The organism is Vibrio sp. Vb1729, assembly GCF_033338655.1.
GTDB classification, from domain to species: domain Bacteria; phylum Pseudomonadota; class Gammaproteobacteria; order Enterobacterales; family Vibrionaceae; genus Vibrio; species Vibrio alginolyticus.
In genome coordinates this window covers 57,672-115,342 of record NZ_JAWOTB010000050.1, presented here as the reverse complement: position 1 = coordinate 115,342, position 57,671 = coordinate 57,672, and the positions used below count along the sequence as shown (strand labels likewise).

Annotated in this window: 53 protein-coding genes (2 of these 53 cut by a window edge); 18 read left to right on the top strand and 35 right to left on the bottom strand. The window is 45.7% G+C overall.

The features are described 5' to 3' along the window. From R7E29_RS21950 to R7E29_RS21940, 3 genes are all read right to left on the bottom strand, one after another. Positions 1-122, bottom strand: partial view of a polysaccharide lyase family 7 protein gene (locus R7E29_RS21950; protein WP_054574338.1) — the start only. 922 nt of this gene lie to the left of the window's left edge; only the first 122 of its 1,044 coding nucleotides appear in the window; its start codon is at positions 120-122; the stop codon falls past the left edge of the window. A gap of 197 nt (positions 123-319) precedes the next feature. Next, entirely contained in the window at positions 320-1,609 is a 1,290-nt protein-coding gene (locus R7E29_RS21945) for an MATE family efflux transporter (RefSeq protein ID WP_053308081.1), read from the bottom strand. 189 nt (positions 1,610-1,798) lie between these two features. After that, on the bottom strand, positions 1,799-2,515 hold the full coding sequence (locus R7E29_RS21940) for a FadR/GntR family transcriptional regulator (protein WP_017634231.1): 717 nt from the start codon (positions 2,513-2,515) through the stop codon (positions 1,799-1,801). 560 nt (positions 2,516-3,075) lie between these two features. On the opposite strand from R7E29_RS21940, the gene R7E29_RS21935 reads away from it, so the two are divergent. The 4 genes from R7E29_RS21935 (at position 3,076) to R7E29_RS21920 (ending at position 8,984) form a co-directional block, all read left to right on the top strand. Beyond that, the gene (locus R7E29_RS21935; protein WP_005388529.1) at positions 3,076-3,795 is read left to right on the top strand and encodes a FadR/GntR family transcriptional regulator; all 720 of its coding nucleotides are present in this window, start codon (positions 3,076-3,078) and stop codon (positions 3,793-3,795) included. A 142-nt stretch (positions 3,796-3,937) separates the two neighbouring features. Then, the gene (locus R7E29_RS21930; RefSeq protein WP_054576770.1) at positions 3,938-5,800 is read left to right on the top strand and encodes a DUF294 nucleotidyltransferase-like domain-containing protein; all 1,863 of its coding nucleotides are present in this window, start codon (positions 3,938-3,940) and stop codon (positions 5,798-5,800) included. Then, the gene (locus R7E29_RS21925) at positions 5,800-6,516 is read left to right on the top strand and encodes a 3'-5' exonuclease (protein ID WP_053307763.1); all 717 of its coding nucleotides are present in this window, start codon (positions 5,800-5,802) and stop codon (positions 6,514-6,516) included. Before R7E29_RS21930 ends, R7E29_RS21925 begins: the two co-directional genes overlap by 1 nt. 686 nt (positions 6,517-7,202) lie before the next feature. Further along, positions 7,203-8,984 (top strand): sodium:solute symporter family transporter, encoded by a 1,782-nt coding sequence (locus tag R7E29_RS21920; RefSeq protein ID WP_031781211.1) that lies wholly within the window; start codon positions 7,203-7,205, stop codon positions 8,982-8,984. Positions 8,985-9,334: 350 nt separating this feature from the next. Here R7E29_RS21920 and R7E29_RS21915 read toward each other — a convergent pair whose 3' ends face one another. From R7E29_RS21915 to R7E29_RS21905, 3 genes are all read right to left on the bottom strand, one after another. Beyond that, positions 9,335-9,961: a hypothetical protein gene (locus R7E29_RS21915; protein WP_053307764.1), complete on the bottom strand. Its 627-nt coding sequence runs from the start codon at positions 9,959-9,961 to the stop codon at positions 9,335-9,337. Positions 9,962-10,287: 326 nt separating this feature from the next. Next, on the bottom strand, positions 10,288-10,608 hold the full coding sequence (locus tag R7E29_RS21910) for a DOPA 4,5-dioxygenase family protein (protein ID WP_053307765.1): 321 nt from the start codon (positions 10,606-10,608) through the stop codon (positions 10,288-10,290). A gap of 396 nt (positions 10,609-11,004) precedes the next feature. Next, on the bottom strand, positions 11,005-11,199 hold the full coding sequence (locus R7E29_RS21905; protein WP_127891143.1) for a hypothetical protein: 195 nt from the start codon (positions 11,197-11,199) through the stop codon (positions 11,005-11,007). 65 nt (positions 11,200-11,264) lie between these two features. On the opposite strand from R7E29_RS21905, the gene pdhA reads away from it, so the two are divergent. The 3 genes from pdhA to R7E29_RS21890 are packed head-to-tail and all read left to right on the top strand — an operon-like array spanning position 11,265 to position 14,480. Further along, positions 11,265-12,359 carry a pyruvate dehydrogenase (acetyl-transferring) E1 component subunit alpha gene (gene pdhA, locus R7E29_RS21900; RefSeq protein ID WP_025998586.1) on the top strand — a complete coding sequence of 365 codons (1,095 nt, stop codon included), beginning with the start codon at positions 11,265-11,267 and terminating at the stop codon, positions 12,357-12,359. Next, entirely contained in the window at positions 12,352-13,335 is a 984-nt protein-coding gene (locus tag R7E29_RS21895) for an alpha-ketoacid dehydrogenase subunit beta (protein ID WP_213906676.1), read from the top strand. The genes pdhA and R7E29_RS21895 overlap by 8 nt, the downstream gene beginning before the upstream one ends. Continuing rightward, positions 13,332-14,480: a dihydrolipoamide acetyltransferase family protein gene (locus R7E29_RS21890; protein WP_053307766.1), complete on the top strand. Its 1,149-nt coding sequence runs from the start codon at positions 13,332-13,334 to the stop codon at positions 14,478-14,480. The genes R7E29_RS21895 and R7E29_RS21890 overlap by 4 nt, the downstream gene beginning before the upstream one ends. A gap of 67 nt (positions 14,481-14,547) precedes the next feature. Here R7E29_RS21890 and R7E29_RS21885 read toward each other — a convergent pair whose 3' ends face one another. After that, positions 14,548-15,513: an electron transfer flavoprotein subunit alpha/FixB family protein gene (locus R7E29_RS21885; RefSeq protein WP_017821214.1), complete on the bottom strand. Its 966-nt coding sequence runs from the start codon at positions 15,511-15,513 to the stop codon at positions 14,548-14,550. Between the two features lie 137 nt (positions 15,514-15,650). Here R7E29_RS21885 and R7E29_RS21880 point away from each other — a divergent pair, with 137 nt between their 5' ends. After that, positions 15,651-17,312, top strand: coding sequence for an electron transfer flavoprotein-ubiquinone oxidoreductase (locus R7E29_RS21880; RefSeq protein ID WP_054576771.1), 1,662 nt, complete (start codon positions 15,651-15,653; stop codon positions 17,310-17,312). Between the two features lie 59 nt (positions 17,313-17,371). On the opposite strand, the gene R7E29_RS21875 is transcribed toward R7E29_RS21880, so the two are convergent. Continuing rightward, positions 17,372-18,256, bottom strand: a complete 885-nt coding sequence (locus R7E29_RS21875; protein ID WP_042521059.1) for a LysR family transcriptional regulator — start codon at positions 18,254-18,256, stop codon at positions 17,372-17,374. Between the two features lie 117 nt (positions 18,257-18,373). Between R7E29_RS21875 and R7E29_RS21870 the strand changes: the two genes are divergently transcribed. Then, positions 18,374-19,045 (top strand): type 1 glutamine amidotransferase domain-containing protein, encoded by a 672-nt coding sequence (locus tag R7E29_RS21870; protein WP_054576772.1) that lies wholly within the window; start codon positions 18,374-18,376, stop codon positions 19,043-19,045. Between the two features lie 84 nt (positions 19,046-19,129). Here the strand turns inward: R7E29_RS21870 and R7E29_RS21865 are convergent, their stop codons facing one another. Next, positions 19,130-19,777, bottom strand: a complete 648-nt coding sequence (locus R7E29_RS21865; protein ID WP_054576773.1) for a glutathione S-transferase family protein — start codon at positions 19,775-19,777, stop codon at positions 19,130-19,132. Positions 19,778-19,895: 118 nt separating this feature from the next. Here R7E29_RS21865 and R7E29_RS21860 point away from each other — a divergent pair, with 118 nt between their 5' ends. Continuing rightward, complete coding sequence (locus R7E29_RS21860) at positions 19,896-20,726, top strand: LysR family transcriptional regulator (protein ID WP_054576774.1); 831 nt, start codon at positions 19,896-19,898, stop codon at positions 20,724-20,726. A gap of 9 nt (positions 20,727-20,735) precedes the next feature. On the opposite strand, the gene R7E29_RS21855 is transcribed toward R7E29_RS21860, so the two are convergent. From R7E29_RS21855 to artP, 5 genes are all read right to left on the bottom strand, one after another. After that, a complete protein-coding gene (locus R7E29_RS21855) occupies positions 20,736-21,308 on the bottom strand; it encodes a protocatechuate 3,4-dioxygenase (protein ID WP_042521065.1) in 573 nt (190 codons plus the stop codon). A 138-nt stretch (positions 21,309-21,446) separates the two neighbouring features. Next, positions 21,447-22,115, bottom strand: a complete 669-nt coding sequence (gene artM / locus R7E29_RS21850; RefSeq protein WP_005388569.1) for an arginine ABC transporter permease ArtM — start codon at positions 22,113-22,115, stop codon at positions 21,447-21,449. Beyond that, a complete protein-coding gene (gene artQ, locus R7E29_RS21845; RefSeq protein ID WP_042521067.1) occupies positions 22,112-22,801 on the bottom strand; it encodes an arginine ABC transporter permease ArtQ in 690 nt (229 codons plus the stop codon). The genes artM and artQ overlap by 4 nt, the downstream gene beginning before the upstream one ends. A 1-nt stretch (position 22,802) precedes the next feature. Beyond that, a complete protein-coding gene (locus tag R7E29_RS21840; RefSeq protein WP_047100941.1) occupies positions 22,803-23,546 on the bottom strand; it encodes an arginine ABC transporter substrate-binding protein in 744 nt (247 codons plus the stop codon). An 88-nt stretch (positions 23,547-23,634) separates the two neighbouring features. Further along, the gene (gene artP, locus R7E29_RS21835; protein WP_017634245.1) at positions 23,635-24,363 is read right to left on the bottom strand and encodes an arginine ABC transporter ATP-binding protein ArtP; all 729 of its coding nucleotides are present in this window, start codon (positions 24,361-24,363) and stop codon (positions 23,635-23,637) included. A 425-nt stretch (positions 24,364-24,788) separates the two neighbouring features. Here artP and R7E29_RS21830 point away from each other — a divergent pair, with 425 nt between their 5' ends. Both R7E29_RS21830 and R7E29_RS21825 read left to right on the top strand, forming a co-directional pair. Further along, entirely contained in the window at positions 24,789-27,023 is a 2,235-nt protein-coding gene (locus tag R7E29_RS21830; RefSeq protein ID WP_318083062.1) for a hypothetical protein, read from the top strand. Between the two features lie 141 nt (positions 27,024-27,164). Continuing rightward, positions 27,165-28,160, top strand: a complete 996-nt coding sequence (locus R7E29_RS21825; RefSeq protein ID WP_318083060.1) for an ABC transporter substrate-binding protein — start codon at positions 27,165-27,167, stop codon at positions 28,158-28,160. Between the two features lie 82 nt (positions 28,161-28,242). On the opposite strand, the gene R7E29_RS21820 is transcribed toward R7E29_RS21825, so the two are convergent. The 7 genes from R7E29_RS21820 to R7E29_RS21790 all read right to left on the bottom strand — a co-directional run bounded on the left by R7E29_RS21820 (position 28,243) and on the right by R7E29_RS21790 (position 36,032). Continuing rightward, a complete protein-coding gene (locus tag R7E29_RS21820) occupies positions 28,243-28,620 on the bottom strand; it encodes a nuclear transport factor 2 family protein (RefSeq protein ID WP_005390944.1) in 378 nt (125 codons plus the stop codon). A 143-nt stretch (positions 28,621-28,763) separates the two neighbouring features. After that, a complete protein-coding gene (locus tag R7E29_RS21815; RefSeq protein WP_053307776.1) occupies positions 28,764-29,495 on the bottom strand; it encodes a DUF3726 domain-containing protein in 732 nt (243 codons plus the stop codon). After that, positions 29,492-31,228 carry a hypothetical protein gene (locus R7E29_RS21810; protein ID WP_085568962.1) on the bottom strand — a complete coding sequence of 579 codons (1,737 nt, stop codon included), beginning with the start codon at positions 31,226-31,228 and terminating at the stop codon, positions 29,492-29,494. The genes R7E29_RS21815 and R7E29_RS21810 overlap by 4 nt, the downstream gene beginning before the upstream one ends. 101 nt (positions 31,229-31,329) lie before the next feature. Beyond that, positions 31,330-32,931 carry a BCCT family transporter gene (locus tag R7E29_RS21805; protein ID WP_005390956.1) on the bottom strand — a complete coding sequence of 534 codons (1,602 nt, stop codon included), beginning with the start codon at positions 32,929-32,931 and terminating at the stop codon, positions 31,330-31,332. Positions 32,932-33,040: 109 nt separating this feature from the next. Further along, complete coding sequence (locus R7E29_RS21800; RefSeq protein ID WP_006742451.1) at positions 33,041-34,030, bottom strand: membrane dipeptidase; 990 nt, start codon at positions 34,028-34,030, stop codon at positions 33,041-33,043. 69 nt (positions 34,031-34,099) lie between these two features. Then, on the bottom strand, positions 34,100-35,560 hold the full coding sequence (locus R7E29_RS21795; protein ID WP_318083058.1) for an aldehyde dehydrogenase family protein: 1,461 nt from the start codon (positions 35,558-35,560) through the stop codon (positions 34,100-34,102). A gap of 73 nt (positions 35,561-35,633) precedes the next feature. Next, positions 35,634-36,032 carry a RidA family protein gene (locus R7E29_RS21790; protein ID WP_005375789.1) on the bottom strand — a complete coding sequence of 133 codons (399 nt, stop codon included), beginning with the start codon at positions 36,030-36,032 and terminating at the stop codon, positions 35,634-35,636. 155 nt (positions 36,033-36,187) lie between these two features. Here R7E29_RS21790 and R7E29_RS21785 point away from each other — a divergent pair, with 155 nt between their 5' ends. Continuing rightward, complete coding sequence (locus R7E29_RS21785) at positions 36,188-37,078, top strand: LysR family transcriptional regulator (RefSeq protein WP_017821200.1); 891 nt, start codon at positions 36,188-36,190, stop codon at positions 37,076-37,078. An 80-nt stretch (positions 37,079-37,158) separates the two neighbouring features. On the opposite strand, the gene R7E29_RS21780 is transcribed toward R7E29_RS21785, so the two are convergent. From R7E29_RS21780 to R7E29_RS21720, 13 genes are all read right to left on the bottom strand, one after another. Beyond that, entirely contained in the window at positions 37,159-38,265 is a 1,107-nt protein-coding gene (locus tag R7E29_RS21780; protein WP_054576783.1) for an NADH:flavin oxidoreductase, read from the bottom strand. Positions 38,266-38,937: 672 nt separating this feature from the next. Then, on the bottom strand, positions 38,938-39,852 hold the full coding sequence (gene cyoE / locus R7E29_RS21775) for a heme o synthase (RefSeq protein WP_033906955.1): 915 nt from the start codon (positions 39,850-39,852) through the stop codon (positions 38,938-38,940). Then, on the bottom strand, positions 39,813-40,124 hold the full coding sequence (gene cyoD, locus R7E29_RS21770; RefSeq protein ID WP_005375783.1) for a cytochrome o ubiquinol oxidase subunit IV: 312 nt from the start codon (positions 40,122-40,124) through the stop codon (positions 39,813-39,815). The genes cyoE and cyoD overlap by 40 nt, the downstream gene beginning before the upstream one ends. After that, positions 40,124-40,726, bottom strand: coding sequence for a cytochrome o ubiquinol oxidase subunit III (gene cyoC, locus R7E29_RS21765; protein ID WP_005375782.1), 603 nt, complete (start codon positions 40,724-40,726; stop codon positions 40,124-40,126). Before cyoC ends, cyoD begins: the two co-directional genes overlap by 1 nt. After that, a complete protein-coding gene (cyoB, locus tag R7E29_RS21760; protein WP_053303715.1) occupies positions 40,716-42,752 on the bottom strand; it encodes a cytochrome o ubiquinol oxidase subunit I in 2,037 nt (678 codons plus the stop codon). Before cyoB ends, cyoC begins: the two co-directional genes overlap by 11 nt. A 5-nt stretch (positions 42,753-42,757) precedes the next feature. Next, a complete protein-coding gene (gene cyoA, locus R7E29_RS21755; protein ID WP_005388604.1) occupies positions 42,758-43,639 on the bottom strand; it encodes a ubiquinol oxidase subunit II in 882 nt (293 codons plus the stop codon). 798 nt (positions 43,640-44,437) lie between these two features. Continuing rightward, entirely contained in the window at positions 44,438-45,196 is a 759-nt protein-coding gene (locus tag R7E29_RS21750) for an SDR family oxidoreductase (RefSeq protein WP_005375778.1), read from the bottom strand. Positions 45,197-45,306: 110 nt separating this feature from the next. After that, entirely contained in the window at positions 45,307-46,212 is a 906-nt protein-coding gene (gene mmsB / locus R7E29_RS21745; RefSeq protein ID WP_005375775.1) for a 3-hydroxyisobutyrate dehydrogenase, read from the bottom strand. Between the two features lie 11 nt (positions 46,213-46,223). Further along, on the bottom strand, positions 46,224-47,363 hold the full coding sequence (locus R7E29_RS21740) for an enoyl-CoA hydratase/isomerase family protein (protein ID WP_054576784.1): 1,140 nt from the start codon (positions 47,361-47,363) through the stop codon (positions 46,224-46,226). An 8-nt stretch (positions 47,364-47,371) separates the two neighbouring features. Next, the gene (locus R7E29_RS21735; protein WP_054576785.1) at positions 47,372-48,157 is read right to left on the bottom strand and encodes an enoyl-CoA hydratase; all 786 of its coding nucleotides are present in this window, start codon (positions 48,155-48,157) and stop codon (positions 47,372-47,374) included. Positions 48,158-48,195: 38 nt separating this feature from the next. After that, a complete protein-coding gene (locus tag R7E29_RS21730) occupies positions 48,196-49,350 on the bottom strand; it encodes an acyl-CoA dehydrogenase family protein (protein ID WP_054576786.1) in 1,155 nt (384 codons plus the stop codon). A gap of 19 nt (positions 49,351-49,369) precedes the next feature. Next, the gene (locus R7E29_RS21725) at positions 49,370-50,863 is read right to left on the bottom strand and encodes a CoA-acylating methylmalonate-semialdehyde dehydrogenase (RefSeq protein ID WP_031781134.1); all 1,494 of its coding nucleotides are present in this window, start codon (positions 50,861-50,863) and stop codon (positions 49,370-49,372) included. 23 nt (positions 50,864-50,886) lie between these two features. Then, the gene (locus R7E29_RS21720) at positions 50,887-52,098 is read right to left on the bottom strand and encodes a thiolase family protein (protein ID WP_005375769.1); all 1,212 of its coding nucleotides are present in this window, start codon (positions 52,096-52,098) and stop codon (positions 50,887-50,889) included. A gap of 275 nt (positions 52,099-52,373) precedes the next feature. Between R7E29_RS21720 and R7E29_RS21715 the strand changes: the two genes are divergently transcribed. The 5 genes from R7E29_RS21715 (at position 52,374) to R7E29_RS21695 (ending at position 57,391) form a co-directional block, all read left to right on the top strand. Next, positions 52,374-52,748 (top strand): MerR family transcriptional regulator, encoded by a 375-nt coding sequence (locus tag R7E29_RS21715; RefSeq protein ID WP_017821195.1) that lies wholly within the window; start codon positions 52,374-52,376, stop codon positions 52,746-52,748. Between the two features lie 66 nt (positions 52,749-52,814). Next, complete coding sequence (locus R7E29_RS21710) at positions 52,815-53,984, top strand: isovaleryl-CoA dehydrogenase (RefSeq protein ID WP_033906946.1); 1,170 nt, start codon at positions 52,815-52,817, stop codon at positions 53,982-53,984. 25 nt (positions 53,985-54,009) lie between these two features. Further along, the gene (locus tag R7E29_RS21705) at positions 54,010-55,614 is read left to right on the top strand and encodes a carboxyl transferase domain-containing protein (RefSeq protein WP_053349986.1); all 1,605 of its coding nucleotides are present in this window, start codon (positions 54,010-54,012) and stop codon (positions 55,612-55,614) included. A gap of 29 nt (positions 55,615-55,643) precedes the next feature. Beyond that, positions 55,644-56,483 (top strand): enoyl-CoA hydratase-related protein, encoded by an 840-nt coding sequence (locus R7E29_RS21700; protein ID WP_054576787.1) that lies wholly within the window; start codon positions 55,644-55,646, stop codon positions 56,481-56,483. After that, the gene (locus R7E29_RS21695; protein ID WP_053349987.1) at positions 56,483-57,391 is read left to right on the top strand and encodes a hydroxymethylglutaryl-CoA lyase; all 909 of its coding nucleotides are present in this window, start codon (positions 56,483-56,485) and stop codon (positions 57,389-57,391) included. Before R7E29_RS21700 ends, R7E29_RS21695 begins: the two co-directional genes overlap by 1 nt. A 46-nt stretch (positions 57,392-57,437) precedes the next feature. On the opposite strand, the gene R7E29_RS21690 is transcribed toward R7E29_RS21695, so the two are convergent. After that, positions 57,438-57,671 carry the 3' end of a DMT family transporter gene (locus R7E29_RS21690; RefSeq protein ID WP_054576788.1) on the bottom strand. Its footprint extends 645 nt past the window's final position, so 234 of the gene's 879 nt are visible here — the last part of the coding sequence; its start codon lies beyond the right edge, outside the window — the gene reads right to left on this strand; it ends in the stop codon at positions 57,438-57,440.

The window sequence follows — 57,671 nt, the reverse complement described above, 5'->3', positions numbered from 1 at the left end:
CAGTTTCGCATATCAAATTTATCGGCAGGGACTGGATAATCAACGCCATTATTTAAATCAGAAGCGATAACAAGAGTTGGTAAGGTAACAGCCATTGCGGCTACGAGTAGATTGAGTTTCATGTTCAAACCTTATTATATGTAATATTGTCATACATATAATAAGGTTTGCAAAGGAATGATTCGAGGAAAGAAGTTATGATGTGCTCTATTGATCACAATTTATAAACTCGATAAACCCCAAAATGATAAGCTATACATACTCCTCTTTAGTCCATAGCATCTACGAATCTTTTCGACCTAATCCGAAAGTCATAGGATCAATCGTACATTAGCTTGTCTGCCTTATTAATATCGAAATCTTTCAGAGACTTACGTGCTAAATGCCTAAATGGCCATGCCTTAACAATTTCTTCAAACGGCATGATTGCAAACACCCAAAACACTGAAAGGTCCAAGTATAAAATCATCAAAGCACATAACGGTATTGAGATTACCCACTGACCGGTAAAGTTAATCTTAAACACCTCCGTTGTTTTACCTAACGCTCTCAAAATATGACCATGAACGGTGTTATAGCCACGTACTATCGGTAGCAGTATGTAAAGTGGAGCAATCGCGGATAACGCTTTGTAAGTACTCGGGTCTAAGTCGGGATACAAATCAGGAAGAACGAAACTAAGTGCAAAAAAGAAAAATGCTGAAACGAACGAGATCATCACGGCCATATCAATACTAATATCGACATTGTTACGCAGCTCATCCATTTTTCTTGATCCAATTGCTTGGCTAATCGTGATTGCCGATGAATGCGCCCAAGCAGTAATGAACTGAGTACCAGCTTTGATCCAAGGCATCACGATAGTCATAGCGACATAAGCATTTAAGGTCAGTTGCGAGTACAGCAACATGTATATCGTTGCGCCAGTTTGTAACATTGTGACGTTCGCCGCGACGGGGAAAATCTCTTTAAAATGCTTATATATATTGCTTTTCAATGACGCATCAAGCTTCTTAATAGACAAGATGATAGAATCATCAAGCTTAATGCACATGGTTAAATATAACAGCCGAATACTAATAGCAACCAAACTACCCGCCGCGGCGCCTTGAACGCCAATACCTTCAAAATTAGTCAGGCCGTGAATCAGAACATAAGACATCGCCACGTTGACTGGCAATTCAATCAAATAGCCTTTAAATGGAACTTTGGTCCGTCCAAGCGCATTGAACACCGCAATCATAACCTGAGTAATGGCATTGAATATGACGATGAACTTAGCAATTGCAAGGTAGCATTTTGTCTCCGCATAGAGATCAACGTTATCCGTCAACTTACTGATTAACGCTTCATCAAAGACAGTAATCAACAGCCAGAATAAGGATGCGACTAGAACGTTGATAACTAAAGCTGCCCAGAAACCTTTATTTAACGATAGATAATGACCAGAGCCTACGGCACGGCTAAGTACCAATTGAGACCCATTTGCTAGAGCCATTTGGATGCCTAAAACGAAAGAAACTATTGTTGTAGCAATCCCCATAGCAGCAAGTGAAACTTCACCTAATGGAGTAACAAGCAGCGTATCAATCATAAGCATTGATTGCATCAACAAAGCATTAAGAGCAAGCGGCCAAGCAAGAGATAAATTTTTCTTTATATATGGTTGGGAAAACATTAGTAAACCTTTGTAATGAGGTTAAACGTTTAAACTAAAGAGCTCGGTCATTAGGCAAAGTTCATGACAAAAAGAAACGACAGAAAAATCTTTTTAGTCAATAAAGGTGTACGCAAGCTCTTAACTATTCACGGCGTCGGAAAGCCTCTGATTCTCATCATTTAACAGCGTTTGAGAGGCTAAACGAGCTTGAAATGAGTTTCCGACCATAATTGCATCATAAATTGCACGGTGCTCATTAAGGCAGAACCTCCCTCCTTCAACTGACTTGTCAATAAACACCTTAAATATGGTCGAAAGTATATTGCTGAAGGGAACGTAGAATTGATTATCGGTACAAAGGAATATCGTTTGATGAAACAAATGATCGTTAGCAATCCACTCATCATAATCGTGACATCGTGCTGCCATCGTCATTCTTTGAAATACAATTGACAACAGCTTTCTTTGCTCAGCATTGGCATTTTGGGCTGCCAGCGCACACGCCTCTGGTTCTATGGCTTTACGCAATCCTAAAAACTGAGATAGAAACGGCTTAGTATCTTCTAAATCTTGGATCCACTCTAAGAGTTGAGGATCAAGAAAATGCCAATAGTTTCTTGGTAGTACCGTAGTTCCAACTTTTGGTTTAGAGATAATTAAGCCTTTAGCAGACAGCAACTTCGTCGACTCTCGTAGTGCTGTCCGACTAACACCAAACAACTTACACAGTTCTATTTCACTCGGGAGCTTCTCATTTTGACTTAATTCTCCTGACAATATTTTGCGAGAAATCTGTCTTGCTACTTGTACATGTATCTTGTGATTTGAATTCCCGAGAAGTGAAAACTCTGCCATCTATATTCCTCATTGCCAGCAGCCTAAACGACTTGTTTAGCTAATAATTAGAAAAGGCCAAATGAAACACGCTTTGAAGGCGGAGACTTTCTGTGTAAATGTAAAGCACTGTTATTTAGCGTCTAAAATCTAACGATCTTATGAATATGATTTTTACTCGCGAGGTATATTGGCCAAACTCAATATTGAATGGTCGAGTAGTAACATCATGCACACCGATCGTTAGTATATAATAATACAATATCACTTTATTTAACAAGAAACCTGACCTTCTATTCAAATTGTGTGCTGTGTATTGAAAATCAGTGAGTACAATAAGTAGGCGCGACTAGAGTTAACTAACATATTGAGCTAACAGATAAATAAGGAATGATGTAAGAATCGGTGGCCTCATCTGTTATACGCTAAGTATCATAATCATGAAGGCTTCATAAAGCAGTCGGAGATTCAAAATGGATTTGTGAAGACAACTGTTATTACGTAAACATCTTCTTGGTGAGCTACACTTTGGATGATATAGTCCAAGCTTAAATAATACAATTTTAACGATAAGTGATTTTATGTCTGGTGAATTTCATTCTATCTCCGGTTCCAAGCGCAGCTTACATGTACAAGTAGCTCGCGAAATTGCTCGTAGCATTTTGTCAGGCAAGATCCCTCAAGGGTCCATTCTTCCAGGAGAAATGTCCCTGTGTGAACAGTTTGGTATCAGTCGCACAGCTTTGCGTGAAGCCGTAAAACTTTTAACATCAAAAGGTTTACTCGAGTCACGTCCAAAAGTTGGTACTCGAGTCATCAACCGAGCGTACTGGAACTTTTTAGACCCACAATTAATTGAATGGATGGACGGTCTAACAGAGATAGATCAGTTCTGTCATCAATTTTTGGGGTTACGACGCGCGATAGAGCCTGAAGCTTGTGCACTCGCAGCGAAAAATGCCACTGCGGAACAGCGAATTCAGCTATCAGAAGCATTCCAAGATATGTTGGAAGTCGCTAAAGCAGACGAACTGGACAAAGCGCGCTGGATGGATGTAGATATTCGTTTCCATAGCATTATTTTTAACTCAACCGGAAACGACTTTTTCTTACCGTTTGGGCATGTTCTGACTACAATGTTCATTAACTTTATTGCTCACTCATCTGAGGAAGGCAATACGTGCATCGAAGAACATCGTGAGATTTATGAAGCAATAATGGCAGGCAATGCTGAAAAAGCACGTCAAGCTTCGGCTAACCACTTGTTGGAGTCAAAACATCGCTTACCCGAAGCCAGTTAAGCTTAGAGCTTGGGCGATCTAATAACTAGGCAAAAGCACGCATCTCGCGTGCTTTTTTAATTTCGTTTCCTCCAATTCTTTATGGCACACCATCAATATTTTGATATATAGTAATACAAATGTATTTTGAGAATGTTGTGTTATGACCGACTCGCTACTGCCAAATATCATACAGTTTATCAGCCAGATTGATCCGTTTGACAAGGTACCTAAAGGTGCACTTCGCGAGCTTGCTTCATCTGTTAAGATCACTTATTTAAGCAAGGGGGATGTTGTTGATCAGTATTCTTCTAAGAACGAAAAGTCACTTTATATTGTTAGAACTGGCTCTATCGAACAGCGTAAATCTGATGGCATATTGAGAGCTAAACTTGGTCCGGAAGATTTGTTTGGCTTCACTTTTCTTGGTAACGAAGTCGAAAGCGGAAAAGAATACAAAGCAATTGCAATCGAAAATTCATTAGTTTATGTAATTCCAAATGCTGCGCTGAAAAAGTTGTGCACTTCTCATCCTGAATGTGCTGAACATTTTGCATCACAAGCTCAGGTACGGCTAAAGTCAGCATTAGATGTCGTGTGGTCTAACAAAGAAAAAGGGTTGTTTATTCGGCGTGTAGAGGAAGTTGCTAGTGGTCGAGTTGCAATTGTAACCGCTGAGCAATCCATTCAGTCAGTCGCCAACGAGATGATCGATAAGTGCTCTCCCTGCGCTGTCGTTTATCGTGATAATAAAATAGTTGGACTGATTACCGACCGAGATATGACAAAGCGAGTCATCGCCAAAGGATTAAGCATCTCAACACCAGTCGTCGAAGTCATGTCGCCTGATCCTAAAACAATTCATCCTGACGATTTAGTTCTGCACGCAGCCTCCATTATGATGCAGCACAACATAAGAAATTTACCCCTAGTCAAAGACAATAACGTCGTTGGCGTTTTGACAACAACGCACTTGGTTCAAAACCATCGAGTCCAAGCTATATTTTTAATTGAAAAGATCAAATATGCTGGCAGTGTCAAAGCTTTGTCTAGTTTTACGTCTGAGCGCCAAGCTATTTTTGAAGCATTAGTCGAAGGACGGGTTTCACCAGAAATCATTGGTAAAGTGATGACCATGATTATGGATGCGTACACTCGTAGGTTAATACAAATAGCCATTGATAAGTTGGGAACACCTCCCTGTGACTTCTCTTGGATTGTGGCAGGCTCTCATGCTCGCCAAGAAGTACATATGCTGTCAGATCAAGATAGCGCCATCGTATTAGATGATTCTGCAACAGATAACGACCGTATCTACTTCAAACATTTAGCAATGATAGTAAGTAATGGTCTGAATAAATGTAACTATCCATTGTGTCCAGGGAAATTTATGGCAGCGACCCCTAAATGGTGCCAGCCTCTCTCTGTTTGGAAAAAGTACTATAAGAAATGGGTGGCAAATCCTGAATACGAGCGCCTCCTCAATATCAGTGTCTTTTTAGAAATCCGAACCGTTTATGGAAACAAAGACTTTGAACAGATACTTCGCGATGAGCTTCACTCTAACATCAACGCTAATAGAGAATTCCTTACGATGTTAGTTAACGATGCGGTGAAAACAAACCCACCGCTAGGAATATTCAATAGCCTAGTGTTACAAAAATCGGGAGAGAACAAGAAAACGCTCGACGTAAAAAAATACGCGATTAATCTAATCATTGATCTTGCAAGGATTTATGGTTTTGCAGTTGAATGTGACCTCACTGCAACTGATGAGCGTTTTAAAGCAGCCAACGAAAAAGGGCTGCTTAGCCATGACGCGTACAAAAATATAATAAACGCATATCAATTCATCTTGTCGTTTCGATTTGCCCATCAATTAGAAGCACTAAAAAGTGGAGATGAGCCAAATAACCACATTGACCCCAATACGTTCGGTAGTTTTGAACGTCAACATTTAAAAGACGCGTTCCGCATCATTGCAGATCTACAAGAAGTCGCCAAACTCCGTTTTGGGAGCCGATAATGAAGCGCTTACTTGAGTACTTTCATCCATTGACACGAAAAAATCGTCAGAGACAAAAGCACTCTAAAAAGAAGCACATCCCTCTTTATCTTAAAAAGCTGCTTCGCTCGCCAAATCTGGACATAAATCAACGAGCTTTTGACACTGAGTTCATCGTTCTTGATCTTGAAACAACTGGCTTAGACAGTGAGGAAGAAGTCATTCTTTCCATGGGCTGGGTAGAGATTCGACAAAGCCATATTGACTTAGCAACAAGTCAACACCTTTATGTACATAGCGACTCAAAAATTAAGCCCGAAACCATAGTTGTTAACCATATTACCCAACAAATGCTGACTGATGGAATCTCTATTCATGAAGCAATGCGGACATTCTTTAAAGCAGCAGAAAACAAAGTTATTGTTGCGCACGGATGTATAGTCGAAACTAGCTTTATTAATCAATATTTACAGCGAGTTTTCAACATAAAAGAGTTGCCGCTCATTTGGATAGACACCTTGCGAATAGAAAAAAGGTTACAAAGAGCTATCAATGCTTCCGATGAATCAGATGTGACTCTAGCAGCGACAAGGGAACGTTACGGGTTACCCGCTTACAACGGCCATAATGCACTTGCAGATGCAATTGCAACTGCAGAGTTACTATTAGTTCAACAAACCCGTATCGCACCTCAGACAAAAGCGACAGTCGGGCCCCTTTACCGGCTTAGCCTGTAATCATCCAGATCACAGGCCTATTTGCTAAACATGTTCTCTGTCACAATTTGGTATCATCAGCATTTACCTTAATTAATAATACAATATCATTAATGGAGGCGACGTTAGCAAAATGCAGCGAATAGCCATTGTCACTTGCCAACATCAGAGCGAGTGTAAACTGATTAGTTGCTCCATATCATAACTACATTTTAGAGAGCTTAGCATTGCATGTGCGCAATGATTGTCGAAGATCTAGCAGCGTTACATAAACAACCGAATTCAGGTGATGTCCCCTCGAACGTCATCTGCAGTGGTTAGTAATCATGTAAAACCGCTGTTGCGAACTTCAGCCGACAGCTCGCGGTACTAGTACCGTTTGGCCCATGCAGTACAGGCTTGCATGGGCTTTTTTTTAACAATCCTACATCAATCGATGTTATATCCCTCTGCCAGATATGCATAAATCCGCGTCCATTCTTATTAGAGGACTTAAGATTCTTTATAAGTATATTCATAGAACCCATACCTAAACTCGACACTTTTAGCAGCTTCAGAGAAAAGCAATATCTGACACCGATCACTTGTATGATTAATTAAAGGGTTTATTACGCCTTACTGGTCACGGTTTTGAGTTATTGTACTACAAATAAGAGGAGCGAACGTTACTATTACTTAGGACAATAAACTACTTCAAAGGTCTAAAGATGGAACTCAATACTCTCATTGTGGGCATCTATTTTCTATTCTTAATCGCAATAGGTTGGATGTTCAGAACTTTTACTAGTACTACAAGCGACTACTTCCGAGGTGGCGGCAACATGCTTTGGTGGATGGTTGGAGCAACGGCGTTTATGACTCAATTCTCTGCTTGGACATTTACTGGCGCCGCTGGTAAAGCCTACAATGACGGTTTTGCTGTCGCTATTATTTTCCTTGCAAACGCGTTTGGTTACTTCATGAACTTCGCTTACTTTGCACCGAAATTTCGTCAGTTACGCGTCGTAACTGTCATAGAAGCCATTCGTATGCGTTTTGGTACAACAAACGAACAAGTATTTACTTGGTCTTCGATGCCAAACAGTGTTGTCTCTGCAGGTGTATGGCTTAACGCCCTCGCTATTATAGCTTCAGGTATTTTTGGTTTTGATATGACAGCAACCATCTGGATTACCGGTTTAGTTGTACTTGCGATGTCGGTAACTGGCGGCTCTTGGGCGGTTATCGCCTCCGATTTCATGCAAATGGTCATCATCATGGCGGTAACGATCACATGTGCAGCCGTTGCTATTGTTCAAGGTGGTGGAGTTACTGAAATTATCTCTAACTTCCCAGTCGCAGAAAGTGGCAGCTTTGTTGCAGGTAACAACCTGAACTACTTAAGCATCTTTAGTATTTGGGCGTTCTTTATCTTCGTTAAGCAGTTCTCTATTACAAACAATATGTTGAACTCTTACCGTTACCTAGCTGCAAAAGACTCTAAAAATGCAAAAAAAGCAGCTTTGCTAGCATGTGTATTGATGTTGGGTGGAGTTTTCATTTGGTTCATGCCTTCTTGGTATATTGCAGGCCAAGGTGTTGATTTAGCGGCAGCTTATCCAGATGCTGGTAACAAAGCAGGCGACTTCGCGTACCTATACTTCGTTCAAGAATACATGCCAGCAGGTATGGTTGGACTTCTGGTCGCTGCAATGTTTGCTGCTACGATGTCCTCTATGGACTCTGGTCTTAACCGCAATTCAGGTATTTTCGTAAAGAACTTTTATGAACCGATCGTTCGTAAAGGCCAAGCATCAGAGAAAGAGCTAGTCGCAGTTTCTAAAGCAACATCGGCGGTATTTGGCGTTGCAATTATTCTAATCGCGCAGTTTATAAACTCTCTAAAAGGTCTGAGTCTATTCGACACTATGATGTACGTTGGTGCGCTCATCGGGTTCCCAATGACAATTCCAGCGTTTTTAGGCTTCTTTATCAAGAAAACTCCAGACTGGGCCGGTTGGGGAACTCTAGTCGTGGGTGGCATCGTTTCCTACCTTGTTGGGTTTGTTATCACAGCTGATATGGTGTCATCGGCGTTTGGCCTTGAGGAGTTGACTAGCCGAGAATGGTCTGATGTGAAAGTAGCAATAGGTCTAATCGGACACATGACGCTAACTGGTGGCTTCTTCATGTTGTCGACTCTATTCTACAAGCCTCTAACTGACAAACGCCAAGCAGATGTCGATAAGTTCTTTGAAAACCTATCAACGCCTCTTGTAGCGGAATCAGTGGCACAGAGAAAACTCGATAACAAGCAACGTCAAATGCTGGGTAAACTTATCGCGGTCGCAGGTATAGGTGTCATGTTTATGGCTCTGCTACCTAACCCAGTATGGGGGCGCTTAGTGTTTATTCTATGTGGTGCCATCGTCGGAGGTGTTGGTCTACTACTTGTAAAAGCTGTGGATTCAAGCGCTGAACAAGCCTCTGAACCTGTGACAGAAAGTTAAATCTCTTATTCTAATAAACGCGGCTATTCTTTGGCCGCGTTTTTTAATTCTAAGTTCCCAGTACGAACACTTCACCCTTTTACGAAGACATATCATCTTGTCTAGGGTTATCGAATTGCAGCTTTATTTTGTCATTCGATAAGGCTAAACCAGAACGTGATAATCTGATCGAGTTAAAAGTGCAGCCTACCTTGCTTAAGTAAACGCCCCAAAGCCATCCAAATATCTGATGAAGTAAAGATCTCGGCTCGTATACTTTGTTACCGCTTCGTGATTTAGACTCGCTAGTCCTTTACATCACCACCTAGTCTACAAGCCAAACTATTCCCGCTGAACAAACCATCTCGGGATTACTTAGGTACACTATTTTCTCTTTTTGCAGATGGCACAACAACCGCTACCAATAAAGCTAACAACAGGAACACGGGGCTAAGCATTAATCCATGCCAGATTGAATACCCATCATGGAACAGCCAGAATATACCAAGCGTCAGTAGGTACGAAAAGTAGCTGCAAAACACCAAGCTAATCGCGACAAAGCGCTTTTGATTAATAATAAGAATCCGCACTAGATACTGGCTAAGAATACCAGAGCAGCGCATGGCAAGTTGCCAATTAATGATAAAGAAAGCAAGCGCAATAAACCCAGCTACGACCAGTGCATCATGCGTGCTTAAAATGAAGTAGCTACCAAATCGGCTTATGATGACCGGATAATCGCCTTCGTATATCGTTGACCAAGATATTGCGTTCGCTGCTGCTACGTAATTGGCAAAATAAGCAATGGCGTAGAAAGTCGTTTGAGAACTGAACGGCTGAAATACGTCTGTACAAAACCCTCGCCATTCTTCTTTGTTGGCGGTAGGCCCAACCCAGTCACGTTTTTTTTGAGCGGTACGCCCGGCAAACGCAGGCTCGTTGCGAAACAACAGCCAAAATATATAGAGTGCAAGTATAACCAAGAGTATCGAAAACATACCCTTCCCCCTCAGAAATTATCGGCGCCACTGCCAATGGCGTTGGGGTCGTAAACTGCACTTCCCTGCTATACCTATTTGATTTATCAAAGACTTAATATTTTATTACCACCAAAATTCATTTAATGGCATGCTAAACAGCGATATTTTCACGCTTTGTGCGTGAAGTTCGAAAGCCTACTTTTAGGTTTAGCACAAAAATAGCTACAGCAAAGCGTAAGATAGGGATTCCGCACCCATCAATGAAGATGAGGCGTTAAGCAGAAGCTGCGACCGCAATGAGAAGAGAAGGATTCAAAGCGGTCATGCATGGGCGAGAGGAGCAACTATTTCTCTAACTTTTCTTCAAATACACCAATCTCTCTGCCCAACCAAATCGCGCGTTCTGTGTGATCGAGCAACTCTTCTTCGCTTACTGGGTGAATAAGCACAGAAAAATCGCCTCGAATCGTATCAAGCCACGCCAAGAACTCTTCACTCAATGATTCTAGGTGAATTTCAAACATCGGCATCTTGTGTGGGCCAACTAACCTTCCAACTAATGGAAACACACGCAGCACATCTTGACGCTCTTGACGGATGATATCGTTCAAGGCTTGCGCTTTATCTTGTTCTCTTAGGGGAAAATAAACATGAGCGTGGTACATAACTTCTCCATAATCACTTCCGCTTGAGCACCACCTACTTTGGATAAGCTCAAGGACTGCCGAGGGTATACATTTGTAATGCCGTCACCCTACCTTGATTCCACTCAGTTGGGAAGAAGTTATGCATTCTCATAAGGTCGAGGCTTCGAGCACAACAAAAATTTGCAATTCATCATATAGCAACTGTTTGAGTTGATTCATTAATAATGACTCACTTTGTCAAATTTTACAGCCAAATTTTGTTGCAAATATGTTTCATTAACCAGTAATTAAATTCGAGTTTAAAAATACCACCAACAAAATAGCAGCATATTACTCTGCAAAATCAGGGTGTAAGCAAAACTTTACTACTGAGCGAAAGTCAAAATGAAGCATAATTTAACAATTTGTTTACACTTATTGTATCTGGCTATACCACGATTTAGTTAGAGGGTTAGATACAGAAAAGCCTTTCTCTGTATCTTGCGGTGAAATAGTCGCAGCGATGTTATCGACAAATAGTTTAAGGGACGAACAGATGCCTACCGCTATCGAAAGCACACGCAACCTTAGGTATGGCCTTTGCGCTGATATCAGAGTTTGAGTACCCATACAAACTCTGGTTTTGTATGAACAGCTGCAGTCCAAAAGACCCGCAGCGTCAAAAGGAGCTTGAGATGAACGTTCAGGCATTACCCATGCATCGGTTTATCGACCATCGTGGGGACCTAGTCGGCCAACTACCCAACTGGGCTGACACTGAAACATTGGTCGGGTTTTACCGAGATATGGTATTAACTCGCACTTACGACAACAAAGCAGTTGCCTTGCAACGCACCGGTAAGCTAGGGACCTATCCCTCACACTTAGGCGCGGAAGCCATAGGCATTGCGGTCGGCAGAGCACTTAAAGCCGATGATGTGTTTGTTCCTTACTACCGCGATATGCCTGCGATGTGGTGTCGTGGCATTGGCATGGAAAAGAACCTTCAATACTGGGGTGGCGATGAGCGCGGGAGTGATTTTGCTCCTGAAGGCAGTCCGGTTCCTAGCCGAGACCTTCCCTACTGTGTACCCATAGCGACGCAATGTACGCATGCTGTCGGGGTGGCTTCCGCGCTAAAAATTCAAGGTAACCATGAAGCTGCGCTAGTGATGTGCGGCGATGGTGGTACATCCAAAGGGGACTTTCTTGAGTCAATAAACTGCGCAGGTACTTGGAATATTCCACTTGTTTTCGTCGTAAACAATAACCAGTGGGCAATTTCAGTTCCGCGTAGTCTCCAATGTGCCGCCGATTTCTTATCAGAAAAAGCGCAAGGTGCAGGTATACCGGGTATTACTGTCGATGGTAACGATGTCGTCGCCGTTTATGATGCAACTAAAACCGCCCTTGAGAGAGCAAGAAAAGGGAAAGGTGCAACACTCATCGAAGCGGTGAGTTACCGACTGAGTGACCACACTACGGCCGATGATGCGACTCGTTATCGTAAAGAAGATGATGTTCAAACTGCATGGCAATACGAACCTATCGCACGTCTTAAAACGTACCTCCTTAATCAAGGCGCTTGGAGCGACGAACAAGAACAGCAATGGCTAGATTACTGTAAAGAGCAAGTAGAGTTAGCTGTTGAACGCTATCTGAGCTTACCGCCACAAGCACCAGAAACCGGTTTCGATTATTTGTATGAATCGCTACCTCAAGAGCTTCATGCACAAAGAGATGAACTCATCAACAAGGCAATGAGAATGCAGGGAGGCAGACATGGCTGAGCTAACGTTGGTTGAAGCAGTAAACCTTGCCCTGCACCACGAAATGCAACAAGACCCCAATGTTGTCGTATTAGGTGAAGACGTGGGCGATAATGGTGGTGTATTTCGTGCCACTGTTGGACTCAAGCAAGAGTTTGGTCTTAAACGAGTCATCGATACGCCACTCGCTGAAGCCTTAATCGGCGGAGTTGCGGTCGGTATGGCAACGCAAGGATTACGACCTGTCGCCGAATTTCAGTTTCAAGGTTTCGTTTTTCCTGCGATGGAGCACTTAATGTGCCACGCAGCTCGAATGCGTAACAGAACTCGCGGTCGGCTCACTTGTCCCGCGGTTTTTCGTGCGCCATTTGGCGGCGGTATCCACGCTCCGGAACACCACTCAGAAAGCGTGGAAGCGCTATTTGCTCACACTGCTGGATTTAAAGTGGTGATTCCTTCTTCTCCACAACGCGCATACGGCTTACTTCTCGCTGCAATTAGAAGCAATGATCCCGTCATGTTCTTCGAACCGAAGCGCATATATCGCACCGTTAAATCTGAAGTCGTTGATAACGGCGAAGCACTCCCACTCGACACCTGCTTCACCTTACGTAAGGGGCGAGATATCACGCTCGTTACTTGGGGCGCATGCATCGTAGAGTCACTTCAGGCCGCGCAAACCTTGTCTAGTCAGGGAATTGAAGTCGAGGTGATTGATTTGGCGAGTATTAAGCCAATTGATACCGCGACGATTTTCAGCTCACTAGAAAAAACTGGACGTTTACTCGTTGTTCATGAAGCGAGTAAAACTTGTGGTGTGGGCTCTGAGCTATTAGCTCGAACCGCTGAACACGCCATGTGCTTACTTAAAGCCCCACCTAAACGAGTAACTGGAATGGACACCATTATGCCTTATTACCGTAACGAAGATTATTTCATGGTTCAGGAAGAAGACATTGTGACCGCGGCGCGCGAACTCGTGGAGGATTGGAAATGAAGACGTTTAATTTACCCGATCTCGGTGAAGGTCTCGCTGAGTCAGAAATTGTCAAATGGCACGTTAATGTCGGAGACATGGTTAAATTAGATCAAGTGATCTTAACCGTAGAGACAGCAAAAGCGACGGTAGACGTCCCTGCCCCCTATTCGGGCCGTGTGGTCAGCCGTCATGGTGAGGAAGGTGAAATCGTCAATATTGGTGCATTACTGCTAGAGATTGATGAAACAGGTGCCGGGATAGAAGTAACGGAAGAGAAAAAAGCCACTGCTGACGCCGCAACCGTCGTCGGTAGCGTTTCTCACCAAGCGCATCATGTTAACGTTGATGATTTCTGGATTGGTGGCAACCACAACACGACAGAAAGTAACCTCGTTACCGCCCTGCCTTCGGCTCGCTTGTTGGCACAAAAACTTGGGGTAGATCTTAACCTCGTGTCAGGTAGTGGCCCGAACGGACTTATCGTAGATGCCGATATTTACGACGAAGCCGGAAAACAGCGTCCAGGCACCGAAGTTTTGAAAGGCGCTCGACGTACCATGGTATCGTCTATGACCGAGTCGCACGAACATGTTGCCGCCGTAACCATTACGGAAGAAGCATTGTTGGAAGATTGGCTGCCAAACGAAGATATCAGTATCCGCCTTGTTCAAGCGATTGTTCATGCGTGTCAAGAAGAGCCCGCTTTAAACGCTTGGTTTGATGCCGAAACCATGACACGCTGTGTACACACAACGGTCAATGTAGGAATTGCAGTAGATAGCCGTCATGGATTGTACGTGCCAGTCTTGCGCCACGCAGATGAATACGAGCCACAAGATGTTCGTCGTTGGCTCGATCAAACCGTTGAAGGGATCAGAGAGAGAAAAATCGGTCGTGAGCAATTGCAACACGCGACGATTACGCTTTCCAACTTCGGCGCGATTGCCGGTATTTACGCGACACCTGTCGTCACACCGCCACAAGTCGCTATTGTCGGCGCGGGCCGAATACTCGACCGAGTTGTGATAAGAAATGGTCAAGCAATTTCGGTGAAAGCAATGCCGCTATCCGTAACGTTTGATCATCGCGCTTGTACTGGTGGTGAAGCTGCAAGGTTTACAAAAGTACTTGCAGAGCACCTGCAACGTCCGAGCGAAAAGTAACTTATAAAAATCAAATGATAAAGGCTTCCAGTCCGGAAGCCTTTTGTTTTAGGAAGCAAGACTATATCTACAGCTTCTCTAACAGCTCAGGCATTACCACAAACAAATCGTCGACCAATCCATAATCTGCAATGTCAAAAATAGGCGCATCAGGGTCGCTATTAATTGCAACAATCACCTTGGAATCTTTCATTCCCGCCAAATGCTGGATCGCGCCAGAAATTCCGACGGCAATGTATAACTCCGGTGCAACAATTTTGCCGGTTTGCCCGACTTGATGGTCATTAGATACATAGCCCGCATCGACCGCCGCTCGTGACGCCCCTACCGCTCCACCTAGCTTGTCAGCCAATTGTTCTACTAAAACAAACTTCTCTTTACTCCCGAATGCACGACCACCCGACACCACTACTCTAGCCGCTGGCAATTCTGGTCGCTCACTTTCTGGCGTTTGTTGCGAAACAAACTCACTAAGTTTATTGATAATCACCGTGTCGACTTGAGTAAGCTTAGGGACAACTGGCGTGTCAGATAGCTCTGCGGCATCAAAAGCCGTACTTCTTATGGTCATCACTTTATAGGGATCATTCGACGTGACTCTCGCCAATGCATTTCCAGCATAAATTGGACGAATCACCGTATCGATAGACTCGATTGTCATCACGTCAGAAAGTTGACCAACATTAAGCAACGCCGCCACACGAGGCATCACATTCTTACCAAATGTACTGGCAGGAGAAAGAATGTGTGAGTAGTTTTTGGCTACTTGTGAGATCAAAGGTGCGATATTTTCCGCTAATCCATGTTCATATCCCTTCGCATCAACCCAGATAATTTCTGCAACACCCTGAACGCAATTCAACTCATCCAAAACTGATTGGCACTGATATCCAATAAGCAACACAGAAACAGGAAGCGATTTATCATCATCCTTAATCTCAAATGCCGCTTTAATTGCACACAGCGTCCCTACAGCCAACGATTGGTTGTCATGCTCTGCGAGCACAAGTGTTGCTAATGGTCGGTCTTCCATGGTCATGCCTCATATAACACGTCAGATCCATTACTTGAGCTTAGTCCACTTCACGTTAACGTCAACTGAGCTATAGTTTTCTGTATAGAAACCAAAACCTGTCACGCAGATGACGATAATAGAAAGGAAGCATAAAGATGGAACGAGAATGCATGGAGTTTGATGTCGTGATCGTGGGGGCCGGACCTGCAGGCTTAAGCGCCGCTTGTCGGCTAGCTCAACTCAACCAAGACAGTGAAGGTGACGCACTTTCAATTTGCGTTGTAGAAAAAGGCTCAGAAGTGGGCGCACATATTTTATCTGGCGCTGTTTTTGAAACTAGTGCCTTAGATGAGCTTTTCCCCAATTGGAAAGAAATGGAGGCCCCGCTAGCAGCCTCGGTTCAACGAGATAATTTCCTTTATCTTACTACTGAACAAAACCATATTCGCGTTCCCCACTTCCTTACACCGCGTCCAATGATAAATGGCGAGAATAATTACGTAATTAGCCTTGCCAACCTTTGCCGTTGGCTCGCTAACCAAGCAGAAAATCTTGGGGTGGAAGTTTTTCCGGGCTTTGCCGCTGCAAGCATCAATTATGATCAGACTGGCGCCGTGACAGGCATTAACACGAGCGATATGGGACTAGATAAGAACGGCCAGGCCAAACCTAACTTTGAACCAGGTATCGAGCTAAGGGCAAAATACACCCTTTTTGCTGAAGGTTGTCGCGGACATCTGGGTAAAGAACTTATTCAAAGGTTCGACCTAGACGCAGGAAAGCAACCACAGCACTACGCGCTTGGCCTAAAAGAGATATGGGAGTTACCCACTGACAGTAAGGATGTATCTGGCAGTGTTATCCACTCCGCTGGCTGGCCCTTGAGTGAAACAAATACTACAGGCGGCGGTTTTCTCTATCACATGGAGAACAACCAAATCGCCGTCGGGCTTATTGTCGACTTGAATTACAGCAATCCTTACTTGAGTCCGTTTGACGAATTTCAACGCTTTAAGCACCATCCTGCTATTGAACCACATTTGAAAGGTGCTCAGCGCATCGCTTACGGCGCAAGAGCCATTGCGAAAGGTGGGCTTTCCTCTCTGCCGAGACAGCAATTCCCTGGCGGTTTATTGATTGGTTGTGATGCGGGGACTTTGAACGTCGCAAAAATTAAAGGCAGCCACACAGCAATGAAGTCCGGAATCATTGCAGCAGAAGCGGTACATACGGCCCGACAAACTGGAGCTTCTGAGCCAGACTACCAGTCGTTGTTTGAATCATCATGGTTGTATGACGAACTCGCCGAAACGCGTAACTTTGGCGCGAACATTCATAAGTTTGGCAGCATACTTGGTGGTGCTCTTTCGACTTTTGAACACAACCTGTGGCAACCACTGGTTAAGAAGCCGTTACCTTGGTCTATCAAGGACTATTCGCACGATCATGAGCAGTTAAAACCTAAACAAGAGTGCCACCCAATTGCATACCCAAAACCAGATGGTGAAATCAGTTTTGATAAGCCTTCGTCGGTATTTTTGTCGGGAACACAGCACGAAGAGAATCAACCTTGTCACCTTGTTCTGACTTACCCTCACATTCCAATTGATGTGAATTTAGGTATGTATGACGAACCGAGTCAGCGCTATTGCCCCGCTGGGGTTTACGAAGTGGTGGAAGTGGACAATAAGTTGAAGTTTCAGATAAATGCCGCCAACTGCGTTCATTGCAAAACCTGTGACATCAAAGATCCTTCGCAAAACATCACGTGGAAAGCACCAGAAGGTGGCGGCGGACCAAGCTATCAAAACATGTAGATACGTTAGTATGTTGACGATCTAACAAATGGATAAACAAACCGATTGGCAGAGCCTCATTACTCCTGCCAATCGACAAAATGATCAAGCAAGAAGTCGATAGCCAATCGCGCTCGTAGTGGTAGAAAGTGACGATTCTGATAAACAATCCAGCTGCTGTTGCCGCTTCCCCAATACGGCTCTAGTATTGGCACCAAACGACCAGACGAAATAGCATCGTTGAAACTGCTCTTCGGTAAGTACGCCACACCTAATCCTTCTGCACAGGCTTGCAAGACCGTGTGTGCGTTATTGCTCTTCCATCTGCCCTGCACTTTTACGCCATCTAAAGGCTTGCCGTCTTTTTCAAACAACCAAACGTCCTTATTGGCAATAATGCAGCTATGACGCTTGAGTTGCTCTGGGTGCGTTGGCAAACCATGTTCATCGAGATAACGCTGACTGGCTGCCGCTGCCATGGGACGATCCACCAGCTTTCTCGCAACCAAGCCTGAATCACTCAACCTGCCGTAACGAATGGCAAAATCGAAACCATCTTCAATAAAGTTGACCATGCTGGTGTTGAAGTTAATTTCAACCGTGAGATTAGGATGTTGCTTGGCAAACGCCATCAAGGCAGGCGCTACATGGTTCTCAGAAAACGCACCAGCGGCACTCACACGTAACGTACCACTCAATTGAGTTTGCTGCGTGGTGAGTTGCTCATTGGCTTGCTGAAGCCCAATCACCAACTCTTTACACTGTTGATAATACGCTTGCCCCGCTTCCGTTAGACTCACCATTCTTGTCGAACGTGCTAACAAAGCGACACCTAATCGCTCTTCTAGTCTTGTGACTTGGCGACTGACGTGACTGGTACTGCAACCTAACTGTTTTGCCGCTGCAGAAAACCCTAAGCTCTCAGCAACCGTAACAAACTCATTGATGCCTTCAAAACTGTCCATACTTACCTTTGCTATATAGCAATAATGTTTTGCCAATTAATCATATTATCACTTATTTGTTTAGCAATTAGTATGAAGGTGTTCAACAAATATACGTAAGCCAAAAAGGAAACCATCATGAAAAAAGTACTCATCATTGTGACGAACCATGCGACCCTTGGTGAAACTGACCAAGCAAACGGAACTTACGCGCCAGAGCTCACTCATGCGCTTAGCGAGCTACTAGGTGCAGGCTTCGATTACGACATTGCCTCTATCAAAGGCGGGCAAGCACCACTGTACGGAACCGACATCGAAGGCGACGCAGTCAACGAGAAAATCTTAGCGGATGATGATTTCCAGAACCGCATCAACAACACGATTCCAGTATCACAAATCAACGGTGACAACTACGATGCGATCTTCTATCCGGGTGGCTTTGGTCTTCTTTCAGACCTAGCGAGCAACGAAGATTTTGCCAAGATTTCTGCAAAACACTATGAAGATGGCGGTATTGTGGCAGCAGTTTGTCATGGTCCAGGCGCTCTTCTCCCTATCACGCTTAGCAATGGCGAAAAGCTGCTTGCGTCTAAATCAGTAACAGGTTTCACTCGCGAAGAAGAGATCGACTTCGGCACCATCAACGACATCCCATTCCTATTGGAAGAGTCTCTTGCTCGTGGCGCAGCGCGCTACTCTAAAGTGCAACCATGGCAAGAGTTTGTAATTGTGGATGATCGTGTCATCACAGGTCAAAACCCAACGAGCGCACACGGCGTAGGCAGAGCGATTGTTGAACACCTAGCTTAAACGCGCCGGAAACTACAACCATCCTAGAAGAGGAAAGCGTGCTTTGTCATGCTTTCCCTTGCTACAGGCGATCGCAAGATGCGCTTATACTTCTACCCCTGCTTCATCTTCTTCTACGATATCCGTTTCTTGGTTCGCCTCTTCCAACCATTGCTGTAAAGATTCACTTGCTAGCACCTTTTGTTGGTAAGCTTTGGCACCTTCCGATAACTCGATGCCGTAAGTTTGGAAACGCAATGCCACAGGTGCATACATAGCATCCGCTATCGACCATTCTCCAAATAGCCAACCGTTTGGATGCAGTTCTGCTTGCTCTGCCCAAATGGCGTCAATACGAGCAATATCTTTACGTGCCCCCTCCGTTAGATCGACTTTTCTGCGTGCGCGGATGTTCATTGGGAGTTCGTTTCTTAAATCAAAGAAACCCGAATGCATTTCTGATGCAATGGCGCGTGCTTTAGCTCGTTCTGCGGAGTTGCTTGGCCAAGCTTTACCTTGTAAATATTGCTCGTTAACGTATTCCAAAATCGCTAATGAATCCCACACGGTTGCGTCACCATCCACCAAGGTAGGTACTTTCGCGGTTGGTGTAATACCTTCCAAGGTCTTATAAAAATCTTCTGTGAATAATTTGAGCTTGGTGACTTCGACATCTAGTTTGAATTGAGAAAAGATCAGCCATGCGCGAAGTGACCAGCTTGAGTAGTTTTGATTAGCAATAAACAGTTTCATGACGCCTCCATGCGGTTCGTGTTTTGAGTACCCATTCACAATATCTGATTGTATTTAAGGGGACTAACGGATAGTTTTGATGGAACACTTCAACAAAAACGATGGATGAGTTTTAGATATGGATATCGATGCGTTACGCAGCTTTCTGGCTTTTGTCGAAACGGGAAGTTTCACTCGTGCAGCCAAGCAGATCAATCGCACCCAATCCGCGTTCAGTGCGCAAATGCGTAAGCTAGAAGACGAACTCAGCGTCAGTTTGTTTGAAAAAGAAGGTCGCAATCTTGTCTTAAGTGAAGCGGGATTAGCACTACGCTCTCACGCAGAGCAATTGGTTAGCTTGCACAATCAAGCACTGAAACAAGTGAAACGTTATGAAGATAAGCGTCCTCTTCGATTAGGTTGCCCCGAGGATTACAACGACAATATCTTGCCTAAAGTCATCCGCGTATTACAGCAATCTGAGCCCACATGTTCGATTCAGGTCTTTAGTGAGCCGAGCATCACCTTGAGAGAAAAACTTGATGAAGGAAAGCTAGACGCCGCTATTGTGACAAGAGCACCGGACAGTGAGGAAGGTTACTGGCTAGCGAGCGACAAAGGCGTGTGGATTGCTCATCCTGATTTTGACATTGAGAACGCCCAACCTCTCCCTCTCGCCCTATTCCAAACCGACTGTAAATACCATGCGGCAGCAGTAGACGGATTAACCAAACGTGGCACTCCTTATCAACTACTGGCATGTTGCAATACGGCTTCTGCACAACGAGCAATTGTACGTTCAGGCATGGCTATCGGTGCGATGGGCAGTATTAGCGTTAGCGAGGATCTTAAGATCTTAGACGATATGCCATCGCTACCTTCCGTGGATATCGTTTTGGTCACGGGCGTCGAGCCTCATCCGATACTGGATAAAGAATGCTTGGCGCAATTGGTTGAGTTAATGGCTTAACCGGATTAGCTAGCCAATCACAAAGTTAAATTGGCCAGTTAATCGCCCGTCGGTTCGTATGGTTTCAAACTGTAGATAATCTCGGGCTTTGCCACCCCACCATTCATCACCAGTATTGCCTTTTAAGTACAACTGAGTGGTCAGAAGCTCTTGGTTATCCCGCCACAACTTAACGTGAATGTGCGGTGGACGAGAGGCATAAGGCACGGGGTACAAAGTCTGGAATAAGTAGCGACCATCCGATTGAGTTTCTACCGCGCCAAAACCTGCAAAGTGAGCATCAAACTTATCATTATTTGGCTGCTTAGGATGATCGTAAATCCCCTGCCCATCGCATTGCCAGATTTCTACTTTGATACCCGAGACAGGGTTTCCCGATGTATCTACGACTTTACCTTGCAACACGATAGCTTCACCGACCAAACCTTCTGTTTGCAGAATCAAGTTTTGACGAAGAGGAATGTTCACTACTGGATAAAATGGCCCTTCAGTTTGTGCTGGCGTTGGCCGCATTGGTGTTTTCGCTTTTAAAGAGGGTACGAACAACAATGTCCACAGCGCTAAAAAGTGTCTTCTTTCCATGGTGCCACCAATGCAATTACGTTGAATTAAGTTTGGTGGAACTTGAGGGATTTGCCATAACGAATATAAAAAATGCCCCTGCAAGAGAGTCATTTGCAGAGGCACTGTGAAACTAAGTGATGAGTGTTGATTGAAGGTTTATGCGGCTTCGAACGCCAATGCTTTCTTCTCTACCTGACGGAAAATGAGAGTCAGCACACCATTTACCGTTAAATAAAATGCGCCTGCAATACCAAATACCGTCAACGTGTCGTAGGTTTGTGCGTTAATGCGTTGCGCGTAGCCCATCAGATCCATGATCGTAATCGTGCTTGCTAGTGACGTACCTTTGAAGACCAAAATCACTTCGTTCGAGTAAGCCGGAACCGCACGACGAATAGCGTATGGCAGCAGCACTTTTAGTGTTGCGGTTTTGTTCATACCTAATGCACGACACGCTTGCCATTGACCAGAAGGAATCGCGTTAAACGCTCCTTTGAACAACTGAGTGCTGTATGCAGCGGTATTGAGTGCTAGCGCTAACATCGCACAGAACCAAGGTTGGCTTAACCATGTCCAGAATACACTTTCTCTTACGGCATCAAACTGACCCGGACCGTAGTACACCAAGAAGATCTGTACCAGCAAAGGCGTACCTGTGAACAAGGTGATGATGCCACGACTTACCCAATGCAAACCCGGAGTACGTAGGATCAGAGTCAGCGTCATCATCAGAGCTAAAAGACAGCCCACAACCAAGGAAGCGGCGGTCAATTGGAGGCTAGTGCCTAAGCCATCCAGCATTTGCCAAACGTGTTGTTCGTTCATGCGGTCGCCTCCTGTCCCATGCTCATGCCTTGAATTGAGAACTTCTTATCAATCAGTTTGACGGCACGTTGTGTAATCAAAGTAATGCCTAGGTAAATCACCGCAGCGGTTGCGTACCATGTAAACGCTTCATGCGTCGCTGCAGATGTTAGCTGCGCTTGTTTCAACAAATCCGTCACGCCGATCAGTGATACAAGCGCGGTGTCTTTCAGCAGAACTAACCATTGGTTAGTTAAACCTGGTAGTGCGTGTCTTACTGCTTGTGGTAAAACAATGCGAACGAAAGCGTGTGCTTGACTGATGCCGAGTGCACTTGCTGCTTCTCTCTGCCCTCTTCCAACGGCTTTTAATGCGCCACGTAGAGTTTGAGAAGCGTAGGAAGCGAAGATCAATGACAACGCCACCACGCCAGACAAGAACGGGCTAACTTCAATAAAGTCGCCGGTGATTAAAAACAGAACCTGCGTCGAACCAAAATAGATGAACAACACGACAAGGATTTCTGGCAAGCCACGTACAATCGTCACAAACGCCGTCATTGGCCATTTAACGAAAACGCGGCGAGACATTTCACCACTGGCGAATACCACTGCCAGAATCAAACCGACTAAGAGGCTTGTGAAGGCTAGCTGGACAGTCATCCAACTAGCTTGAACAAGCGATAAAGAGTAACCCGTTAGTGCCATATTACTTACCGAAGTATTTGTTGTAGATTACGTCGTATTCGCCGTTTGCTTTCACTGTTTTCAGTGCTGTGTTCAGCTTGTTCACTAGCTCGTCGTTACCTTTATTTACTGCGATACCGAAACCGTTACCGAAGTATTTAGGGTTAGTGATGTGCTCACCCACGTAAGCTAGGTTGTCTTCTTTCTTGAACCATTCTGCTACGACTGCTGTGTCACCGAATACAGAATCAATACGGCCATTCTTCATATCGATGAATGCGTCTTGGTAGCTTGAGTAAGGAACCGCTGTTACGCCAGGCATTTGCTCAATCAGGTAGCTTTGGTGTGTTGAACCGTTTTGAACACCAACACGCTTACCTTCTAGTGCTTTTTGATCGGCCACTTTTTCTTTGATAGAAACAAACGCTGCTGAGTTGTCATAGTATGCATTCGTGAAATTCACTTGCTCCAAACGCGCCTCAGTAATGTCCATTGCAGAGATTGCCGCATCGTAGCGCTTGAATTTTAATGCTGGGATCAGGCTGTCAAAAGATTGGTTGTGGAAGGTGCATTTTGCTTCGATTTCTTTACATAGTGCATTCGCCAGATCCACATCAAAACCTTGGATTTGGTTGTTTTCATCCATGTATTCGAACGGTGCGTACGTCGCTTCCATCGCGAATTTGATCTCTTCTTGTGCTGCTGCGTTTGCTGCCATAGTTGCAGAAGAAAGGCCGATTAGTGAAGCTAGTAGAATCTTTTTCATTGCAATACTCCGTGTGTACTTAGTGGGCTGACACTCGCAATGACAGCCGAGCTTATCTGTTAAATAGACTGAACTTTAAAAACGTGATTTAGTGATTTAAGTAGTCAGCAAACTGGGCGGTTTGCGGGTTAGAAAACGAATCATTTGTGCCGTGCTCAACGATGTGTCCTTTTTCTAAATACAGTACGTGGCTAGCGATTTTCTTGGCGAAATCCACTTCGTGCGTCACAACTACTTGTGTAATTCCGGTTTCGCTTAAATCTTTAATAATCTTAACGACTTGGTTAGTAATTTCCGGATCAAGCGCAGCGGTCGGTTCATCAAAAAGCAAGACTTCCGGTTTCATCATCAATGCACGAGCAATCGCCACACGTTGTTGCTGACCACCAGAAAGTTGCATCGGCCATGCATCCGCTTTGTCTGCCAAATGCAGCGTCGCAAGAATTTGCATTGCCTGCTTCTTCGCTTCTTCTTTATCCATGCCAGCGACTTTTACCGGAGCCTCAATCAGGTTCTCCATCACTGTCATATGCGGCCATAGGTTGTACTGTTGGAACACCATGCCCACTTTACGACGAAGCGCTAAACCTTGCTTCTCTTTGATTTCAGTTGAAAAGTCGAATGCGTCATTAGCGATGTTTAACTGGCCGTTATCCGCTCCTTCAAGAAGGTTAAGAACACGTAGTAGAGAGCTCTTCCCTGCACCACTCGGACCGAGTAACACCAGTGTTTCGCCGCTTTCACACTTAAAGCTGACATCGTGAAGCACTTGTGTCTCACCGTAGGATTTATTGATTCCGCTTACCTGAATAGTCATGCTGACATACCGCATTAATTGTCACTTGGCATTTATATTACTCAAAAGGATTTTTTATGCAATAAAAATGTATAAAAATTAATTTCGTTAAATTTTTGTATGATAAGCAATCAATACAACAGAGAATATGACTGGTTTAATCAGTTGGTTTTAACTGAAATTGTTGATGAAAATCCAACAATATGATGGCAATCGAAACAAGGTTAAAATTCTGGTTACTTTTGTGCTTGTGTAGATGGAATTTTGAGTCTTTGAACGTACTACACCCGACGCAGACCTTCTCATTTTTGCCGGGCTTCCCCCCTCGATTTCCGGTAAAGCCTTCTATCGGCGGGTTCCTGATTAGGACTTTGTGAATGGACTATAATTTCTCTTTGTATTCTGGCCCTTAATTCGAGTCATCTAAGTATGAGTGAGATAACCCCATGTTGAAGTCGCATTGTTTTTCTCTCATTGCACTTGCTTCTCTGAGCTTACTTTCTATACCCAGCGTTTGGAGTAGAACATCAATCGTGTTACCTGGATTGCATGAACAGGGTATTGATCTTCAAGATAAGCCTATATCTGCTGCCGCTGCACTTGAATGGGAGTTGGATAATGCCGATATCGTGTTTGGAGCTTACAAAGATAAGAGTGATAACGAGCGTGTAAAAGCGCTTGGTTACATGTACAACCAAAAGCTGGAACTTAACTCAGGTTGGCTGGAAAACGATATACGTAACCAAGCAGAACTGAATGGAATTGACTACGAAGATTTCTTTCTCCACTTTTCTGAAGACACTATCCTAGCTGAAGTCGACTCAAGCCATGGTGAAAATACCTTACTCAATCGAAAACCGATGATCGTTGGCTATACCGCCAGCGCTGACCACGCCGGCTTTTGGCTATATCAACCACCGCCATGGGATGCTGATGTATTTGGCCAGGCGAATAATGGTGGAGCCCTCTATGTCTATCACTCAGAGAAGTTCGACCGCTTAGCCTTTACGTTCTCTCAGTTTGCTCAAGGCGGCAGCTTCACGATTGAATACCCTTCTGCTATCGACTCGTTTGGTCGGGTAACAGAATGGAAACGCTTCGCGATTAAAAAAGACAAAACTGAGAACATGACTAAAAACCAAACAGTAAACTGGTCTGTTCCTTCGGATTGGGTTCGCGCTACAACGCATGATGGTAGCGGAAAAACTTATGGTGGCGGTCAGTACTTTGGCTCCACCTTTTTACGCGACGGCGGCCGCCTTTACTTTGCGAAAATTACTTGGCATGACGGCAACATAGAAAACCGCCCACGTCTCGAAAACATTCAACTCAAAAATAGCTTCCCTGCCGTCAATATCTCAGGAGCACCAACGGAGACACCGGAAGGTCAAACCATTCAACGCCGGCGTAAAATTCGTGGCTTCGACAAATCTGCAGATCGAAACCAAGACAATTATCTTTCTTGGAATGAATACAAAAACCGTTCGAATAAGAATGCAACGGCCCGATTTCGTTGGGAGTCACGGGTTATTCCATTTGGTCGTATGTGGAATCAAACCTCTTCTTGGGCATTGACCAATCTCGGCAATCCCTTTTTTGCCAATACAATGCGCCACTCTTACCAAGCTGAATGGGCGAAACAAGGTTTAAATGGTGCGTACAACGACGATACGAATAAGTTACTCGGTGCAAATCAGTTCTACATATATTCCGGAGGCACAGTGGATGAACTTGGTTTGGTGGCGGGTAGCCAAGCTGCTGACGATGCTTACAAAGCGCAATTCTCGGCGTTCTTGAATAAACTGGCAACGCTGGATGAAGATGCGTTAATTGGCCTCAACATAGGTACGGCAAACTTATTCGGTCGTAATGGGCAAAACCACTTGGTTAACGCTGGCTCCTTGTACTTGCGCGAGCACTACCTTTTCCCTGCTACCGGCTTTAGTGGCTATGCTGGCTTGGCTAAGTTTTGGGATAACTCTGCACTCGCCAAAGCGGGTCAGAAAGTGATTTATCAAGCGACCACGCGTTATGGTCGAGTTCAATACTTTGGTAACACAGAAAACAATTGGAAACAGGACCAATACTCTGCACTAGCGGTGTTCTACTTAAACTATCACCCTGAGCGCATTTACTTTAATCAGTGGAACAATGGCTACTTATATGGAAGTAATAACACAACAAGTGACAACTTCTGGAAGGCAGGCGTACCAAAGAATATTGCTTATCAACCTAGCGCCTTGCTTGCCGTTGATTTGGGAGAGCCTGCCAATCAAATACCAGAGGGATATCAGGCGACTCCGCTAATGATGTCCACCAGCACGCCCTATTCCGCCGATTACACGGTGATTGGAGATGCTTCTATGAGCAAAGTGGCTCATCCTGACTTGCCTAATGGCGCTATCGATTTGTTACCAACCCATACGTACTTTGCGTATCACTCAGACGATACGGTAGTGATGCATGGCCCTACAGAGATGGTGTTAGCCCGCGAATTCACCAAAGGCCAAGTTCTGTATCGAACTGATTTCTTTGGCAAGAATATCGATTATTTCTCCTCACCGAAGATAACTATCGCACTTCCAGAACCTATGCGACCTGTAGATCAAGACGGTAACATCGGCGACTATGTTTCTCACATTGAGATCGGCGGCTACGAAGGGGTGTTCTTGCTGTATTAACTCCCTTTCAACCACTCTGACTAAACGCTTCATAAATCGCCGTTTTTATGCTTAACGTCACTGAAAAAACCTTGTTCACTGAATCTTTATAAACCGATGTATATACTGAAGTAAATGACAACGACAAGGAAATTCAGTCACATGAAGACGACACCTTCAATGCTCTCTGTTCTGCTGCTATCAGCATTATCTACTCATGCAAATGCGGACGAATGCGGAAAAATAACCATCGCAGACATGAATTGGAATTCGGCCAGCTTAATGGCGCATATCGACCAATTTGTCTTAAATGAAGGCTACCAGTGCGATGCGGAATTGATTCCTGGTGATAGCGTTCCTACAGGCACCTCTATGATTGAAAAGGGACAGCCTGACGTTGCGCCAGAGTTATGGACAAACGGTATTAAAGAAGCACTTGATAAAGGGATTGCGGATAAACGCTTGCGCATCGCTAGTGAATCGCTTGTCAATGGTGGTGAAGAAGGGTTTTGGGTTCCCGCCTATCTGGTAAAACAGTATCCAGAACTCGCGACGATAGAAGGCGTCATCAAGCACGCCAAACTATTTGAACACCCAGAAGATGATGACAAGTTCGCGTTCTATAGCTGCCCTGCTGGTTGGACATGCCAAATCACCTCCGGTCACTTGTTTAATGCATTAGGGTTAAGTGAGCACGGCTTTGAGATGGTTGACCCAGGATCTGGCGCAGCATTAGCTGGCACCATCGCCAAAGCCTATGATCGCAAAATGCCTTGGTTTGGTTACTACTGGTCACCGACCCCCGCATTGGGCAAGTATGATATGGTCAAAGTGGATTTTGGTAGCGGAACAGATTTAGAAGAGTATCGCAACTGTACCACTCAGCCTGATTGCGCTTCACCAAAAGTAACAATGTACCCACCTTCTCCAGTTCGCACAGTAACAACTGAGGCGTTTGCGAGCAAAGAACCCCAAGCATTCGCGTACTTGCAGAAACGCGGATTTACCAACGAGCAAATGAGTGAAATGCTGGCCTGGATGGAAGATAACTACGCGGACGGTGAAGAAGCGATGTTTTACTTCTTTAATACCTACCCTGACTTGTGGAAAGGCTGGGTATCTGAAGACGTCGCGGTGAGAATCGAAAAAGCGCTTTGATGATTAATACTTAAAGTGCCACAAATCATTTAACCTCCCATACCGTTTGAATAAACGGCATGGGAGACTCGTCAACGACTCGTTAATACATGGTGTGACCATTCAATGTTTCTTTAGGAATCTCTTGCAGAGCGTCCCAATGTTCAACAATCTTCCCATTATGATCAAAACGAAAGAAATCCATCGTCACGTATTCAATATCATTAGGCCATGTTTGGTGAGTGTGTAGTGCCACCAAGTTCCCTTCAGCAATGGCTCGCACAAACGTAATGTCTTTATTGGGATACTCATTTTGCATCCGCTCAAAATACTCGATAAAAGCCTCGGGGCCATTTCCAACTAATGGATTGTGCTGGATGTACTCATCGCCAACATAGTCTTCAACCGCTTTTCTTGGATTACCTCGATAGGCGGTTTCGTAAAACGCAATGGCATTTCTTTTATTCTCTTGCAGATCCATTTTTCTTCCCTATGTCGCTCTACTTGGTATTCAACGATAATCATAGCCTTAGAACCTAAGAAGTGACCGAACATCGCGCACAAAAAAGGCCGCTAAACCGCAGCCTTCATCACTTGAAACTTGGAATCATCGCCTTTCATCGCTTAAACCACACCGCCAGCACCGAGCATAGAACGCTCACTGTTCTCCACCAGCAACGCGGTTGCGGTTTGTTTCAGTGTTTCCCATTCTTGGTCTTCGACAAAGATACCATTTTGCCAAGAAGCTTGTTGCGTGCGGCTTAACTCATCACCTTCAATGTGGGTGGTATACCCTTGTGCACTTTTCTCGATATCGAAATCGTTCACGGAGAGCTCGATAACCATACTATGCAAATCCGTATCATGCCCATCAAACTGATCCGAGAAAAAGACTTCTGGCGCGATTCGTCCACGGTTTAACACATAAAGCGTTCGCTTGGGACTAGAGCCATTGACCCATTGTGCACGGCACGCAATGCCTTTTGCAGAGAGCTTCAACAACTCACTAAAACCTAGCCAACGGTTATGGCACTGCGTCAACGTGATAGTAATCGACTTACGGTTAATCATTTTCTCAAGTGCGAAATCCAACACAGCGGGTAAATGACACGCTACACTCCCGTTGTGCAGTTCTACCTCTATGTTTGACGGCGTACTGTTGGTCACCGATACGGCGCAGTCTGAATCTAACCCAAGAAACAGACTGGCGTTATTAAAATGACGAACTCCATGTAAGCCAACCATTTGCAAGTCCGCCACCATGTTCGCAATGACATCCGCCTCACCACAGTGACGGCGCATGCCAAGAAATGCCTTATTAACCGCGGCCACCAATTCGTTGTGAGAGACGATCATAATGCAAACCCTCCACTGATTTTTTGATTATCACTTTGCGCAATTTCGTCACGTGGCGGCATGCTAGGGAAAATCCATGTGTCTGCCAGTTTAGGGTCGTGAATTTCATCTAACAACGGCGCGCCTTGGAAAAAAGTTACTCGAACCCAACGATCCGAGCGCGGATCAAACTTAGTCGCGCCAAAGATCGCCAATTTACAGCGCAGTAAGTGCATTGGTAACGCATCTTTACGCAGCACATTCATTTGAATATCCCCCATCGCACGGTTGCCTAGCGTCCATACGCGACGTGTGATCGAACGATAAGCCGGTTTTTGCAATAGAAACTCTGCTACGGACATTTCTACATCACAGTCAAGCAAGGCCTGGTACAAGCGATTCACTTGTCTGCCGATATCAAGCGGCAGTTCTTTTTCTTCTCCTGCCTCTTCCCCACGAACACCAAGCCTTGGCTCTTCTTTGTCTTGTGAGCGATACCAGAACCAGTAGTTGTTCTCGGCTAGTGAGTAATCCGCATCAATCGCCCAGCGGTACTTGCTTTGCAACACTTCCAGTAAATCTTGGATCTTTTTCCCGCCCGGAATAGATAACGTTTCATCCGTATTCATTTGGCTAGCAAATTCATCCACTAAAGATGGGTAGAGTTCGATCAAGCAAGAGGTGAGGATTTCTTGGGCTTCCACACTCATTGTTTTCTTATGCTCGACCAAACTCGCCCAATTCGGATGTGATGCCATTAACGTTGTTAGCTCTGATAGCAGTTGTTTGATGTCTGATATCGCTTGATGATTGAGCCTGTCTTGATGTTCATTGATGGTGATGACTTGCTCTAAATGACGCTGTGCTTTTTGTAGTAATCCTTGCAAAGGAGCATGGAATGAAGCTTCACATGGCATCGCAAAGACTCGCGCTACCGCACGTTCGCGAGAGGTCATCCATTGGTCAACGATGCACGGGTGATTAATCAAGTATGGAGCCATGCCTAAGCCAGTCGCATTGCCGACACCAAGGTAGCGCTGCAAGCCACGATGCAAAGCCACCGCGTTGTCGCCACCTTGTTGAAGTGCCAGATAGTGCACCCAATCTAGGCTGAATTCGCGCAACATATATACGGCACACATTTGCGCACTAAAAGATTGGCTGAAATCTGAGTTGTTCTCTAACAGTTTGAAATCGGCGATACCAAACTTTCCGTTACCATAAACAGCTGTGGTACGCAGGATATAACCCACTTCCGCTAACTCTTTCGGCTCAGGCTGCTCGCCTTGAGAAAGCGCGCTAACAATGTGCTCAAACACGCGCACACTTTTGTTTGCGCGAGCAAGAACAAGTACGTTGTTTGGATTACGTCCCGCTTCTTGCAGCGGTACATTTTCTCGCAATCTTTCCAACAAAGTAACATCAACATCGCCTTGAACCAGTGCAAATGTGACGTCCCACTTTTCAGCAATTACGCGATCATTACGCTCGTCGTCGGCAATTTCATCACAGAATACCACCAAATGATAAACGTGCTCTGGCGTGGTCAATTTGTAAATCACATGACCATAACCACGAGGACAAAGCTGCCACTCATGCTTGGTTACTTGCCAGTTTTGGCTTGCCATATTACGAATCAGACTGCGAACAAAGCTGATTCGGTTTTGGTGCATTGCGCCAAGCCTTTCGGCTGCCATGACAATCGCTGCATCGCGCATAGTTGCTTCCGTATAAGTAGAACGATGTGCATCCATTTTGCTCACCACTTATTTGTTATTGTAAGAATACTAGGGTTTGTGCGGATGCAGGAGGAAAACACCCGCACAAGCTCCACGTTGTTTGAATTGGATAATTGTTATAGCCCTTGCTCTTTCGCCATTTTGATTGCAATTTGTGGCGCATTCCAAAGTGACGGTAACAGAATCAACGAAACCGGAACCGCGGTAATAACAATGAAAGATTGCAGAGCAGAGATGCCGCCAGAGCCAAGGGAAATTAGGATCAATGCCGTCACACCCATCATTACTCCCCAGAAGGTACGGATGATCGCATTCGGCTCCGTTTCACCACTGATCACGACACTGATTGTGTAGGTCATTGAGTCGCCCGTCGTGACGATGAAGATCGTGGTTAAAATCAGAAATAGAATTGAAGTCAGCATTGGCATTGGTAGTTGCTGAGTCACTGCAAGCAAAGCACCTGGCAAGTTAAAGCCCTCAAACGCCGCACTCACGCTACCCGGTTCAGCAATTTCAAACGCAAGGCCTGAGCCGCCCACAATCGTGAACCAAAAACAGGTGGTTAACGGAGCCACAATACTGATGGTGGAAATAACTTGGCGAATAGTTCGACCACGGGAAATACGCGCAATAAAGATTGCCATCATCGGACCATAACCCAGGAACCAGCCCCAGAAAAATACTGTCCACCAACTTAGCCAACCTTCGTCACCGCGATAAGTCGCCATTGGGATAAAGTTATCCAACATGCTTCCTACACCTTGAATGTATCCGTTAAAGATAAAATTCGTCGGACCAAAAAACAGGATGTAAACCATCAATGCCATTGCCAGAATCACGTTGTAACGACTAAGCAGTTGCATGCCTCGGCTTAATCCACTGAGTGCTGACAAGGTGTAAAGCGCAATCGCAAACAAGATGATGATAAGCTGAGTGGTAAAGCCATCAGGGATATCAAACAGCGCATTTAACGCGTAGCTAACCTGCAAGCCCAGAAACCCAATTGGACCAATGGTGCCCGCGGCTACCGCGATAATGCAGCATGCGTCAATCAATGCACCGAGTTGGCCTTTAAGTGCTCGTTCGCCCAAGACTGGGTAAAGCAAAATACGGGGTTTTAGTGGTAAACCTTTGTCGTAATGTAGGTGCATCACCACGATGGAAGTTAAGCTACCTACAATCGCCCAAGCTAGAAAGCCCCAGTGCATAAAGGATTGCGACAACGCATTCACCGCACCTTGCTGCGGGTTATCTTGCGCGCCGTACAAAGGAGGTGGGCTAACGTAATGCGCGATAGGCTCAGCCGCGGCCCAGAAAACACCACCACCAGCCAATAAGGTACAGAAAATAATCGCCATCCAGCGGAAAGAATCCATTTCTGGTTTTGCAATCCCGCCCAACATCACCTTGCCTGTTCGCCCTGCAGCCAAGCCAAGACCAATAAGAAAAGTGAGAAGCAGCAGTAACTGCCAGTAAGGACCAAACACCTGAACTGCCCAGCCAAAGCCGGCGTTAACGATCGTAGATAACAACTCGCCGTCATAAAGTGCAATAGCAACGAACAACGCGATAAAACCACCGCTATACCAAAAGGCCGGGTTATTCAGTCCTAATTTGTCCGTCGTGTTTTCTGTTGTTGATGTGTTGTGTGTTGCTTTTGACTTGCCCGATGACACGCTCATCGTGGAAGCTTTCATGCTATTGGTTAAATCAGACATACTCTGGCTCCAGAGGTTCTTTGCAGCTGCCAAAGACTGGCTACAAATGTGAGTTTTACGCCTGCCGTATTGTTGTTATGTAGGCAGGCGGTTCCTAATTTTGGGTGTACTATGAAATAGGCTCTAATCCTTCTTTAAGGAAGTTAAACCAGTTTTCACCCAATATTTTTCCTGCCTCAGATTCACTGAATCCGTGACGCATTAATCCGTTGTAGATGTTCTCCATCCCTGCACTGCCGCAGAACCATGGCAGCGCATCTGGCCATCCCGAGTTACTTGCCGAACCTTCGCCGTAATCCATCGCTTTTGACCAACGACCGTTGCGCATCCACTCCAACACTTGTTGCGGCTGGTTTAAGCACAGATCACTACCGATGCCTAAATGGTCGACGCCAAACATGTCTGCGGTTTTCGCTACCATCTGGCAGAAATCATCCAGAGTGCACTGGCTGCCATTTGGCAAATGGAATGGATATAAACTGAATCCAATCAAACCACCGCGCTCCGTCAGTGCTTTGATCACGGTGTTGGACTTGTTGCGCAGTGCGTCATGCGCAAACGTCGGGTTAGCATGGCTGATACAAATTGGACGCGAAGAGAGCTCGATAGCTTCCAACGTCGAACGCTCCGCGCTGTGGGACATATCAATGATCATCCCGACTCGGTTCATCTCTTCAATCGCTTGCTTACCAAAGCGAGTTACGCCGGAATCGTTTTGTTCGTAACAACCTGTCGCCAGTAAGCTTTGGTTGTTGTAGGTCAGTTGCATGATCAGCAGACCTTGGCGGCGCATCACTTCAATCAGACCAATTTCATCATCGATTGGTGAGCAATTTTGCGCGCCGAAGAAGATGCCGACTTTGCCTTCTGCTTTGGCTTTTTCTACATCTGCCATTGAATAAATAGGCATGATGAGGTCCGCATTTTGCTCGAAGCGCAAGTTCCACTCAGCAAAACGCGTTAAGGTTTCGCGCGCAGTTTCGTGGTAGACGATGGTGGCATGAACGGCAGTAATGCCACTCGCCTTAAGCGTTTGGAAATACTCTCGATCCCAATTGCAGTACTGCAATCCGTCAATCACAATCCGTTGTTGGTACATAACCACTCCTTAAACAATTTCTTAGCCTTTTCGTGCGGGCAACTGACACCATCAGTTACCCTGCCGTTCTTAGTAAGGACGCTGATAAGCGGTTTTCACTACGGTGTAGAACTCTTTGGCGTACTGACCTTGCTCACGAGGACCAAAGCTAGATTCTTTACGGCCACCAAATGGAACGTGATAATCTGTACCCGCAGTTGGCAAGTTAACCATGACGCAGCCCGTTTGGACTTGCTGTTTGAAGATCGCGCTATTGCGCAAGCTTTGCGTGATAATGCCGCCTGTCAGGCCAAAGCGCGTATCGTTCGCGACTGCAATTGCCTCATCCAGATCAGAAACGCGAATCACGCTCGCCATTGGCGCAAAGACTTCTTCTTGGTTCACTTCCCAGCTGTTTTGTGTGTTCAAGAACAGGGTTGGTGACATGTAGTACCCGTCATGCTCTAGGCTCAGACGCTCGCCACCAAAAGCCAGCTCTGCGCCCGCTTGGCGAGCGTTTTCGATCCACTCAAAGTTCGCATTCAGCTGGTTACCATCAACAACAGGACCCATGAATACGCCCTCTTCTAGAGCGTGACCCACTTTAAGTTCGCTCATGCGTTTGATTAGCGCTTCAACATACGCGTCGTGAATTCCGTCCATAACCACAAGACGAGAAGACGCGGTGCACTTTTGACCTGCACCCGAGAATGAGCCTGCGATTGTCGCTTCGACAGCAATTTGAATATCTGCATCATCTGCCACTACGAGCGCGTTTTTGCTGCCCATCTCTAGCTGACAACGCACAAAATTTGGTGCTGTTGCCGCTGCAACTTTGCGGCCAGTGTCCACAGAACCAGTGAAGCTAACGCCGTTCACATCCTTCGAATTGATAAGGGTATTACCGACTTGCGAACCGCTACCCAAAACGAGGTTAAACGTGCCAGCAGGTAAACCTTGGCGATGGATAATCTCTGTCAGCGCAACGGCACTTGCTGGGGTTAGGTTGGCAGGCTTCCAGACGACGCTGTTGCCAAACGCAAGTGCTGGCGCGATTTTCCAAGCCGCTGTTGCTGTTGGAAAGTTCCAAGGAGAGATAATGGCGATAACGCCGACGGCTTCGCGAGTAACTTCAACGGAGACACCTGGACGGACGGAAGCAGCGTTATCGCCAATTTGACGCAGAACCTCAGCAGCAAAGTATTGGAAGAATTGGCCAGAACGGTATATCTCACCTCGACCTTCAGCAAATGGCTTGCCTTCTTCACGCGAAAGCAAGGTGCCCAATTCGTCACATCGTGCAATGAGCTCATCACCAATCGCTTGTAGCACTGCTTGCTTGCGCTCGATTGGTGTTTTTTCCCACTCTGGCTGCGCTGATTTAGCCGCTTGAATCGCTTGCTCTACTTGCGACACACTCGCTTGTGCGAAATCGCCAATGTTTTCGCTGATATCAGAAGGGTTAATATTGGCGATGGTGTCCATGCCCGATTGCCACCCACCCGCTATATAGAGGGATTTTTCTGCTTGAACATTGTTAATAAAAGTCATGGTTCTTTCCTTGTTCTTCCGATTTGTGATGGCAAGCCACCCACTCACTGATCTCTAATTGTTCTTATTGGATTTATTCTGGTTGGCTTGCCGACGCGTAGACGACAAACTCCACCAACATCTCTTCTCGCGCTAACCCTGCAACCACCATGGCGGCGCGATTTGGGTACGGCGCTTCAAAATATTCCGCGTACACTTGGTTAACGGTCTTTAAGTATTCTCTGTCAGTCACATAAATCAGGACCTGCAACACCGAGTCCAAAGACTCCCCTGCACACTCCAGGGTGTGAATGAGATTGTTAAAGGTTTGGCGTGTTTGTGCTTCGATACCGCCTTCCACAACCGCGCCTGTGTCATCAATAGGAATTTGAGCCGTATACAGGGTTCCGTTGTTGACTATCGCCCATTCAAGCGGCGCTTTAGAAGCAAATAGACTGGTTTTAACTGGGTGTTTTTTAGTAGGAGTATTCACGTGCCTTTCAACCTTTGTAACAACTTTGTTTCAATATGGTTAAATGATGCACATTGACAGGCGATAAATCTAACGGTAAATTTTTGACATTTGATAAGTTAAACTTATCACTCTGTTTAAAATAACGTAAATAAAGGGATTAAGAGGCATTAGGGATGAGTATTAAGCTTCAACAATTAATGCATTTTGTGATGGTAGTCGAGGAAGGAGGCTTTCGAGCCGCTTCACATCGTGCAAATCGTTCTCAGGCGGCACTGTCAACATCGATAAAAGAGCTTGAAAAAATTCTAGGGCAAACGCTGTTTGAACCCGGAAACAAAACCAAATTGACCCCGTTTGGTGAAATTTGTCTGCCCAAAGTGGTTCAGTTTCTCAATATCTACAGTGCACTAGACAACGATCTCAAAGCAGCCGCTGCCGGACAGCAAGGGAGAGTGCGAATTGCGAGCGTTCCTTCTGTTGCAGCAAAGCTCATTCCTAGCGTGTTGGGCGCCTTTTGCGAACAGTATCCAAATGTAGAAGTAAGCTTGATAGACGATAATGCCGCTGGCGTCGAGGCTCGCCTACTCTCCGGTGAGGTCGACTTAGCGCTCGGTAACCCCTCTCACCTCGATGAGGGCGGCATTGACTTTACGCCGCTGTTAGCCGATCCAATAGGCGTGGTGTGTTTAAAGGACAACCCTATTGCGAGTCATCCAGAAGGAGTCGAGTGGCAAACTTTGTTGGAACAACCCTTTATCCGTAACGGCACTTGTACACTTCTCGATCCAACCCCAGCAAGAGCTCTGAGTCAGCAAGCGCTCTATTCGGTCGAAAATATTACTTCGCTGTTTTCTGTCTTAGAACTTGGGATTGGTGTCACGACCCTACCGAAGCTTGCTTTCCCAACCAATGAAACACGCTTGGTTTGGATTCCACTTATCGATCCACCACTTGAAAGGCAAATTGGTATATTTACGTTAACCGATCGCACGATCTCGCCTCAAGCTAAAGCATTTCACGATCTTTGTGTGCATTATTTAAACTATCAAAAAGAAGATAAATAATGGTTCGATTAACATGCGGATAATTAAAAGCCTCCATATTCAGAGTGGAGGCTAATTTGTATTTGTGTATTCGCTTCGTTCTATTTTTTGCGACGATTTCGGTTCTTATACACCACGCAAAAGTTACCACGCTTGGTACGACACTTTGAGCAACGTTCACAATCTACTGGTGCGCGATTGCCTTCTTTCCAACGTTTGATCAACTGTGGCTCAGCCAATAAAGGGCGTGACACAGCAAAAAATTGGATACCTGTGTTTTCTGCAATTTTCTCAATCGCATCAATGTCGCTCAGCCCGCCGACAGTAATCACCGGTATGCTAACGTCCTGACTGATCACGTGACCATATTCGTGAAAGTAACCTTCTTCTTGTAGTGTGTAACCATCGAACGTTTGACCAACAAGTTCGTTTGCTTTGCCGTGAACATTGCCAGATACGATGATCGCATCAACGCCTATTTCTTCAAGTTTCTTGCAGACGACGCGAGTTTCATTGAACGTTAAACCGCCGTCAAAGAACTCTGTTGCCGTCAGTTTAACGAGGATGGGAAATTCGCTTCCAACCAGCTTTCTGGTTTCAGAATAAATTTCTAAAAGAAAGCGCATGCGATTTTCTAAGTCACCACCATATTCGTCTTCGCGACGATTATAGTACGGGCTTAAAAACTGGTTAATTAAATAAGTGTGCGCCGCATGAATCTCTACGCCGTCAAAACCAGCGTCTTGAGCACGTTTACTCGCCAATGCGAATGCCTTTACGATGTAGTCTATTTCGTCCTTTGTCATCGCTTTGCCTTGCGTATTTGTACCACGCTCAGGCACGTCACTCGGAGCGAAGATGACACGCTCACCGACGTTATGGGTGGTTTTGGTGCCACCGTAAGCAATTTGCATCACGATTTTAGAATCTTGTTGATGTACTAGCTCTGTTAGCTTTTTGTATTCTTCAATAAAAGAGTCGTTGTAGATCCCCATCATACCTGCGTTGGGTTTCTCTTCTTCAACGATATTGGCATAACCCGTAACAATAAGCCCAACTTCCCCTTTCGCAAGCGTTTCGTAAATATCGTAAAGCTTTGCCGTCATATGACCATCTTCGGTCGCCATGTTCTCCCACGTTGCGCTTCTCACAAAACGGTTCTTTAGGGTCATGTTGCCAATGCGGGCTTCGGAAAACAAAATGCTCAAAACCAGTCCTCTTAAAGTTGTCTTTATGTTTTATCTGTTCGCAAGTAAACAAGAACGAAAAAGGAACAGCGATACACGATGTATGGCTGTTCCTTCTCTGAATCCTTGAGACCTGCAAACTACAGGCGCACCTTAATGCCTCGGAGACGACAAAACTTTAATCTGGGTTAATGTTTAGTGAGTTTTTAGATTATGTAAAAGGATGATTCTTAATCGTGTTCATTTCACTGGAGCTAAGATGCTTCGTCACCTACTTTCAGTCGTAAAACTTGTGTATTTCGCTAGCAGGTGATTCAACTCAAACATTCACATTGTTAGTTTGTATGCTGCTATGGGAACTAGCACTCTCCCAAAATGTTTACATTACAAACTATCGATATTGAATTCTCATATGGTAAATAGAGTTATTGCGCTGTTTATACTTTTTAGCTTAATAGTCGCTATCTCTTGGCATTATTACGCGTCAGCGGAAACGCGCGACCCACTATGTTTTACAAACTGGTTGTTTTTGCTTTTAGATATGAATACGTGATAGTGAAGCTAGAGGAGGAACAGGAAAAACAGGGAAAATAAAGGACAATAGAAAGTTAAATGACCTTACTTCTAGGTAAGGTCATTCATGCATTCAGCAGCAAAAGATATTGGCGCTTAGCAAACGCTTAGGTTTGGTTGTTACAGAGCTAGAGGAATCAACTCGACGCCAAGCACACCACTGATCCCCATCACCACTAGCAGTGAGACTTTAAACACCGACTTTGACCAAGCGATGTAGTTGTTGTCATCAATGCTGCGAAAGGTCACTTTCGTCCACATAAAGCAAACAACCGCTGCAACTGCTAAGTATTCATACCCGGCTTCACCTAGTAAAAATAACCCCAATGATGCTGCTCCAAAAGCCACGACATACGCTTTCATGTGTCGATGCGCTTTATGAATGCCCTCTTTAACTGGCAATACGGGAATCCCGGCTTCTCGGTAGTCTTGCATGCGGAACATGGCAATGGCATACGAGTGCGGCATTTGCCAGAGACAGAACATGGTAAAGAGTAAAATCGCTTCCAAGCTAATGAAGTTTGTTACCGCTAAGTAACCCACCAATGGCGGAACTGCGCCTGAGATACTTCCCACTAAGGTTCCATACACCGAGTTACGTTTGTACCACATCGTGTAAAAGAACACGTAATACACGTAGCCAAGCAACACGACGACAGCGGATAGTGGGTTCACTCGGATAAATAACAGTGCGGTTCCTACCAGCAATAATGCAAGTGCATAAACAAACGCAATATCGATATTGATGTTGCCTTTCACTGTTTCACGATTTCGTGTACGTGCCATCTTTTGGTCGATATCACGATCGAAAATATTATTCACCACACAACCTGAAGCGATGACTAACCCAACACCAACTAACGTCGTAACGAACAACATTAGACTGGCTGGTTCTGTTTTTGCGGCGAGGAAGAACCCCGCCGCAACAGAAATCAGGTTGCCGAAAATAATGCCCGGTTTAGTGATAGACAAATAACTTTTCAGCATACCTTGACCTACAACTTCATGTTGACGTTCATGTTGTAGATGATCCATACCGAGCCAGCGATAAGGATAAGTACAACAATGGCGGTAAACATCAGTGATACAAGGTTCCAACGTCCGTCGGATGTTTTTGTTTCCATGTGCAAGAAGTATTTAAAGTGAACAAATATCTGCACTAATGCACATCCAAATAGAATCGCATAGGTCGTTGTATCTGGTAATGATTTCGTCCAAACAAAGTAGAACGGAATTACCGTCAGAATCAGTGAGGCAATAAAGCCTTTCACGTAATCTGACGAACTGGTTTCTACATGTTGATCCATTACATTACCCCCAGTAAGTAAACGATGGTAAAGACACAAATCCAAACGATATCTAGAAAGTGCCAGAATAGGCTTAAGCAGTTAAAGCGCATTGCCATATTGTCGTTCAGACCTTTCGTCGACAGTTGATGATACGCTACCGCTAACCAAATCAGACCAAAGGTTACGTGCAGGCCGTGCGTACCAACCAACGTAAAGAATGCCGACAGGAATGCACTTGTTTGTGGGCCATAGCCTTCTTCAATCAGGTGATGGAACTCATAGACCTCCATACAGATAAAACCAAGACCAAGCGCGAACGTGACTAACATCCAACGTTTGAGACCAGCAACGTTGTTGCGCTTCATCGCGATAATACCAAAACCAAATGTGATACTGCTAAACAGCAGCAGCATGGTTTCGACAAACACGAATGGGAGTTCGAAAATGTCTTTACCTGTTGGGCCTGCAATTGAATTGCTCGACAGCACAGCGTACGTCGCGAACAAGGTTGCAAACAGTACACAGTCACTCATCAGGTAAACCCAGAAGCCAAATAGCTTGTTGCCATTCGTGTCATGGTGGTGATCATGGTCGTGATGTGCTGCGATATTAGTTTGCATACGTCACCTCCAGATCATCTTTACTTTCGCTGTCTTTCACTGAGTTTTTCTTCGCTTCTTCAAGCTGAGCTCGACGTTCGGCCTCAATTGCTTTGATCTCGTCAACTTCCACGTAGTAATCCACATCATCGTTATAGCTATGCTGAATACACGTCACGATAATACCGACCAAACTTGCCGCCGCTAGCCACCAGATGTACCAAATCATTCCGAAGCCAAATAGGAGCGACCAAGCCGACACGTAGATGCCTGTTGCCGTGTTTTTTGGCATATGAATACGTTCGTATTCCACTTCTTTAGTTGGATCGAACTCGCCACTTTGTTTCTGGTACCAGAAGGCATCCAGCACATCACCTTTTGGTAGGTGCGCAAAGTTGTAGAACGGCGGTGGAGACGATGTTGCCCACTCAAGAGTACGACCACCCCACGGGTCACCAGTTAGGTCACGGTTTTGCTCGCGGTCACGGATACTCACGTAAATTTGGATGAACTGAGACAATACGCCCAGCGCAATCACAACCGTACCTGCTGCGGCAATCGACAACAGTGGGAAGTATTCAGGGTTGATGTCTTGGCTTAAACGACGAGTCATCCCCATGAAGCCCAGCGCGTAAAGCGGTAAGAACGCCATTAAGAAACCAATAATCCAAAGATAGAACGCGCGTTTGCCCCAAGTTTCATTCATGGTGAAACCGGTCGCTTTCGGGAACCAGTAAGTGATCGCAGCGAAACATCCAAACACCACACCACCGATGATAACGTTGTGGAAGTGAGCAATTAGGAATACTGAGTTATGCAGAACGAAATCTGCACCCGGAACAGCCATTAGTACGCCCGTCATACCACCAACAGTAAAGGTGATCAGGAAACCCACCGTCCACATCATTGGCGTCGTAAAGCGGATGCGGCCTTTGTACATCGTGAATAGCCAGTTGAAGATCTTCACCCCTGTTGGGATAGAAATGATCATCGTGGCAATACCGAAGAAGGCATTTACGTTCGCGCCAGACCCCATCGTAAAGAAGTGGTGTAGCCAAACGACAAAGGCAAGAATCGTGATAACTACGGTAGCCCAAACTAGCGATGTGTAACCGAACAACTTTTTACGTGAGAAGGTTGCGGTGACTTCTGAGAACACACCAAAAATTGGCAAGATCAAAATGTACACTTCTGGGTGGCCCCAAGCCCAAATCAGGTTGACGTACATCATTACGTTGCCGCCAAGATCATTGGTAAAGAAGTGCATGCCTAGGTATCTATCCAGCGTAAGCAGAGCGATAGTCACCGTTAGGATTGGGAATGAAATGATGATCAAAATGTTTGCACACAGAGACGCCCAAGTGAAAACTGGCATCTTCATCATTGGCATAGACGGTGTACGCATACGCAAAATGGTCGCGAAGAAGTTCACGCCTGTTAACGTCGTACCAACACCTGATATCTGCAGCGCCCAAATCCAATAGTCGACCCCGACTCCTGGGCTAGCCTCAATACCTGAAAGCGGCGGATACGCTAGCCAACCTGTACGACCAAATTCACCTAAGCCGAGAGACATGTTTGTTAGGATGACACCAACAACAAACAGCCAGAAGCTCAAGTTATTCAGATACGGGAAAGCTACGTCACGCGCACCAATCTGCAATGGCACGATGATGTTCATCAGACCAATCACCAATGGCATCGCTACAAAGAAGATCATGATCACGCCGTGGGCAGTAAAAATTTGATCGTAGTGATGCGGTGGCAAGTAACCTGCTTCACCCGCAGAAGAAAGGAGTTGCTGACTACGCATCATGACTGCGTCAGCAAAACCACGAACAAGCATCACCATCGCTACTGCGATGTACATGAAGCCAAGTTTTTTATGGTCTACTGAAGTAAACCATTCATTCCACAAATATTGCCACTTTCCGGCTTTGGTCACCGCGTAAACTACGGCTAAACCAACCAGCGCCACAACCGCTAGGGTGATGACGATAATAGGTTCGTGGAATGGAACTGAATCAAGAGTTAATCTTCCAAACATTACGATTATCCTTGGTTTTCAGGCAAACAGTTCATTGAACCAGGATGCTGAGTCACAACGTCGGTGAACAAGAACGGAGGAACGCTAGAGAACAAAGTGACTGGCTCTGCGATACTTGGCGCTGCCAGTGAGCTGTATTGCTCCCAATCTTCAATACGATCAGGGCTCGCCTTCACTTTCTGCACCCAATTTAGGAACGCAGCACGATCAGACATTGCTGAAGCTGTGAACTTCATTTGCGAAAAGCCTTCGCCGCTGTAGTTCGATGCAAAACCCTTGTAGTCACCTTCGTGGTTCGCTATCAGGTTGAGCTTGGTTACCATTCCTGGCATCGCGTAGATCTGTGTACCTAAGCGAGGGATGAAAAACGCGTTCATAATGTTGTCCGAAGTCAGTTTGAACTGCACTGGCACGTCTTTCGGGAACGCCACATAGTTTACCGTCGCAATGTTTTCTTCTGGATAGATGAACAACCATTTCCAATCGAGTGACACCACTTCGATGGTCATTGGTTTAACATCACTTTCCAATGGTTTGGAGGGCTCTAGTTCATGAGTCGAACGCCATGTGATCGTCGCAAGAATCGCAATGATGATGATTGGAATTGTCCATACCACCACTTCGATTTTGGTCGAGTGTGACCACTCGGGTGCGTACTCTTCTTCAGTGTTAGAGGCGCGGTATCGGTAAGCGAAGTAAATCGTCATTAAAATCACAGGGATTACAACGATCAACATCAGCAAAAGAGCAGTAATAATTAACTCTTTTTCTTGCACACCAATGGCACCTTTGGGGTCAAGTAAAGCTGAATTACATCCTGAGAGCATAAGTATGACGGACGCCAAACTTCCCCTCGACAAGATGCGTTTATATCTTGAGGCTTCCATTAACTTTCTCGATGGTTGTCTGGTTTCAAAGCAGATGCCAATCAAAGTAAATAAGAGCTCACAAATAGCGCAGAGGTAATGTATGAGAACAAGAAAAAACCTCGATAAGTAGTTATTCTACTTACAATTTTTCAACTTCGTCATCAAGCATTTAACCAGCTAGAATGAACCGTTATTTGCTACGATACGATTGGTATCAAGCCAAGAACCAGTTGTTATAGTCATTAGAATGTTTATGTGTTGAGCATGAGTAACGTCGGGTTCAGAGCGAAACAAAACGGAATTGAGTGGAGATCAAAACCACACTCTTAGTGTGAGTTTATTGTTACACTTTGAAACACTATGTTACATTTGGCGCATTATGAGGAGTAAAAAGTTAAAGCTCATTAGCCACAACTGGAAACTAACCTTCCATTAATGGAAGTTACACACTTTAAATAGAATATTAACCTCAACACGAATTTCTCGTGCTTCAACAATTAATTATTTAAAAACAAATAGTTGAAACTTAAAATTGATGAGACTGACTATCAACTTCATTTACGCAGATAGCCTTAATGAGAAGCGGAAACTAAAAAACAAAAAGTGTGATCAACATCAAATTAATGATTTCACTTAATATTTGAGTGGTATTTACATCTCTTTATTGGATTGTGAGAAATCATTCTCAAGGTAAATCCAAACATAAGTTGTAAATACATTTGGGTTGCGCAGAATTGGCACTCCACAACATAGAAAATGCTGAAATGGAAAGAAACTTATTATTCAGGTCTATCAGAGCCTTATTTCAGTAGTCACTTACATACGAATACCGCCATCCACTTCTAAAACCCTGCCAGTAAAGTAATCACTCTCAATAATGTATTTTACTGCATGCGCGATTTCGCTTGTTTCGCCCATCCTGCCAACTGGGATCATCTTTTCTAATCGCTCTATGGCTTCGGGTTTCATTTGCTCTGCCATCGCGGTGTGTACTACACCTGGTGCAACCGCCGCCGCACGAATACCGTATCTTGCGAGCTCACGGGCCCATGTTGTCGCCATGGTCGCGACCGCCGCTTTTGACGCAGAATAATTGGTTTGTCCGATATTTCCTGCTCTCGCAACACTAGAAATATTGATGATAACGCCTTGGGATCCACTCTCAATCATCTTGACGGCAGCTTCACGCCCACACAAAAATGTTCCTGTCACGTTAACGTTCATGACCAAATTGAATTGATCCAAAGACATCTTACTGATCACGCCATCTTTTGCTTTTACAAGTAACCCATCTCTTAATACGCCAGCGTTATTGACTAACCCATTGAGTTGACCAAAATCTTGGATAATCGCTTCAAACGTGGTTTCAACGTCGATTTCGTTGGTAACATCCACTTGATATGTCAACGCTTTCGCACTCAGCATTCGACACTGCTCTTGTGTTTCCATTAAGCCACTGGCGTTTACATCCAACAACGCTAAATCAGCGCCAGCTTGAGCAAGGGTAATGGCCATCATTTGCCCAAGCCCCTGCCCTGCTCCTGTAATGGCAATAACACTACTTTTTATGTCCATATTGGTGCACTCCATAGCTCGTAATGTTCTCTATCTCAACCAGTCTAAGTTGGCCGAAATGATGCGCGTTTTACGTCACCATCTCGGGCTGGTTTGTCACAAAACTCGGTCTAGCCTTTCTTACTCTTGTATAACTCAAATAAGCTTGAGAAATCGAGTTCGCCGTGGCCGCTCGCGTTGTGGAAAGAATATAAGTTGCGCGCTAACGACCCCATCGGAACCGAAGAATGTGTTTGTAACGCCGCATCTAACCCCAAGCCGAGATCTTTCAGCATGAGTTTGCTCATAAAGCCCGGTTGGTAATCGTGACTGGCTGGCGCACTGTCCATCACGCCTGGGCAAGGATTGTAAAGCTCCAATGCCCAATTTCGGCCAGAGCTTTGCAGCATGATGTTTGATAGCACTTTTGGATCGAGTCCATGATCGATACCTAGGTTTAATGCCTCGCACGTACCAGACATTAAAATGCCGAGCATAAGGTTGTTACAGATTTTCGCCATTTGACCATCGCCTGCTTTGCCAGCATGGAAAACATTTTTTCCCATATACTGCAAAATGGCATTGGCTTTAGAAAACGCTTGATCCGAACCACCAACAATAAAGGTTAATGTCGCCGCTTTAGCGCCAGCAACGCCCCCCGAAACGGGCGCGTCGACAAACAACACGCGTTTATTTGCCGCTTCATTGGCGACTAATCGCGCAGAGTCCGGATCAATGGTTGAACAATCAATCATCAAGGTACTTGGCGAGACAAGATTGAGGACACCTACGCCACCATGTAAGTCACCAAGATACACGGAACGAACGTGAGACCCTGCTGGTAGCATCGTGATGACTGTGCTAGCACCATCCACGACTTCCTCAATAGAGCTCGCCACCACCGCACCAAAAGGTACTAGTTGCTTTGCGGCTTCGCTATCGACATCGAATACTTGCACGTTAAATCCAGACGCGAGTAAGTTTTGCGCCATCGGATGCCCCATTCTTCCTAAACCGATAAATGCGATGGTACTCATGATCATTCTCCTTATTGACCTAGTGTTTGTTCACCCAAATCAGCAAGCGGATGTTCGTCATCCGGCCAAAGTGAGGTAAACAAGGTATCGATGACATCTTCATCGACTTCACTGACACTGTTAAACATCCAGTTAGGTTCGCCATCCCGGTCAATAAGCCGAGAACGGACGCCCTCTTTAAACTCACCTAATAAGGCACTGCGAACCGACAAACTCAACTCTAAACGGAAGCAATCTGCAAGCGGTAAGCTGTGGTATTCTTTCACTTGTCTGAAGCAAATATGCGCGGTGATCGGACTGCCCGATGCGAACGTTTGTTTCGCGTTTTCTATCCACTGACTGTTCCCGTCGATAGCCATGATTCGCTGTGCTATCGCATTAAGATCAAAGCCTTTGCACGCTTCCTCTATCTGATCTAAGTATGGACAAATTTGCGTGGTTGGTTTGCTATCAATAACCTGTTCTTCCATTAATTGTAGTCGCGCAGTTACCAACTCTTTCGCATCTTCTTTGCCCCACTGGAGCCGCTTTAGCTCATCCAGTAAGGTGGGATACTGCTCTTCCAACAGTAACCAATCGGCCAAACCAATAGTGACAGCGTCACTTGAATTCACCATGGAGCCTGTCAATCCGAGGAATAAACCCACTTGCGGATCTATCTGGCTTAAAAACCACGTACCTCCCACATCAGGATACAGTCCAATATTGATTTCTGGCATAGCAAGGCGTGATGTTGTTGTCACAACTTTATGGCTGGTTCCCATAAAAAGCCCCATCCCACCGCCCATGACAATACCTTCTCCCCAACCGATAATGGGTTTGTTGTAAGTGTGAATGAGATAGTCACACTCATACTCCAACGAGAAATAGTCCGTACAGAACTCTACGATTTTTTCTTTACTCTCGTTATGCATGACGTGATACATAGCTCGAACATCACCACCAGCACAGAATGCTTTTTCTCCAGCGCCAGTCAGTACCACACAAGCCATATGTGGATCATCTTGCCACTTGATAAGCTGATCGTTAAGTTGGACTAACATGTCATACGTCAATGCATTCAATGAAGCGGTGTTGTCTAACGTTGCGATACCAATGCGGTGCACGCCATCTAAGCACTCTATTTCACTAATGGTTACCATCCCTGCCATGTGGCCTCCTATCGGTTTTTCCATTGCGGTGGGCGTTTTTCTAAAAAGGCGCGAACACCCTCAACTTGATCTTCCGTATCAAAAAGATTCAGAAACAACTCTCGCTCTTTCATTAAGCCGTGCTTAAGTGGCGCAGAGCGCATATTTTGAATGAGCGCCTTACATGCGGCGACAGAAGATGGTGACTGGTTCGCAACAGATTCAGCAAGTTCCAGCGCTTTACTTAAAGCTTCACCTTTGGGAACCAACTCCTCAACTAGGCCTAGTTCTTTTGCTTTGTCAGCGCTGACTTGCTCTCCACATAAAATGATACGCTTTGCCCAGCCTTCCCCTACTAACGCTGTGAGGTTTTGGGTACCGCCAGCGCAGGGCAAAAGTCCGACTTTGGCTTCAGGTAAAGCAAGTACCGCTTGCTCTTCAACGACTCGAATATCACAAGCTAATGCCACTTCTAAACCTCCACCCATGGCGTAACCATTAATAGCGGCAATGGAAACACCACGGAATTCCGAGAGCGTTTCAAAGGCTTCACCAAAGCATCGCGCCATGTCTAACGCAACCGCTTTGTCACCGTCAGAAAATAGCTTGAGATCTGCACCAGCAGAGAAAAACTTTTCTCCACTGCCAGTTAAAACCAATGAATAGACCTGCTTATCATCGTTAAGTGTGAGTATCAGCGACTTCAGTGCCTTGAGGCTCTCTGCTGTCCACGTATTGGCTGGCGGGTTGTTCATTGTCACCACCGCAACGTGATTAGTGATCGTATGTTGAATGGCTGCTTGGGTTAATGGCATATCTGAATCCTTTCTCAATGAGCAAATCCAATACTTCGCTACAGCAAGGCCGATTCCTCAGAGAGCAAACGGCGCGCGATGATCAAGCGCATGATTTCGTTCGTTCCCTCCAGAATTTGATGCACACGCACATCTCTGAAATGACGCTCCATTGGATACTCTTTGATGTAACCATAGCCGCCATAAAGCTGCAGCGCTTGGTCGCAAACCTGAAAGCCCACATCGGTTGCGAACCGTTTTGCCATCGCGCAATAAGCCGTGGCATCCGGGTCATTTCGGTCGAGTTTACTGGCGGCATAGCGCACCAACTGCCGCGCAGCCACTAGCTCTGTCGCCATGTCTGCCAATTTGAATTGTAAGGCTTGAAACTGCGCAAGCGGCTTGCCGAACTGCTTACGTTCTTGAATGTACCGTGCCGCCTGATTAAGGGCCTGTTGAGCCGTACCGACGGAGCAGGTCGCAATATTTATACGCCCTCCATCAAGCCCTTTCATCGCAAAGACAAAACCTTGCCCTTCTTCGCCCAGTAAATGGCTAGCTGGAATAACGACATTTTCAAAAGTAACCGCTCGTGTTGGTTGGCTGTTCCAACCCATTTTGGGTTCTTTGCGCCCATAGCTGATACCACCTGTTTGAGCAGGAACAACAAATGCAGACACGCCTTTGGCACCCGCTTCTCCGGTTCGCGCCATCACGACCAAAACATCTGTCTCTCCTGCGCCAGAGATAAAGGTTTTGCCACCATTCAACACGTAAGTATCACCTTTTTTGCTCGCGGTTGTGGTCAACGAAGCGGCATCCGATCCCGCATTAGGCTCGGTTAAGCAATAGGAGCCTAACCACTCCCCCGTAACTAATTTCGGACAGAACTGCGTTTTGGCTTCATCGGTAGCAAAACTGGCTATCATCCAACTCACCATATTGTGGATAGTCATGAAAGCGGTCGTCGACGTACAGCCCATTGAGAGTTGTTCAAAGATAATTGACGCATCCAAACGGCTTAACCCTAAGCCGCCATGTTCTTCTGGTGTGTAGAGACTGAGAAACCCCAGTTCCCCCGCCTCTCTCAATACGTCTTTGGGGAAGATCTGCTTTTCATCCCACTCCGCCGCCATCGGTGCTAAACGCTCATCGGCAAATTGTTGAGCGGTATCGGCAAATGCACGTTGATCTTCATTAAGTTCAAAGTCCATAAAAGCTCCTTTTATTCACTCAGCGCAGTTGGATGGTCAGATTGAGCCCCGTTGGAATATCGTCATCAAACCAACGCGCCGTCACCGTTTTGGTCTCGGTATAAAAACGCACTGCTTGTTTACCATACGCATGTAAATCACCATAGAAACTGCCTCTCCAACCAGTAAAGGAGAAAAATGGTAAAGGGACTGGAATTGGCACATTAATCCCCACTTGACCGACTTGAATGTCATGCTGATATTTTCTCGCAGCAGCGCCATTAGCGGTAAATATAGAAGTTCCGTTGCCGTAAGGGTTGCGATTCACCAACTCAATGGCCTCTTGCAACGTTTCGACTTCCATACAAACTAAAACAGGGCCAAATATCTCTTGCGTGTAAATCGACATGTTCGCTGTTACACCGCTAAACAAGGTTGGGCCAATCCAGTTTCCATCGGGAAAGCCGTCCACTTCACACTGACTGCCATCGAGTTCACACACTGCGCCTTGTTGTTTGCCATCTTCAATTAGGTCCAATACGCGTTGTTTGGCTTGCTCACTGATCAGTGGGCCATAAGCGGCCTGCTCATCATCCCACGGTCCTGGGTGTACTTTCGCCATCGCCAGTTTAAGGTCTGCAATCCATTGTTTTGAATCACCGACAAATACCGCAACAGAAATCGCCATACAGCGTTGCCCCGCAGCCCCAACGGAGGCTCCGATTAGGTTATTCACCACTTGATCTTTGTTTGCATCAGGCATGATCACCATGTGATTTTTTGCACCTGCAAAAGCTTGAACACGTTTAAAATGTTTAGTCCCTGTGGTGTAGATATAACGGGCAACGGGAACCGAGCCAACAAATGACACCGCTCGAATATCAGGATGAGCCAGAAGAAAGTCGACTTGCTCTTTGCGGCCATGAACGATCTGCAACACCCCTTTTGGCGCGCCGGCTTGCTCAAATAGTTCGGCTAAACGAATAGAGGTCAATGGCACTTGTTCGGAGGGTTTGAGCACAAACGTATTGCCCGCAGCGATGGCGATTGGGAACATCCACAACGGAATCATGGCAGGAAAGTTAAACGGCGTGATCCCACAACACACACCTAAGGGCTGAATCATTGAGTAACTATCAATATCCGTGGCAACGTTTTCGACGGTTTCTCCCATCATGTTGCTAGCAATGTTTGCCGCCTGCTCAACCACCTCGATACCACGCCACACATCGCCTTTGGCATCCGCTAAAATCTTACCCGTCTCATGAGAAAGCAGTGTGGCAAGCTCATCATGATGTTCTTTGAGCAAGTGCTGATAGCGAAGCATGACTCTGGCACGCTCGGATACTGCCACTTCCTTCCAAGATTGGAATGTCTCTTTCGCATTATCAATGGCGGCTTCCATCTCGTGCTCTGTGGAACATGGAACGTACGCAATGACATCATTAGTGGCGGGATTGGTTACCTCAACCCAATCCGATGTTTGAGATTCACGAAACTCGCCACCAATAAACAAGGGAACCAAACGAGTCATCATTTACTCCTTTCTGATTTCAATTAAAGCGGTATTTCAATGCCTATCGCCGTGGCTTCTCCACCACCGATACAAAGTGACGCAACACCCCGCATCACTTTTTTGGCTTCGAGATCACCATTGGTGCCTAACGCTTGTAGCTGACGCAAACTGTGAATCAATGTCACCAGAATTCGTGCGCCACTAGCCCCTATCGGATGCCCAAGCGCACAGGCTCCACCTTTAATATTTACTTTGCTCGTATCTAGTCCAAGTTCCGCCACCGCTATTTGTGTCACGACGGCAAAGGCTTCATTGATTTCCCACAGGTCCACTTCATAAATTGACCAATCTAGCTGGAACAGCAGTTGCTCAATTGCGTAGACGGGTGCCAAAGTAAATTCTGCAGGTTTTCTGGCATGTGTAGAGTGCGCCTTGATGATCGCAAGTGGTTTAAGCCCCTGATGACGCGCAGTGTCTTCATCCATAAGCACAAGAGCCGCTGCGCCATCTGAAATGGCACTCGAATTAGCAGCGGTCACCGTACCTTTTTCATCGAATGCAGGTTTGAGTTGAGGAATTTTACCAAGGTCAATCGAGCGAGGGTGCTCATCGTAGTCCAGCACCGCTTGTTCTGACTTGGTATTGAGTGAAACCGGCGAAAGTTCATCGGCAAACAAGCCTCGCTCTTGAGCTTCCAACGCACGTTTTGCCGACATCACGGCCCATTCATCCATTTGCTCTCTGGTGAACTTAAGCCTGTCAGCGACTTGCTGAGCATAAACACCCATTAAGTGCCCTTCGTAAGCATCTTGTAGCCCATCGAGAAACATGTGGTCATACGCAGACTGGTGCCCCATACGCATTCCCTTTCTCGCCTCCCTCAGCAAATACGGCGCATTGGTCATACTTTCCATACCACCAGCAATGGCAGAGCGAATCGTTCCAGCTTTAATGAGATCGTGCGCTAACATGACGCTCTTCATGCCAGAGCCACACACTTTGTTAATGGTGGTACACCCTACACCCAAAGGAAGATCTGCCCCCATAGATGCTTGCCTCGCAGGAGCTTGTCCACACCCTGCTGGAAGCACACATCCCATGAACACTTCATCCACCGAAGTCACATTCACTTCGTGCATTGCCGCCTTGATCGCCAGTGCGCCTAATTGAGGAGCAGAGTAAGTTTGCAACTTGCCTTGAAAGCGCCCAATTGGCGTTCTTTTCGCGCTGACAATCCAGATGTCTTTTCCCATGATTCGCATTCCCTTAAGGTATATGTGAACACTTGGCAGACTGATGACACCCTACATAGAATTACTCACCAAGCGCCGCACCAGCCTTTATCGCCTTTTTCACTAACAAACTTTCATTCCGCGATTTCTTGACGTTTACGTAAGCATAGCACTAGCCTTTACAATGAGATGAAAAAACACACCAAGTAGGCGTTTATATTTCAAAGTTGATGTTCGACCTTCCCATTAAAGGTTCGATTTCCAGAAACTGGATTTTTATTCGAGGTAAGTATGTTATGGAAAAATACAAGATCAGTGACCTCGCCAAGGAGTTTGATATTACTACTCGCAGTATCCGGTTTTATGAAGACGTGGGTCTGATTGAACCAGAGCGAAAAGGCAATATGCGCGTTTATCAACGCAGGGATAGAATTCGCCTCAAACTGATTTTAAGAGGGAAACGACTCGGTTTTTCGTTGGCAGAAATTCGTGAACTTTTTGAGCTCTACGACATGCAACAAACCGAAGGACAGTTATTGAAAATGCTCAATATCATTGAAGAGAAACAAGCCGTCCTACAACAACAACTCAACGACATCAGCGTCGTTATGGCAGAGTTGAATGCCGCTAAGGAGCGTTGTATTCAAACACTCAAAAGCAAGCAGACATAAACGCTATACTCAATTAGCAACACCGCTATCGGCTTTTCCACCTTACCTCTGATACCGGGAGACGTTATGAAAAGCACCTATACCCCACTCAATTTCGGACTTGGTGATACCATCGATATGCTCCGAGAACACGTTAATGCCTTTGCTACGGAACATATTGCGCCCATCGCCGCTGAGATAGACCGCGATAACCAGTTCCCGAATCATTTATGGCCTTTGTTGGGAGAAATGGGGTTGCTTGGTGTGACCGTCGATGAAGAGCTTGGTGGTGCAGGCATGGGATACCTCGCTCATGTTGTTGCCATGGAAGAAATCAGCCGTGCCTCTGCGTCTGTCGCTTTAAGCTACGGCGCTCATTCTAACCTGTGCGTCAACCAAATCTTTCGTAACGGCACGCCTTCTCAACGCGAAAAATACCTTCCAAAACTCATTGATGGTACGCACGTTGGCGCCCTAGCGATGAGTGAGCCCAATGCCGGTTCAGACGTGATAAGCATGCAACTGAAAGCGGAGAACAAGGGCGACCATTTTGTACTGAATGGCAACAAAATGTGGATAACAAACGGGCCCGATGCTGACGTAGTGGTGCTTTACGCTAAAACGGATGTCAGCGCAGGTTCACGTGGCATTACCGCATTCATTATTGAACGTAACTTCGCAGGTTTCACTCATGCTCAAAAGCTGGACAAACTAGGCATGAGAGGCTCGAATACTTGCGAACTTATATTTAACCATTGCGTAGTGCCAAAAGAGAATATTCTTGGCGAGTTGAATCAAGGCGTCGAGGTGTTAATGAGTGGGCTGGATTACGAGCGCGTCGTCCTCGCTGCCGGACCACTCGGGATAATGCAAGCTTGCATGGACATTGTGGTCCCGTACGTACATGAACGAGAGCAGTTTGGAAAATCCATTGGCGAGTTTCAGTTAGTTCAGGGCAAGATCGCCGATATGTACTCTCGAATGAGTGCAGCAAAAGCGTATGTATATACCGTCGCAGCGGCTTGTGATCGAGGTAACGCAACACGCAAAGACGCCGCTGGCGCGATTTTGTACAGTGCAGAACTCGCCACACAAATGGCACTCGATGCAATACAACTGCTCGGTGGGAATGGCTACATCAATGAATACCCTGCTGGTCGTTTGCTACGTGATGCAAAGCTTTATGAAATCGGCGCGGGTACCTCAGAGATTCGCCGCATGTTAATAGGCCGAGAACTGTTCGAAGAATCTCGCTAACGGAACATACGACAAGGAAGTCATTATGGCCATTATCAAAAGTAAAACTAAGCCAACTGACGAGTTATTTCTTTCCAATAAAGCTGCGATGGAAACGTTGGTCACTCAACTGAATCAACACATCGATACCATCAAACAGGGAGGCGGTGAAAAAGCCATTCAGCACCAGAGGCAAAAAGGAAAACTCCCAGCCCGAGAACGCATCGCGCGCTTGCTTGATGACAACACTGACTTTCTTGAAATCAGCCAGTTTGCCGCCTGGCAGGTGTATGACGAAGCGATCCCATGCGCTGGCGTTATCGCCGGCATTGGTATCATAGAGGGAATTCAATGCATGGTTATCGCCAACGATGCTTCGGTAAAAGGTGGAACCTACTACCCACTCTCGGTAAAAAAACACCTAAGAGCGCAAGAGATTGCCCAACGTTGCCAACTCCCCTGCGTGTACTTGGTGGACTCCGGTGGCGCAAATCTCCCTCATCAGTCCGACGTCTTCCCCGACAAAGAACACTTTGGTCGCATTTTCTTTAACCAAGCGAGAATGTCAGCGAAAGGCATTCCCCAAGTTGCTGTTGTGATGGGGCTTTGCACTGCTGGGGGCGCGTACGTTCCTGCCATGGCGGATGTCTCCATTATGGTTAAAGAGCAAGGCACCATTTTTTTGGCGGGGCCACCTTTGGTGAAAGCGGCCACTGGCGAAGTCGTGACGGGTGAAGAGCTCGGCGGTGCAGACGTGCATTGTCGGAAATCTGGTGTCGCAGATTATTACGCTGAAAATGATGAACATGCCCTAATGCTTGCGAGAGAAGCCATTGCCAATGCCAATAGAACAAGACCTGTTAAGCCAGAAAACACCGTACTTCCTCCCCGCTACGACGCAGAAGAAATCTACGGAATCGTGAATGCAAACTTACGACTGTCATTCGACGTTCGAGAAATTATTGCCCGCATCGTCGATGATTCTGATTTCGACGAATTCAAATCCTTGTACGGCAGAACGCTAGTGTGTGGCTTCGCTCGTATTCAAGGACACTTGATTGGTATTGTGGCAAACAACGGCATCTTGTTTTCTGAATCGGCACAAAAAGGCGCGCACTTTATTGAGCTGTGCGCCAAACGGAAAATACCGCTTCTCTTTCTCCAAAACATTACCGGCTTTATGGTCGGAAAAAAGGTTGAAGAAGAAGGCATCGCAAAACATGGCGCCAAGTTAGTGATGGCCGTCGCTTGTGCTGACGTGCCGAAGTTTACCGTGATCATCGGTGGATCGTACGGCGCTGGTAATTACGGCATGTGCGGCCGAGCGTATGATCCAACCATGATGTGGATGTGGCCGAACGCGCGTATTTCTGTGATGGGCGGAGAACAAGCAGCAGGCGTTTTAACACAAGTTCGAAAAGACGCGAAGGAACGTCAGGGGGAAGCGTGGTCAGAGCAAGAAGAGCACATTTTTAGAGAATCGATCATAGACTTGTATGAAACACAAGGACATCCCTATTTTGCGAGTGCTCGGCTATGGGATGACGGAATTATTGACCCTAAAAAAACGCGTCAGGTGTTGAGTCAAGCGTTAATGGCAGCATTAAACGCCCCCATTCCTGATAGCGAGTTTGGCGTCTTCAGAATGTAAACATCCAAAGATGAATTAAGGAAGTTAGTATGCAGGAAATGCAACCAAGCATTATTCCCAACGCCCAAAGGCAAGATGATGTTCTTTGGCATGTCGATGATAATGGCGTAGCGACCATTACCCTAAACAGAACAGCCAAACACAATGCTTTTGACGCTTGTACGATCGACTTGCTGATCCACCGCCTAGATTATCTCGCTTTACGAACGGATGTGCGGTGCTTGGTATTAAGAAGTAACGGTAAGCATTTTTCATCCGGGGCCGATTTGAATTGGATGCAGTCGATGGCCGACAGCACGAGGCAAGATAACTTCATTGATGCCCAAAACTTGGCAAGACTCATGGAAACATTAGATTCGTTCCCTCAACCCACCATCGCAGTTGTTCAAGGTTCCGCTTATGGTGGTGCTTTAGGGTTGATTTGTTGTAGTGATATCGCCATCGCAAGCCAAAGTGCCAACTTTTGCTTAAGTGAAGTTAGGCTTGGTTTAGTTCCAGCAACCATTGCGCCTTACGTCATGCGCGCGATGGGGAATAGACAAGCTAGACGCTATATCTTAAGTGGTGAAGTCATTTCAGCCGAAGATGCCGAACGGTTTGGTATTGTGCACGAAGTGAAAGAAGCCAAACAGCTTGAAAGTGCGGTCGGTAGCGTAATCAAGACTTTACTACTGAATAGCCCAGATGCGATGCGTAAAGCAAAAACGCTCTGCCATCAATGTCATCAAAACCCCATTGATCAACAACTGATTCACTATACTAGCAAGCTCATTGCGGACATTAGAGTATCACCCCAAGGTCAAGATGGGCTGCAAGCGTTTCTTGAAAAACGAAGCCCAAGTTGGGTCACCAAGTCACAGGACAAGTAATGCTACCTTCCAAAGTAAAGATTGTCGAAGTAGGTCCTAGAGATGGGTTGCAAAATGAATCTCCTGTTGCGACCCAAACTAAAATCCGGCTGATCAACTTACTCTCTGATACTGGGTTAACGCATATTGAGGCGGGCTCTTTTGTTTCGCCCAAATGGGTGCCACAAATGGCGGACTCAACAGAGGTCATGAAAGCAATAACAAGGCGAAATCATGTTACTTATTCTGCCCTGACACCAAACCTAAAAGGCTTCGAACAAGCCTTGGAGGCTGGTGCCAATCAGGTCGCGATTTTCACTTCATCATCAGAAGGATTCTGCCAACACAATATCAATTGCTCGATTGCAGAAAGCCTAACTCGCTTCGAACCTGTAATGCGATTAGCCACCAAACACGGCATCCCTGTTCGTGGCTATCTATCCTGCGTTGCCGACTGCCCTTACGATGGCCCGACAGCCCCTAAACAAGTGGCGAGCGTGGTCAAATCACTCATCGATTTAGGGTGTTATGAGGTGTCTCTAGGCGACACAATCGGTACAGGCACGCCAAACCGTATCGCTGCTATGCTGGAAGCCGTCATGTTGGTTGCACCTCTTCCCCAGCTTGCTGTCCATTTCCACGACACATGGGGACAAGCTCTCACCAACATTTATCAGGCATTGAGTATGGGCATCAATACCATCGACAGTAGTGTAGCTGGGCTGGGTGGATGCCCATACGCTCATGGCGCATCAGGAAATGTCGCAACGGAGGATGTACTGTATTTATGCCAAGGGTTAGGAATAGAAACGGGGATCGACTTAGAGCTACTGGCTAAAGCTGGCTGGATGATCAGTGAAGAGCTGGGTCGGCAGCCTACATCAAAAGTGTCATTAGCATTGCGTAACCGCGTATTATCACTTTCGTAGAAGGCCATCCGGCACCTCAAATTCTCCCAACCCAAGTTAATTTGCTCTACTTTCGAGTAGGGAAGCGAAACCGCCCGCCAGTACGATAAATAATTAGAGAAAATAAGATAAGCACACAACCTACTAGTTTATTTGCCGTTAGCACTTCGCCATACCACAGCACGCTCAGAATAACCGTCCAAACTGGTTCTAATATCATAATTAGAGCAGCGTTACCTGCCTGAACAAATTTTTGCCCCATGGTTTGCATTACGTAACGCAAGCTCGTCGCTAATAAGGT

Coding starts and splice junctions, on each gene's coding strand:
- R7E29_RS21735 (WP_054576785.1), bottom strand. CDS start 48,157: ATGCCATTAACCCAAGCAGCCATTCAACATACGATCACTAATCACGTT.
- R7E29_RS21705 (WP_053349986.1), top strand. CDS start 54,010: ATGGCCATTATCAAAAGTAAAACTAAGCCAACTGACGAGTTATTTCTT.
- R7E29_RS21785 (WP_017821200.1), top strand. CDS start 36,188: ATGAGTATTAAGCTTCAACAATTAATGCATTTTGTGATGGTAGTCGAG.
- R7E29_RS21865 (WP_054576773.1), bottom strand. CDS start 19,777: ATGAAACTGTTTATTGCTAATCAAAACTACTCAAGCTGGTCACTTCGC.
- R7E29_RS21930 (WP_054576770.1), top strand. CDS start 3,938: ATGACCGACTCGCTACTGCCAAATATCATACAGTTTATCAGCCAGATT.
- R7E29_RS21720 (WP_005375769.1), bottom strand. CDS start 52,098: ATGGGAAAAGACATCTGGATTGTCAGCGCGAAAAGAACGCCAATTGGG.
- cyoC (WP_005375782.1), bottom strand. CDS start 40,726: ATGCAAACTAATATCGCAGCACATCACGACCATGATCACCACCATGAC.
- R7E29_RS21920 (WP_031781211.1), top strand. CDS start 7,203: ATGGAACTCAATACTCTCATTGTGGGCATCTATTTTCTATTCTTAATC.
- R7E29_RS21700 (WP_054576787.1), top strand. CDS start 55,644: ATGCAGGAAATGCAACCAAGCATTATTCCCAACGCCCAAAGGCAAGAT.
- R7E29_RS21890 (WP_053307766.1), top strand. CDS start 13,332: ATGAAGACGTTTAATTTACCCGATCTCGGTGAAGGTCTCGCTGAGTCA.
- mmsB (WP_005375775.1), bottom strand. CDS start 46,212: ATGAGTACCATCGCATTTATCGGTTTAGGAAGAATGGGGCATCCGATG.
- R7E29_RS21810 (WP_085568962.1), bottom strand. CDS start 31,228: ATGGATGCACATCGTTCTACTTATACGGAAGCAACTATGCGCGATGCA.
- R7E29_RS21830 (WP_318083062.1), top strand. CDS start 24,789: ATGTTGAAGTCGCATTGTTTTTCTCTCATTGCACTTGCTTCTCTGAGC.
- R7E29_RS21815 (WP_053307776.1), bottom strand. CDS start 29,495: ATGATCGTCTCTCACAACGAATTGGTGGCCGCGGTTAATAAGGCATTT.
- R7E29_RS21905 (WP_127891143.1), bottom strand. CDS start 11,199: ATGGGTACTCAAACTCTGATATCAGCGCAAAGGCCATACCTAAGGTTG.
- artQ (WP_042521067.1), bottom strand. CDS start 22,801: ATGGCACTAACGGGTTACTCTTTATCGCTTGTTCAAGCTAGTTGGATG.
- R7E29_RS21925 (WP_053307763.1), top strand. CDS start 5,800: ATGAAGCGCTTACTTGAGTACTTTCATCCATTGACACGAAAAAATCGT.
- R7E29_RS21795 (WP_318083058.1), bottom strand. CDS start 35,560: ATGACTTTTATTAACAATGTTCAAGCAGAAAAATCCCTCTATATAGCG.
- R7E29_RS21885 (WP_017821214.1), bottom strand. CDS start 15,513: ATGGAAGACCGACCATTAGCAACACTTGTGCTCGCAGAGCATGACAAC.
- R7E29_RS21820 (WP_005390944.1), bottom strand. CDS start 28,620: ATGGATCTGCAAGAGAATAAAAGAAATGCCATTGCGTTTTACGAAACC.
- R7E29_RS21730 (WP_054576786.1), bottom strand. CDS start 49,350: ATGGACTTTGAACTTAATGAAGATCAACGTGCATTTGCCGATACCGCT.
- R7E29_RS21895 (WP_213906676.1), top strand. CDS start 12,352: ATGGCTGAGCTAACGTTGGTTGAAGCAGTAAACCTTGCCCTGCACCAC.
- R7E29_RS21855 (WP_042521065.1), bottom strand. CDS start 21,308: ATGGAAAGAAGACACTTTTTAGCGCTGTGGACATTGTTGTTCGTACCC.
- R7E29_RS21870 (WP_054576772.1), top strand. CDS start 18,374: ATGAAAAAAGTACTCATCATTGTGACGAACCATGCGACCCTTGGTGAA.
- R7E29_RS21740 (WP_054576784.1), bottom strand. CDS start 47,363: ATGGCAGGGATGGTAACCATTAGTGAAATAGAGTGCTTAGATGGCGTG.
- R7E29_RS21710 (WP_033906946.1), top strand. CDS start 52,815: ATGAAAAGCACCTATACCCCACTCAATTTCGGACTTGGTGATACCATC.
- cyoA (WP_005388604.1), bottom strand. CDS start 43,639: ATGGAAGCCTCAAGATATAAACGCATCTTGTCGAGGGGAAGTTTGGCG.
- R7E29_RS21725 (WP_031781134.1), bottom strand. CDS start 50,863: ATGACTCGTTTGGTTCCCTTGTTTATTGGTGGCGAGTTTCGTGAATCT.
- cyoB (WP_053303715.1), bottom strand. CDS start 42,752: ATGTTTGGAAGATTAACTCTTGATTCAGTTCCATTCCACGAACCTATT.
- artP (WP_017634245.1), bottom strand. CDS start 24,363: ATGACTATTCAGGTAAGCGGAATCAATAAATCCTACGGTGAGACACAA.
- R7E29_RS21715 (WP_017821195.1), top strand. CDS start 52,374: ATGGAAAAATACAAGATCAGTGACCTCGCCAAGGAGTTTGATATTACT.
- R7E29_RS21940 (WP_017634231.1), bottom strand. CDS start 2,515: ATGGCAGAGTTTTCACTTCTCGGGAATTCAAATCACAAGATACATGTA.
- R7E29_RS21800 (WP_006742451.1), bottom strand. CDS start 34,030: ATGTACCAACAACGGATTGTGATTGACGGATTGCAGTACTGCAATTGG.
- R7E29_RS21750 (WP_005375778.1), bottom strand. CDS start 45,196: ATGGACATAAAAAGTAGTGTTATTGCCATTACAGGAGCAGGGCAGGGG.
- R7E29_RS21805 (WP_005390956.1), bottom strand. CDS start 32,931: ATGTCTGATTTAACCAATAGCATGAAAGCTTCCACGATGAGCGTGTCA.
- R7E29_RS21860 (WP_054576774.1), top strand. CDS start 19,896: ATGGATATCGATGCGTTACGCAGCTTTCTGGCTTTTGTCGAAACGGGA.
- R7E29_RS21695 (WP_053349987.1), top strand. CDS start 56,483: ATGCTACCTTCCAAAGTAAAGATTGTCGAAGTAGGTCCTAGAGATGGG.
- R7E29_RS21880 (WP_054576771.1), top strand. CDS start 15,651: ATGGAACGAGAATGCATGGAGTTTGATGTCGTGATCGTGGGGGCCGGA.
- R7E29_RS21935 (WP_005388529.1), top strand. CDS start 3,076: ATGTCTGGTGAATTTCATTCTATCTCCGGTTCCAAGCGCAGCTTACAT.
- R7E29_RS21875 (WP_042521059.1), bottom strand. CDS start 18,256: ATGGACAGTTTTGAAGGCATCAATGAGTTTGTTACGGTTGCTGAGAGC.
- artM (WP_005388569.1), bottom strand. CDS start 22,115: ATGAACGAACAACACGTTTGGCAAATGCTGGATGGCTTAGGCACTAGC.
- pdhA (WP_025998586.1), top strand. CDS start 11,265: ATGAACGTTCAGGCATTACCCATGCATCGGTTTATCGACCATCGTGGG.
- cyoD (WP_005375783.1), bottom strand. CDS start 40,124: ATGGATCAACATGTAGAAACCAGTTCGTCAGATTACGTGAAAGGCTTT.
- cyoE (WP_033906955.1), bottom strand. CDS start 39,852: ATGGATCATCTACAACATGAACGTCAACATGAAGTTGTAGGTCAAGGT.
- R7E29_RS21910 (WP_053307765.1), bottom strand. CDS start 10,608: ATGTACCACGCTCATGTTTATTTTCCCCTAAGAGAACAAGATAAAGCG.
- R7E29_RS21840 (WP_047100941.1), bottom strand. CDS start 23,546: ATGAAAAAGATTCTACTAGCTTCACTAATCGGCCTTTCTTCTGCAACT.
- R7E29_RS21915 (WP_053307764.1), bottom strand. CDS start 9,961: ATGTTTTCGATACTCTTGGTTATACTTGCACTCTATATATTTTGGCTG.
- R7E29_RS21945 (WP_053308081.1), bottom strand. CDS start 1,609: ATGCAATCAATGCTTATGATTGATACGCTGCTTGTTACTCCATTAGGT.
- R7E29_RS21825 (WP_318083060.1), top strand. CDS start 27,165: ATGAAGACGACACCTTCAATGCTCTCTGTTCTGCTGCTATCAGCATTA.